General features: G+C 49.3%; 55 protein-coding genes and 4 tRNA genes (2 of these 59 only partly in view). 41 read left to right on the forward strand and 18 right to left on the reverse strand.

Annotation, left to right across the window (positions count from 1 at the left end; genetic code table 11):
• Window positions 1-503 carry the 5' portion of a C40 family peptidase gene (locus JNE38_RS13315; protein ID WP_203356987.1) on the reverse strand. Its footprint begins 409 nt before the window's first position, so the window shows 503 of its 912 coding nt (coding positions 1-503); the start codon lies at window positions 501-503; its stop codon lies beyond the left edge, outside the window.
• Window positions 504-694: 191 nt separating this feature from the next.
• Between JNE38_RS13315 and JNE38_RS13320 the strand changes: the two genes are divergently transcribed.
• The 12 genes from JNE38_RS13320 (at window position 695) to JNE38_RS13375 (ending at window position 8999) form a co-directional block, all read left to right on the forward strand.
• A tRNA-Asp gene (locus tag JNE38_RS13320) sits at window positions 695-771 on the forward strand.
• A gap of 54 nt (window positions 772-825) precedes the next feature.
• A tRNA-Thr gene (locus JNE38_RS13325) sits at window positions 826-901 on the forward strand.
• Between the two features lie 15 nt (window positions 902-916).
• Window positions 917-1003 (forward strand) — tRNA-Leu (locus JNE38_RS13330).
• 32 nt (window positions 1004-1035) lie between these two features.
• Window positions 1036-1122: transfer RNA gene (locus tag JNE38_RS13335), tRNA-Leu, on the forward strand.
• A gap of 181 nt (window positions 1123-1303) precedes the next feature.
• Window positions 1304-1930 (forward strand): DsbA family oxidoreductase, encoded by a 627-nt coding sequence (locus tag JNE38_RS13340; RefSeq protein ID WP_203356988.1) that lies wholly within the window; start codon window positions 1304-1306, stop codon window positions 1928-1930.
• A gap of 165 nt (window positions 1931-2095) precedes the next feature.
• Window positions 2096-2719, forward strand: coding sequence for a VanW family protein (locus JNE38_RS13345; protein WP_238933638.1), 624 nt, complete (start codon window positions 2096-2098; stop codon window positions 2717-2719).
• A gap of 251 nt (window positions 2720-2970) precedes the next feature.
• The gene (locus tag JNE38_RS13350; protein WP_203356989.1) at window positions 2971-3501 is read left to right on the forward strand and encodes a hypothetical protein; all 531 of its coding nucleotides are present in this window, start codon (window positions 2971-2973) and stop codon (window positions 3499-3501) included.
• A gap of 81 nt (window positions 3502-3582) precedes the next feature.
• Window positions 3583-4209 (forward strand): fumarylacetoacetate hydrolase family protein, encoded by a 627-nt coding sequence (locus JNE38_RS13355; RefSeq protein WP_203356990.1) that lies wholly within the window; start codon window positions 3583-3585, stop codon window positions 4207-4209.
• Window positions 4210-4497: 288 nt separating this feature from the next.
• Complete coding sequence (locus JNE38_RS13360; RefSeq protein WP_203356991.1) at window positions 4498-5406, forward strand: C40 family peptidase; 909 nt, start codon at window positions 4498-4500, stop codon at window positions 5404-5406.
• Window positions 5407-5639: 233 nt separating this feature from the next.
• Complete coding sequence (locus JNE38_RS13365) at window positions 5640-7223, forward strand: acetate--CoA ligase (protein WP_203356992.1); 1584 nt, start codon at window positions 5640-5642, stop codon at window positions 7221-7223.
• Window positions 7224-7328: 105 nt separating this feature from the next.
• Window positions 7329-8120, forward strand: a complete 792-nt coding sequence (locus JNE38_RS13370) for a transglycosylase domain-containing protein (protein WP_203356993.1) — start codon at window positions 7329-7331, stop codon at window positions 8118-8120.
• Between the two features lie 132 nt (window positions 8121-8252).
• On the forward strand, window positions 8253-8999 hold the full coding sequence (locus JNE38_RS13375) for a hypothetical protein (RefSeq protein ID WP_203356994.1): 747 nt from the start codon (window positions 8253-8255) through the stop codon (window positions 8997-8999).
• 37 nt (window positions 9000-9036) lie between these two features.
• Here the strand turns inward: JNE38_RS13375 and xerS are convergent, their stop codons facing one another.
• Window positions 9037-10149, reverse strand: a complete 1113-nt coding sequence (xerS, locus tag JNE38_RS13380) for a tyrosine recombinase XerS (RefSeq protein WP_203356995.1) — start codon at window positions 10147-10149, stop codon at window positions 9037-9039.
• A gap of 172 nt (window positions 10150-10321) precedes the next feature.
• On the opposite strand from xerS, the gene JNE38_RS13385 reads away from it, so the two are divergent.
• The 7 genes from JNE38_RS13385 (at window position 10322) to JNE38_RS13415 (ending at window position 18059) form a co-directional block, all read left to right on the forward strand.
• Window positions 10322-10699: a (2Fe-2S) ferredoxin domain-containing protein gene (locus tag JNE38_RS13385; protein WP_203356996.1), complete on the forward strand. Its 378-nt coding sequence runs from the start codon at window positions 10322-10324 to the stop codon at window positions 10697-10699.
• Between the two features lie 332 nt (window positions 10700-11031).
• Entirely contained in the window at window positions 11032-12225 is a 1194-nt protein-coding gene (locus tag JNE38_RS13390) for a glycine C-acetyltransferase (protein WP_203356997.1), read from the forward strand.
• Window positions 12222-13184 carry an L-threonine 3-dehydrogenase gene (locus tag JNE38_RS13395; protein ID WP_203356998.1) on the forward strand — a complete coding sequence of 321 codons (963 nt, stop codon included), beginning with the start codon at window positions 12222-12224 and terminating at the stop codon, window positions 13182-13184. The genes JNE38_RS13390 and JNE38_RS13395 overlap by 4 nt, the downstream gene beginning before the upstream one ends.
• Window positions 13185-13389: 205 nt before the next feature.
• Entirely contained in the window at window positions 13390-14187 is a 798-nt protein-coding gene (locus JNE38_RS13400) for a helix-turn-helix domain-containing protein (protein WP_203357542.1), read from the forward strand.
• Between the two features lie 171 nt (window positions 14188-14358).
• Window positions 14359-15858, forward strand: a complete 1500-nt coding sequence (locus JNE38_RS13405) for a spore germination protein (RefSeq protein WP_238933639.1) — start codon at window positions 14359-14361, stop codon at window positions 15856-15858.
• Between the two features lie 10 nt (window positions 15859-15868).
• Window positions 15869-16948: a GerAB/ArcD/ProY family transporter gene (locus tag JNE38_RS13410; protein WP_203356999.1), complete on the forward strand. Its 1080-nt coding sequence runs from the start codon at window positions 15869-15871 to the stop codon at window positions 16946-16948.
• Window positions 16941-18059 carry a Ger(x)C family spore germination protein gene (locus tag JNE38_RS13415; protein WP_203357000.1) on the forward strand — a complete coding sequence of 373 codons (1119 nt, stop codon included), beginning with the start codon at window positions 16941-16943 and terminating at the stop codon, window positions 18057-18059. Before JNE38_RS13410 ends, JNE38_RS13415 begins: the two co-directional genes overlap by 8 nt.
• A gap of 50 nt (window positions 18060-18109) precedes the next feature.
• Here JNE38_RS13415 and JNE38_RS13420 read toward each other — a convergent pair whose 3' ends face one another.
• Window positions 18110-18649 carry a GNAT family N-acetyltransferase gene (locus tag JNE38_RS13420; RefSeq protein WP_203357001.1) on the reverse strand — a complete coding sequence of 180 codons (540 nt, stop codon included), beginning with the start codon at window positions 18647-18649 and terminating at the stop codon, window positions 18110-18112.
• A gap of 113 nt (window positions 18650-18762) precedes the next feature.
• On the opposite strand from JNE38_RS13420, the gene JNE38_RS13425 reads away from it, so the two are divergent.
• Window positions 18763-19749 (forward strand): zinc-dependent alcohol dehydrogenase family protein, encoded by a 987-nt coding sequence (locus JNE38_RS13425; protein ID WP_203357002.1) that lies wholly within the window; start codon window positions 18763-18765, stop codon window positions 19747-19749.
• 124 nt (window positions 19750-19873) lie between these two features.
• On the opposite strand, the gene JNE38_RS13430 is transcribed toward JNE38_RS13425, so the two are convergent.
• On the reverse strand, window positions 19874-21478 hold the full coding sequence (locus tag JNE38_RS13430) for an S-layer homology domain-containing protein (protein WP_238933640.1): 1605 nt from the start codon (window positions 21476-21478) through the stop codon (window positions 19874-19876).
• Between the two features lie 155 nt (window positions 21479-21633).
• On the opposite strand from JNE38_RS13430, the gene JNE38_RS13435 reads away from it, so the two are divergent.
• Window positions 21634-22611: a YpdA family putative bacillithiol disulfide reductase gene (locus tag JNE38_RS13435; RefSeq protein ID WP_203357003.1), complete on the forward strand. Its 978-nt coding sequence runs from the start codon at window positions 21634-21636 to the stop codon at window positions 22609-22611.
• Between the two features lie 6 nt (window positions 22612-22617).
• On the opposite strand, the gene JNE38_RS13440 is transcribed toward JNE38_RS13435, so the two are convergent.
• Entirely contained in the window at window positions 22618-22956 is a 339-nt protein-coding gene (locus JNE38_RS13440) for a histidine triad nucleotide-binding protein (RefSeq protein WP_203357004.1), read from the reverse strand.
• Window positions 22957-23042: 86 nt separating this feature from the next.
• Window positions 23043-23372, reverse strand: coding sequence for a DUF3147 family protein (locus JNE38_RS13445; RefSeq protein ID WP_238933641.1), 330 nt, complete (start codon window positions 23370-23372; stop codon window positions 23043-23045).
• A 199-nt stretch (window positions 23373-23571) separates the two neighbouring features.
• On the opposite strand from JNE38_RS13445, the gene JNE38_RS13450 reads away from it, so the two are divergent.
• Window positions 23572-24315 carry a MerR family transcriptional regulator gene (locus JNE38_RS13450; RefSeq protein ID WP_203357005.1) on the forward strand — a complete coding sequence of 248 codons (744 nt, stop codon included), beginning with the start codon at window positions 23572-23574 and terminating at the stop codon, window positions 24313-24315.
• A gap of 67 nt (window positions 24316-24382) precedes the next feature.
• Here JNE38_RS13450 and JNE38_RS13455 read toward each other — a convergent pair whose 3' ends face one another.
• On the reverse strand, window positions 24383-25669 hold the full coding sequence (locus JNE38_RS13455) for an acyl-CoA thioester hydrolase/BAAT C-terminal domain-containing protein (protein ID WP_203357006.1): 1287 nt from the start codon (window positions 25667-25669) through the stop codon (window positions 24383-24385).
• Window positions 25670-25820: 151 nt separating this feature from the next.
• Here JNE38_RS13455 and JNE38_RS13460 point away from each other — a divergent pair, with 151 nt between their 5' ends.
• The 10 genes from JNE38_RS13460 (at window position 25821) to JNE38_RS13505 (ending at window position 35546) form a co-directional block, all read left to right on the forward strand.
• Window positions 25821-26258, forward strand: coding sequence for an Rrf2 family transcriptional regulator (locus JNE38_RS13460; RefSeq protein WP_203357007.1), 438 nt, complete (start codon window positions 25821-25823; stop codon window positions 26256-26258).
• A gap of 90 nt (window positions 26259-26348) precedes the next feature.
• The gene (locus JNE38_RS13465) at window positions 26349-27782 is read left to right on the forward strand and encodes a sigma-54-dependent Fis family transcriptional regulator (RefSeq protein ID WP_238933642.1); all 1434 of its coding nucleotides are present in this window, start codon (window positions 26349-26351) and stop codon (window positions 27780-27782) included.
• A gap of 156 nt (window positions 27783-27938) precedes the next feature.
• Window positions 27939-29093, forward strand: a complete 1155-nt coding sequence (locus JNE38_RS13470; protein WP_203357008.1) for a thiolase family protein — start codon at window positions 27939-27941, stop codon at window positions 29091-29093.
• Between the two features lie 14 nt (window positions 29094-29107).
• Complete coding sequence (locus JNE38_RS13475) at window positions 29108-30214, forward strand: CaiB/BaiF CoA transferase family protein (protein ID WP_203357009.1); 1107 nt, start codon at window positions 29108-29110, stop codon at window positions 30212-30214.
• A gap of 14 nt (window positions 30215-30228) precedes the next feature.
• Window positions 30229-31011 (forward strand): enoyl-CoA hydratase/isomerase family protein, encoded by a 783-nt coding sequence (locus JNE38_RS13480; protein WP_203357010.1) that lies wholly within the window; start codon window positions 30229-30231, stop codon window positions 31009-31011.
• A gap of 40 nt (window positions 31012-31051) precedes the next feature.
• Window positions 31052-32224, forward strand: coding sequence for an acyl-CoA dehydrogenase family protein (locus JNE38_RS13485; RefSeq protein ID WP_203357547.1), 1173 nt, complete (start codon window positions 31052-31054; stop codon window positions 32222-32224).
• Between the two features lie 34 nt (window positions 32225-32258).
• Window positions 32259-33074, forward strand: a complete 816-nt coding sequence (locus tag JNE38_RS13490) for an SDR family NAD(P)-dependent oxidoreductase (RefSeq protein ID WP_203357011.1) — start codon at window positions 32259-32261, stop codon at window positions 33072-33074.
• Between the two features lie 15 nt (window positions 33075-33089).
• Window positions 33090-33506 (forward strand): FAS1-like dehydratase domain-containing protein, encoded by a 417-nt coding sequence (locus JNE38_RS13495; protein ID WP_203357012.1) that lies wholly within the window; start codon window positions 33090-33092, stop codon window positions 33504-33506.
• A complete protein-coding gene (locus tag JNE38_RS13500; protein WP_203357013.1) occupies window positions 33503-33886 on the forward strand; it encodes a MaoC/PaaZ C-terminal domain-containing protein in 384 nt (127 codons plus the stop codon). Before JNE38_RS13495 ends, JNE38_RS13500 begins: the two co-directional genes overlap by 4 nt.
• A gap of 88 nt (window positions 33887-33974) precedes the next feature.
• Window positions 33975-35546, forward strand: a complete 1572-nt coding sequence (locus tag JNE38_RS13505; RefSeq protein ID WP_203357014.1) for a long-chain-fatty-acid--CoA ligase — start codon at window positions 33975-33977, stop codon at window positions 35544-35546.
• Between the two features lie 83 nt (window positions 35547-35629).
• Here the strand turns inward: JNE38_RS13505 and JNE38_RS13510 are convergent, their stop codons facing one another.
• Together JNE38_RS13510 and JNE38_RS13515 are read right to left on the reverse strand one after the other, a co-directional pair.
• A complete protein-coding gene (locus tag JNE38_RS13510) occupies window positions 35630-36847 on the reverse strand; it encodes a chromate transporter (RefSeq protein ID WP_203357015.1) in 1218 nt (405 codons plus the stop codon).
• 206 nt (window positions 36848-37053) lie between these two features.
• The gene (locus JNE38_RS13515) at window positions 37054-37611 is read right to left on the reverse strand and encodes a hypothetical protein (RefSeq protein WP_203357016.1); all 558 of its coding nucleotides are present in this window, start codon (window positions 37609-37611) and stop codon (window positions 37054-37056) included.
• Between the two features lie 341 nt (window positions 37612-37952).
• On the opposite strand from JNE38_RS13515, the gene JNE38_RS13520 reads away from it, so the two are divergent.
• The 7 genes from JNE38_RS13520 to JNE38_RS13550 all read left to right on the forward strand — a co-directional run bounded on the left by JNE38_RS13520 (window position 37953) and on the right by JNE38_RS13550 (window position 47381).
• Window positions 37953-39215: an exo-beta-N-acetylmuramidase NamZ family protein gene (locus JNE38_RS13520; protein ID WP_203357017.1), complete on the forward strand. Its 1263-nt coding sequence runs from the start codon at window positions 37953-37955 to the stop codon at window positions 39213-39215.
• A gap of 66 nt (window positions 39216-39281) precedes the next feature.
• Window positions 39282-40928 (forward strand): serine hydrolase domain-containing protein, encoded by a 1647-nt coding sequence (locus JNE38_RS13525; protein ID WP_203357548.1) that lies wholly within the window; start codon window positions 39282-39284, stop codon window positions 40926-40928.
• A 45-nt stretch (window positions 40929-40973) separates the two neighbouring features.
• On the forward strand, window positions 40974-43073 hold the full coding sequence (locus JNE38_RS13530) for a glycoside hydrolase family 3 protein (protein WP_203357018.1): 2100 nt from the start codon (window positions 40974-40976) through the stop codon (window positions 43071-43073).
• A 186-nt stretch (window positions 43074-43259) separates the two neighbouring features.
• Window positions 43260-44051, forward strand: coding sequence for a tyrosine-protein phosphatase (locus JNE38_RS13535; protein WP_203357019.1), 792 nt, complete (start codon window positions 43260-43262; stop codon window positions 44049-44051).
• Window positions 44052-44097: 46 nt separating this feature from the next.
• Window positions 44098-45426: a DJ-1/PfpI family protein gene (locus JNE38_RS13540; RefSeq protein ID WP_203357020.1), complete on the forward strand. Its 1329-nt coding sequence runs from the start codon at window positions 44098-44100 to the stop codon at window positions 45424-45426.
• Window positions 45427-45543: 117 nt separating this feature from the next.
• Complete coding sequence (locus JNE38_RS13545) at window positions 45544-46410, forward strand: hypothetical protein (RefSeq protein WP_203357021.1); 867 nt, start codon at window positions 45544-45546, stop codon at window positions 46408-46410.
• A gap of 143 nt (window positions 46411-46553) precedes the next feature.
• Entirely contained in the window at window positions 46554-47381 is an 828-nt protein-coding gene (locus JNE38_RS13550; RefSeq protein WP_203357022.1) for a PfkB family carbohydrate kinase, read from the forward strand.
• Window positions 47382-47437: 56 nt separating this feature from the next.
• Here the strand turns inward: JNE38_RS13550 and JNE38_RS13555 are convergent, their stop codons facing one another.
• The 8 genes from JNE38_RS13555 to JNE38_RS13585 form a co-directional block, all read right to left on the reverse strand.
• Entirely contained in the window at window positions 47438-48328 is an 891-nt protein-coding gene (locus JNE38_RS13555; RefSeq protein WP_238933644.1) for a carbohydrate ABC transporter permease, read from the reverse strand.
• 5 nt (window positions 48329-48333) lie between these two features.
• Window positions 48334-49209, reverse strand: a complete 876-nt coding sequence (locus JNE38_RS13560; RefSeq protein ID WP_203357023.1) for a carbohydrate ABC transporter permease — start codon at window positions 49207-49209, stop codon at window positions 48334-48336.
• Window positions 49210-49286: 77 nt separating this feature from the next.
• A complete protein-coding gene (locus JNE38_RS13565; protein WP_238933645.1) occupies window positions 49287-50609 on the reverse strand; it encodes an ABC transporter substrate-binding protein in 1323 nt (440 codons plus the stop codon).
• A 101-nt stretch (window positions 50610-50710) separates the two neighbouring features.
• Window positions 50711-51679: an SIS domain-containing protein gene (locus JNE38_RS13570; protein ID WP_203357024.1), complete on the reverse strand. Its 969-nt coding sequence runs from the start codon at window positions 51677-51679 to the stop codon at window positions 50711-50713.
• Window positions 51680-51814: 135 nt separating this feature from the next.
• Complete coding sequence (locus tag JNE38_RS13575) at window positions 51815-52555, reverse strand: GntR family transcriptional regulator (protein WP_203357025.1); 741 nt, start codon at window positions 52553-52555, stop codon at window positions 51815-51817.
• Between the two features lie 313 nt (window positions 52556-52868).
• Window positions 52869-53318, reverse strand: coding sequence for an IS110 family RNA-guided transposase (locus tag JNE38_RS30640; protein WP_238933646.1), 450 nt, complete (start codon window positions 53316-53318; stop codon window positions 52869-52871).
• Window positions 53293-53946, reverse strand: coding sequence for an IS110 family transposase (locus tag JNE38_RS30645; protein WP_238933647.1), 654 nt, complete (start codon window positions 53944-53946; stop codon window positions 53293-53295). Before JNE38_RS30645 ends, JNE38_RS30640 begins: the two co-directional genes overlap by 26 nt.
• A gap of 622 nt (window positions 53947-54568) precedes the next feature.
• Window positions 54569-55402, reverse strand: a complete 834-nt coding sequence (locus JNE38_RS13585) for a MerR family transcriptional regulator (RefSeq protein WP_203357026.1) — start codon at window positions 55400-55402, stop codon at window positions 54569-54571.
• Between the two features lie 117 nt (window positions 55403-55519).
• Here JNE38_RS13585 and JNE38_RS13590 point away from each other — a divergent pair, with 117 nt between their 5' ends.
• Together JNE38_RS13590 and JNE38_RS13595 are read left to right on the forward strand one after the other, a co-directional pair.
• Window positions 55520-56008 carry a prolyl-tRNA synthetase associated domain-containing protein gene (locus tag JNE38_RS13590; protein WP_203357027.1) on the forward strand — a complete coding sequence of 163 codons (489 nt, stop codon included), beginning with the start codon at window positions 55520-55522 and terminating at the stop codon, window positions 56006-56008.
• Between the two features lie 39 nt (window positions 56009-56047).
• On the forward strand, window positions 56048-56986 hold the full coding sequence (locus tag JNE38_RS13595; RefSeq protein ID WP_203357028.1) for a DMT family transporter: 939 nt from the start codon (window positions 56048-56050) through the stop codon (window positions 56984-56986).
• Between the two features lie 329 nt (window positions 56987-57315).
• Here the strand turns inward: JNE38_RS13595 and JNE38_RS13600 are convergent, their stop codons facing one another.
• Window positions 57316-57671: the final stretch of an AAA domain-containing protein gene (locus tag JNE38_RS13600; RefSeq protein WP_203357029.1), read on the reverse strand. Its footprint extends 3418 nt past the window's final position; only the last 356 of its 3774 coding nucleotides appear in the window; its start codon lies off the right edge, out of view; it ends in the stop codon at window positions 57316-57318.

Consider the following 57671-nt stretch of genomic DNA (forward strand, 5'->3'; position numbering starts at 1 on the left):
GAAGTCGCAGCGGTGCTCAAGTATTCAGAAGATACATAGGCGCGTTTCTCATCCTCATACTTGATTTTCGTCCATTCATCACCTGGTTCCACGATTTCCACGGTGTCTCCGTAGTGAAGCTTGCCGAGAATTTTACCTTCCAGGGAAGGGGATCTGCGGACATTCACTACATCACCCGTAATGCGGGCTTTGTGATCGGATAGTTCAGGCTTTTCGCCAGCATCCTCTTGCTTGGGAGGTGCAACCAAATCTGGCGGCGCATCGACTGCCCCAGCAGAAGGGCTGCCAATCCCTGCCAACGAAAGTGTCTGACCAATGGCCAGTCGATCTGTATTCAATTGATTCACTTGCATAAGTTGGCCTACCGTGGTCTGATGCTCACGAGCGATTTTGCTCAACGTATCACCTGCTGACACCACATACACCGGAGAGGCGGCGTGGGCAGCAGTAGGCAGCAGAGTGAAGAGGGCGAGGAAGGTGATCAGCCTCGAAGTATGTTTCATGTCATCGTCTCCACCAATCTACTAAATTCTGCATATCTAGATAAAATTCTAGCGGATTTTGCTTGGTAAATCTATGAAAAAATAAGTGAAACAAAAAGTTTTTAAAAACTATTGCATTTTAAAATCGAATCATGCTATATTACAAGAGTCGCCGCGAGCCAAAGCGCGAAACGGCGGGAACAAAAAAGCATGGAGCTGTGGTGAAGTTGGAGTTCACGCCGGTCTGTCACACCGGAGGTCGCGGGTTCGAGTCCCGTCAGCTCCGCCATTTTCTCCCAAATGTTTCATTGGAGAAAGAGGCTGTCCAAAATAGTAGTATTGTGCCGGTATAGCTCAATTGGTAGAGCACCTGACTTGTAATCAGGGGGTTGTGGGTTCAAGTCCTATTGCCGGCACCATTTTTTTCTTCATATGCGGTCATGGCGGAATTGGCAGACGCGCTAGATTCAGGTTCTAGTGGTGGCAACACCGTGGAGGTTCAAGTCCTCTTGACCGCACCATACAGACGAATACGATTGTCTTTCTTGAGCATGCGGTCGTGGCGGAATTGGCAGACGCGCTAGATTCAGGTTCTAGTGGTGGCAACACCGTGGAGGTTCAAGTCCTCTCGACCGCACCAACTTTCGCATTCTCTTGTGGATTTGCCCGACATCTGTCAGGGCTTTTTTTATTGTGTTCAAATACTAAAGAATCCCATTATCAAGAAAAGTGAAACTTTCACTTACAAAAAATAATTTACTTACATATAGGTTAGTCTTCCTGTAAAATGAACAGCAAAGACAGGAAGGGGATAATCCACGATGATGATAGAAGTATTTCAGGATACGGTTTGTCCTTGGTGCCGTATCGGCAAAAAGCACCTGCTGGATGCGATCAGCCAATGGCAGGGTGAGCCGATACAGATCCAATACCGTACGTACCAGCTTGACCCCCATACACCGAAGAGCGGGCTGCCCTTCTGGGAGACCATGGCTGCCAATAAAGGGGGCAGAGCTGTTTTTGAGCAAATGTCTCAGCATGCGGCTCGTGCGGGAGAAGCTGCCGGACTCGCGTTTCACTTTGATCGGGTAGAGTATTGGCCAAATACACTGGCCTCCCATACGCTCATCAAGTGTGCTCCGGAAGCGGAAACGACCAAAGCGGTGGAGGCCCTTTACAAGGCGTATTTTGAAGACGGAAAAGACATCGGAGATACAGAGGTGCTGGTTGCGATTGCCGAGGAATTGGGCTTGGATGCTGGAGAGGTACGCAAGGCGATCGAGACAGATGCAAAGCAAGAGGAAATCGCAGAGGATCTTGCACGTGCACGTGATTTGCAAATTTCGGGAGTACCTTTCTTCGTCATAGACAACAAGCTCGCATTGTCAGGCGCACATCCACCCGAAAACTTTCTGAAAGCTTTTCAACAGGCACTCGAAACTGAGTAATAAATCGTTCTTTCGTCCCTGAAACCGCCATCTCGCTGGCGGTTTTTTTAAAGAAAAAATACATGTCCAACATTTGCAGGTTGATGTTGGCTTTCCAGGTGCGTTAGAGTAGAAATCGACCACGATGCAGCTAGTGTCGACAGCTATGAATAAGTGAGGGAACCAATGATGAAAAAACTAGCTTCTTTGGCCTTTAGTGTCGTAGCATCTATCATGTTGATTGCTGCGGTAGCGCCTGTTACGCCAGTCTTTGCAAACACTCCCACGGACCAGGCCAATCCGCTTTCGCCTGAGGAAATTCGTGAAAAATACGTGGACAAGATGGACTTGAAGTCAGAGGATGTCTTGGGCTTTTATTATACGACGATGAAGGGGAGCTCGGATGCTCGCGTTCATAACATCAAGAAGGCCGCAAAAAGACTCAATGGGGAGATGTTGGATCCCCACGAAACCTTTTCCTATAATCAAACAGTAGGTAACTCCAACCTCGCTGACGAAGGCTGGCGACAAGCCGGAGTGATCGTGGGTGGACAGCTGGTGGACGGTTACGGCGGAGGGATTTGCCAGGTGTCCAGCACTTTGTTTAATGCAGTCACTGATGCAAAAATGACAGTGACGGAGCGTCATTCCCACAGCAAGAGAGTCGGCTACGTCCCGGTCGGTATGGATGCGACTGTTGCTTACGGCTTTATGGACTTGCAGTTTGTGAATCCATTCGATTTTCAAGTGAAAATCAAAGCGAAAGTATACGATGGTGATAAGGTCGTCATCGCAATTGTTCGGGCGTAAGGAAAATTGAATCGTCGACTTGGAAACAGGAAAGAGCCTCATTTTCTAGAGGAGCTTTCCTGTTTTTATTTGGATACAGATTGGAATACGTGGAGCAAAGGCTCCGCAGTAAGCCAGAAGTACCTGTGTTTTTTGATCCAATTTGAAAAAACGGGACAAAACAGGGCATTTCAAATGGAAATGTACAAGGGATCCATTCATAAATGTAAGGGTGCAGGACCATACTGGTTGAAAAAGGGAGGTGCACCGCCATGTTTGTTCAACTGACAGGAGAACGAGATAACCTGACCGTCATTGTGATGGGGGAGCCTCTAGCAGGTCGACTGGATGGATCCTATTTGCTTCCTGGAAGGCTGGTGAAAGCTCTCAAGCCGGAAGATTTGCCCCCGGATATACCTTTCATGCTGGAAGGATCCCTTCCCTCTGGATACGGATTTTACCGGGAGGATTCAGTCGTGTTTCGAAGGGAAAAAGACCCGGGCTCGATGTGGATCTCCGTGACATCCACATATCAGGCGCAGGAGTGGGATGGATTGTTTCCGCTAGAGGCCACTCTTTTAGCCCGCAAGCAAGTCCTGGATCAGCACAAAGAATTTGTCGCTGTGGAATATGAGCCCGGTGACGAGGCTTCCACGATCCGCTATGAATTTGGCTTGGCGCCAAAAGAACCGATTGACTTGGAGTCCGCTCTCGAAGCGATATGCGATACGGTGTTTGAAGTCGAAGCACGTGGGAATGCCAGATTGTGGCCCCGGGCAGGAGGGCAGTTTGGCGAGCTCTAAACCCTATTGCGCAGCCAATCCACCATGATATAGTAAAAAAGAAGAATGGCAGACAGGCGTTCGCGCAAAAGGAGAGAGACGATGGACCAGATCCGGAACATTTATTGTGTGGGACGAAATTACAAGCTGCACGCAGAGGAATTGGGCAATGATGTGCCGACAAAGCCCATGATTTTTAGCAAGCCGACGCATGCTTTGATTGAAGCGGCAGGAGGGGAAATCGAGCTTCCAGGAAGTCGGGGAGAGCTGCACTATGAAACCGAGCTGGTCATTCATATTGCCCGTCCTTACGAGCCTAGGGCAGCATTGGAGCAAATCGTGGACAAAATTGCGCTTGGGATCGATTTTACCCTGCGTGACGTGCAAAGTGAGCTGAAAAAGAAAGGCCATCCCTGGCTGCTGGCAAAGGGGTTTAAAAATTCAGCGATATTGACCTCGTTTCACGCTTTTCCAGGACTGGAAGCATGCTTGAAAACTGATTTTACGCTGTTGAAAAACGGCGAGCAGGCTCAGCGAGGGAATATTGGCAATGTCATTTTTGATCTGATGACGTTGATACAGTACATCTCAGAGAATTTCGGGCTGGAAAAAGGGGACGTGATCTACACCGGTACGCCAGAAGGAGTAGGTCCTGTTTCCGACGGCGATGTTCTGACCTTTTTGTGGGGACAAGAAAAATGGGGTGAATTTACGGCTCGACTTCGCTAGGAAACGCGCATTCGGACTACCATGAAAAAAGCCAGCTTCTGCCTGATCGTGACAGAAGTTGGCTTTTTTTCGGCTTTTGCCTGTATGAGAAAGCGATTCCGGGACATGCTGGTACATTAGCCCTAAAAGGCTGCAACCGTACAGTTTTCCTCTGGATTTCCAACTAGTCCAATGATACCAAATTCGTTATTGGTAAATTTTACGGTCTTATCCTCCTGTTTCCTCCTAAGGTAATCTGTCGTTGTACCCAAACAACGGGTGCCACAACATAACAAGGAGGAAAAGAAAGTGACGAAACGAGATTGGGTCATGAAGTCAACAGTAGCAGTCATGCTGAGTACGTCCCTGTTAATGGGTGGTCATATTGGACAAGCACAAGCCGCGACCACGACTTATGCGCAACAAACGAAAGAGGTATCCTCTATCGCCAAATCCTTGCTGGGAAAACCGTACAAGTACAAAGCAACTGGTCCGAGCCAATTTGGGTCGGCGGAGCTCGCTACTTATACGTATAAACAGGTTGGCGTGAAAATTGGAAGCACCATCAGCAGTTTATACAAAACCGGAACAAAAGTAACGTCTCTGAGCAAAGTGGAAGCAGGGGACCTTGTATTCTTCTCCTCAAACGGATCCGGAAGCCCTACATTCATGGGAATATACATAGGTAATGACCAATACGTCTATTCTTCTCAAGGTGAAGGCGAGGTCGTACTGAAGAAGCTCTCCGATTATAGCAAGAAGTTCCTGGGTGCTCGACGCGTATTGGAAGAGTCCTCTGACAATTCATCCAATTCTCCCGTAGCACCAGCATCTGATCTTGCGAGCAAAGTGATCAAAATCGGTGAAAAGTATATGGGTACCCCATACAAATACGGATCCAGCAAAGACACCACCAAAACTTTTGACTGCTCTTCGTTCACCCAGCGTGTCTTTAAGGAAGCGGGCATCACTTTGCCGCGAGACTCCCGCCAGCAGTCCACTGTGGGCACAACCGTCTCCAAGAAGAACCTGCAAAAAGGGGATCTGCTCTTCATGAAGGCGTCTGTCAACAGCTCGTCCGATCGCATCACCCACGTAGCCATCTACGCAGGCAATGGTAAAATCCTGCATACGTACGGCAGCCCAGGTGTTACTTACTCCAAGTTTGACGGCACCAACTGGGAAAAACGCGTCGTGAAAATCAAACGTGTCATCTAAAACGATTGAATCTTGCCAATTTGGTGTTAAAAAGGCTCTCTTGCTTCTGCAGGGGGGCCTTTGTCCTATTGTAATGTATGACGCAGGAAACACCTGGTCGTTACAAGAAATAGGGTTGGCAAATGTTTCATAAGCGGGTAAAAATTTTTTGCGAAATCGTCTTTCAAGAGGAAAAATTGCAAAAATGTCGAACTGATAATTCTGTATATCTAAAAAAAGCGGAGGTGTGTCGTGTGGAATTGAACATACCAGAGATTTATAATTTTGCTGCACAGGTAGATGAGTGGGCTGCGAAAAACCCTGAGAAGCGAGCCGTCTGGGAGCTGGATGAGAACGGAGCCGAGCAGATCCTGACGTATGAGGAGCTGCGCCGCTACTCCAATCGGATCGCAAATGGACTTTGCTCCATTGGGATCACCCAGGGAGACAAGGTGTTGGTCCTGGTCCCTCGTGGAACGATCGCATATGGTGTATACCTAGCTCTCTTGAAGGTAGGAGCCGTGATCATGCCAGGCTCGGAGATGCTTCGTTTTAAAGATATCGAATACCGCGTCAATCATGCAAAAGCCAAGGCAGTCATCGCTTTTGATGGCATCCTGGGTGAAGTGGAGCCGACGCGTGGACAATGTGAGTCACTCAAGCACTACGTTACCATTGGTGAAACCAAAGAAGGATGGATCAGCCTCGCGCATTTGCTGGAAGATCAAGAAGAGGAATTCGCATGCGCCAAGACGCGCTCCGATGAGCTTGCCTTCTTGTCGTACACTTCTGGCACGACTGGGGGACCAAAAGGCGTCATGCATGTACATGGATGGCCAATCGCTCACATGGCGGTAGCTGCGGCACAATGGCTGGATGTGAATGAAGGGGAAACGGTGTGGGCGACAGCTGGACCCGGCTGGGCGAAGTGGATTTGGAGCCCCTTTGTCTCTACGCTCGGAATGGGAGCGACCGCATTTGTCTACAAAGGGAGATTCGGAGCCGAAACTTATTTGAATATTTTGCAAAAGTATCCGATTTCGGTTTTGTGCGCGACTCCGACCGAATACAGACTGATGGCGAAAGTATCCGATTTGGAGCAATACAAGCTGCAGGCTCTTCGTTCAGCATGTTCAGCAGGCGAACCGCTCAATCGGGAGGTCATCGATACGTTTCGCCGCGTGTTCAATCTGACGGTGAGAGACGGCTACGGTCAGACGGAAAGCACGCTCCTTGTGGGTACTTTCGTGGGCATGGAGCCTAAGCCCGGATCGATGGGCCGGCCATCCCCTGTCGTGCGCATTGCCATCATCGATGAAGAAGGCACGGAGCTGCCGACAGGAAAAGTCGGGGACATCGCTATCGACCGCAACATGGTAGCCCTCTTCAAAGGGTATCTGGACGATCCGGAGCGCACAGCAAAAGCATACCGAGGCGATTGGTTCGTGACAGGAGATCAAGGGCGCATGGATGAAGACGGTTACATCTGGTTTGAAGGTCGCTCGGATGACATCATTATTTCGGGCGGATACACGATCGGCCCATTCGAGGTAGAGGATGCACTGGTGAAGCATCCTGCAGTGGCCGAGTGTGCAGCAGTGGCGAGTCCCGATCCGGAGCGCGGAAGTATCGTGAAAGCATTTGTCATCCTGAAAAAAGGGAACACGCCTTCTGACGAACTGGTAGCAGAGCTGCAGGAGCACGTGAAAACATTGACGGCACCCTACAAATATCCGCGCAAAATCGAGTTCGTGGAGGATCTGCCGAAAACCACTTCCGGCAAAATCCGAAGAATCGAGCTGCGCCAAGCAGAAAAAGTACAGCATCCGCAATCGTAATGGGACGTCTTACGGAAATGTAAGGTTCCTGTAAGTGGATTCGATGGGAGTCGCATCGATCTTCCCCTACAATGAGTGTCAGAAGCAAGGTAGGGGGAGTGCATCATGAATCACGTTACAGCGTCGGCTGCACATAAAGCCGAACCTCTCATTGAAATCAAGTCTTCCGATATAGAAAAAACTACAAAGCGAACTTGGAAAAGACAATTTCTGGCCGTAGTCGTGCTGCTCTTGGTAGCGATTCTGTCGGTGCCCGCAATGGCTGCCTGGGCCGGGAACCTATGGATTGATCAAAGCAAGCTGGACCATGTCGAGCAGCTGGCGACTGGCGCATACGTCAAGCTCGATGATATGCCGGACTATGTTTGGAAATCCTTTGTTTCCATCGAGGATCACCGATTCTGGAAGCATCACGGAGTTGATTTTTTCGCTTTTGGACGGGCCGTTTGGACAGATATTCAGGCAGGCTCCTACGCGCAAGGGGCGAGCACCATTTCCATGCAGCTTGCGCGTAACCTGTTTTTGACGCAAGACAAGACGGTGCTGCGCAAAGCCAAGGAAATCGCGATCGCTTATCAGCTTGAGCAGCGCTACAGTAAAAAGGAACTGCTGGAAATGTACCTGAATGTCATCTATTTCGGACATGGACGTTACGGAATTGGCGCAGCAGCCCCTTTGTATTTTGGCAAAACCAGCTCAAACCTGACGTTGGGAGAAGCAGCGATCCTCGCTTCCCTTCCGAAAGCACCAGAGACGTACTCGCCGCTGAATCACCTGCAAAAGGCCAAGCAGCGTCAAGCTGTGGTGCTCGCGCGAATGGTCGAGCTGGGCGTCATTACAAAAACGCAAAAGCTGCAGGCACAAATGGAGACAGCCCCCATTGCGCCGGCATCCTGATTCATAAAAAACTTCTCTGTCGCCAGGCAGGGAAGTTTTCTTTGTTCGCGAAAAAAGGTAGTCGGGCGTATTTAGATCCCGCCGACATTCTCCAAAGTGCTCCTCGCGAGCAAGCAGTGGGAAAAAGAAGGGATGGATCCTGCCTCCATCCTCGCCTTCTATCCGATCACTGTGGATATGCGTTATGTTAATACACCTGTGGACGTCATACCTTTTGGGAGTACAGGGATGGATGGCATCCACTATGGTTTTTTGACCGATTTTGGTTCCATCCCCGATCTGGAACACGCACCTGTTGTCTGCGTTAGCCCCATGGATTTTGATCAGCCCACGCAATTGATCGCACGCAATTTCCGTGATTTTTTAGCGGTGAACCGGAAAGACAGCCCTCTGTTTTACAACCACTTCAAAGATGAACGATCCTATGAGCTCAAAAAGCAGGAATGGGCAAGGGAGCACGAATCTTTTGAAAAGGAACACCCGCCTGACCCGGAGGAGGAGCTAGCGCATCAAGCGGCAAGGGATGCACTTTATGAGGAGCTGTCTCTGCCCGACATCACCAATTCCTTCACTTATATAGAAGAAATACGAGCGGAGCGCAAGCAGCACACCGCGATCCCTACAATGGATCAGTTGGGAGTCATTGATCGAAGTCTTCCTTCCGCAGAGCAGAAAAAAGAGTCGGGATGGAGCGGGGACGCTGATCTTCTGAGGGAGTATTTACAGACTGCTTCCTACGGGGAGAAGCTCGCTGTGTTTCGGGATATGACCCTACGTTCAGATGCCTTGTTTGACCCGGGACTGCGCCAACTGCTGATCGCTGAACTTTTGGCAACCGGTTTAGCGGATGAAGCGCAGCGTCTCAGATTCCTAGACTGAAAACTACCCATTGGTATGGGTAGTTGTTGGTGGTTCCTTATGTCGTACGATTGACTGCCTTGCTCAGAGCATCCTCCAAGACATGGGCATACTGCATCGTCGTTTCGATTTTGGAATGTCCCAGCTGGGCTTGAAGCTGATGCGGATCAGGATTCAGACGCAAAAACTGGGTGGCAAAGCTATGGCGCAGCTTATGTACGGACAGATCGGGAATGCCAAAGGCTTTCGCGTATTTTTTGACCAGCTTTTGCACGGAGCGCACTTCAATCCTGTGCCCATGGGGATTTGCGGGGGAAACGGCGAGAAAGACGGCGTCCTCCTGAGTGGATGGCCGGTACTTTTCACGGGTTTGCAAATAGCGTCCCAGGAATTCCTTTCCCCAGTCACTGAAAAAGGGCGCGTCTTCTTTTTTTCCTTTACGGACCATCTTCAACTGGTTCTTTTCCAGGACAATGTCTGATAAATTTAAACTGACGATCTCCGACACCCGAAAGCCGCCTGACAGGATCATGGCAACAATGGCAGTATCACGGTCCCGGTTTTGCAAATGGTATTGCTGTTTTTTCGTCGTGTGACAGTGGGAAAGGTACCCGTTGTAGACGAAATCGACGAACTGGTAAATCTCATCATCAATGAGGATCTTGGCCCGGATGGCGTGAGCACGGGCTAGGGGAGTCAGCTCCGTGGTTTCCACTTCGATCTTGGCCAGTACGTTTCGGGTTAAGTACGATTCGCCGTGCTCGTCTTCTGCGAGAGCAGATAAATAATGAAACAACGACTTCAGGCTGGAGATTTTTCGGCTGATCGTCCGGTCGCTGTATTCCTTTTTGGAGCTTTTGGTCGGATTGGTTAAGACTGCTGATCGTTCGTAAAGATGAGATTCCTGCAGATAGAGGATGTAGCTTTCGACGGTTTCCTTCTTTAATTCGTTTAAATCTGACAAAGGAATTTCTCTAATATCTGCAGCGGCAGTCAGCCCCTCGGTCATCATCCAGCGAAAGAAAAAGGAGAAATCGCGCAAGTAGCCCAGCAGCGTAGACGGCGAATTTTTTTTGGCCTTTTTATGCTCGATGAACTTTTCTACGTACCATGGATAGGCACTGATGGATTGCAAAAGCTGCAAGGCGTCGCGCTGCTTGGTCACGGACATGCTAGCACCACCAATCGAAATGAAATGGTATACGAACATATATTCTAGCAGAAACAAATCCTTCTGGGAATTAGAAATTGCACTATAGACAAAGGTACCGAGTCAAGGTATAGTGAAAGTGTACATATAAATCGTAATCATTACGTTTTGTCAAAAGAGGAGGAAGAATTTCATGGCAACTTGGGATATGACCCAGACCAAACATCATGTGCTGCTGTGCAACGGGGGGAGCTGCAATCGCAATGGCGGCGAAGAGGTGACGCTGGCAATCCGCGAAGCCATTACGGAAGCCGGATTGGACGATCGGGTCCATACGACGAGGACGCGGTGTAACGGCCGCTGTGAAGACGCATGCGTGATGATCGTCTATCCAGAAGGAATCTGGTATCAGAATGTGACACCCGAGGATGCTCCGAGCTTGGTGGAGCAGCATTTTGTCAAAGGAGAGCCTGTTGCTTCGCTGATCTCCCACAGGTATGGCCAAGAAAGCTTCATCCGTGAAGAAAAAGCCATTCCCGGGATATTGAAATCCGAAAAAGCCAAGAAGTAAGCCTGCGCCGCACTTTAGCTGAACAGCTGGAGGGTGGTTTTTTTTATGGGAAAACCGGATGATTTGCCTCCTGCTTTCATGGCTAAGACGGTGAGATAAGGAGAAATTATGATGAATGAGTCTTGACGAGCAGTGTAAGCGTTATCTTTTATGTCTTTGTCATATGGACACATAGAGAAAAAAGTGGTAACCTAGATACAAATAACGTTGATATCAAGCGATTTTATTTCTAATAATATGTCCGCATGGAACGTACACTTGTTTTTGTGGAAATTACTTTCCATAGTGCGCAGGTGTTCAGGACCCACGGCGAAATGATGGAGGGATTTGTTTTGGCTAGCAAAACATTGGAAGCTTTCTTACATGAAAACTTGGCAGATCTGAAAAGCAAAGGACTCTACAATGTCATTGATCCTTTGCAAAGCGCAAACGGTCCAGTCATCACCATCTCTGGTAAAGAACTGATCAATCTTTCCTCCAACAACTATTTGGGCCTGGCAACTGACCAGCGTCTGATCGATGCGGCAGTAGCTGCCGCGCAAAAATACGGTGTAGGCGCGGGTGCCGTACGTACGATCAACGGAACGCTCGAGCTTCACGTGCGGCTGGAAGAGAAGCTCGCCGCGTTCAAGCACACAGAAGCAGCGATTGCTTATCAGTCCGGTTTCAACTGCAACATGGCAGCGATCTCAGCGGTGATGGACAAAGACGATGCGATCTTGTCCGACGAATTGAACCATGCCTCCATCATTGATGGCTGCCGCCTGTCGCGCGCTCAAATCATTCGCGTGAATCACTCGGATATCGATGATCTGCGTGCGAAGGCCAAGGAAGCAAAAGAGTCCGGTAAATACAAGAAACTGATGGTGATTACAGACGGCGTCTTCTCCATGGATGGAGATATTGCCAAGCTGCCGGAAATCGTCGAGGTAGCTGAAGAATTCGACCTTATGACCTATGTGGATGATGCACACGGCTCCGGGGTACTCGGAAAAGGTGCAGGCACGGTCAAGCACTTTGGGTTGTCTGACAAAATCGACTTCCAGATCGGTACGCTTTCGAAAGCAATCGGGGTAGTAGGGGGCTATGTGGCCGGACGCCAGGAGCTGATCGATTGGCTGAAAGTCCGCAGCCGTCCGTTCCTGTTCTCTACAGCGTTGACTCCAGCGGATGTAGCCGCATCGATCGCTGCGATCGACATCCTGCAGAGCAGCACGGAACTGCACGACAAGCTGTGGGATAACGGACATTACCTGAAAAAAGGGCTGAAAGAGCTCGGTTTTAACATTGGCCACAGTGAAACTCCGATTACACCTTGCATTATCGGGGATGAGCAACAAACGCAAGAATTCAGCAAGCGACTGTACCAAGAGGGTGTGTACGCAAAAGCGATCGTGTTCCCGACTGTAGCAAAAGGGACGGGCCGCGTGCGCAACATGCCGACTGCAGCACATACAAAGGAAATGCTGGATCGCGCCCTTGGCATCTATGAAAAAGTCGGGAAGGAAATGGGGATCCTAAAATGAAGAAAATCCTAGTCACCGGAGCTCTCGGACAAATCGGTTCGGAGCTCATAATGAAGCTGCGCGAAGTATACGGGGGAGACCAGGTTATTGCCACAGATATCCGCAAGCGTGATGAAGATCCGGTGGTCAATTCTGGACCATTCGAGATTCTCGATGTAACGGACGCTAATCGCATGTTCGAGCTGGCAAAAACGCATGAAGTCGATACCATCATGCATCTGGCTGCTTTGCTGTCCGCGACGGCAGAGGCAAAGCCATTGCTCGCCTGGAACCTGAACATGGGTGGCTTGGTAAATGCACTCGAGGTCGCACGTGAGCTCAACTGCCAATTTTTCACGCCGAGCTCAATCGGAGCATTCGGCCCTACAACTCCGAAAAATGGAACGCCGCAAGACACGATTCAACGTCCTACCACCATGTACGGGGTAAACAAAGTCTCGGGTGAATTGCTGTGTGATTACTACTACCAAAAGTTTGGCGTGGATACCCGCGGCGTACGCTTCCCTGGCCTCATTTCCTATGTGGCTCCTCCAGGTGGCGGAACGACGGATTACGCGGTTGAGATCTATTACAAAGCGATCCAAGAGGGTGCATACACCTCTTACATCGCGAAAGATACCTACATGGACATGATGTACATGCCGGATGCATTGAATGCCATCATCACGCTTATGGAAGCGGATGGCACAAAGCTGAAGCATCGCAATGCCTTCAATGTGACGGCTATGAGCATCGAGCCAGAGCAAGTAGCCGCTGCGATTCGCAAACACATTCCAGAGTTCAAGCTCTCTTATCAGGTTGATCCGATTCGTCAGGCGATCGCGGAAAGCTGGCCAAACTCCATCGACGCCACCGCTGCCGAAGATGAATGGGGCTTCACTTTCCAATATGATCTGGAAAAAATGACCGAGGATATGCTAACCAAGCTTCGCAGAAAGCTGCTCCAAAAAGTAGGCTGATAAGAAGCCGCCAAAAACTGCCTTTGCTGACCGGGATAAGCAAAGGCAGTTTTATTTTTTTCCATTGTTTGGGTACTTTGGATATTCCATGGGGATGGGAAATATGATAGAATGATACGCGAACGATTGTTCTGGGATAGGGAGATTGTATCTGATGGACAAACCCTTATCGAACATCATTTTTCCCGCAAAGGTAGGTGCCTCTATGGAGAATGATCGGTATGCAGAAATCGATGCCGTGATCGAATATATTCACCGCTATATAGATGAACCACTTCCTCTTGCTCGCCTGGCTTCCTATGTCGCTTATAGTCCTTACCATTTTACCCGAATCTTCAAAGAACGGATGGGGCTTTCTCCTCTGTACTACGTATCCTCCTTGCGATTGCAAAAAGCAAAAGACTTACTTCTTCACACCAACATGAGCATTCGTGATATCGGGTTGGAAATCGGACAGCAGAGCCTGGGTACGTTCTCTACCAGATTTACGGAAAGGGTAGGAGTAACTCCCAGCGTTTTTCGTAATTCCGTGCATGGAGCAGATGCCGATTTCCATTCGCTGCGCAAGCTTCGCGATTGGCAGATGGAGCACGCGCCATCTCTGGGGAGGGGACGCGTAGTAGGTACGGTCCATGCCGATCGCCCCTTTGATGGGCTCATTCTGATCGGACTTTTCGCCAAGCCGATTCCCGAGGGACTCCCGCTTTATGGTACCGTTCTTTCATCATTGGGGCATTTCTGTTTTACGGGTGTAAAGCCCGGCACCTATTACCTCATGGCAACCTCCGTCCACTGGGAGATGCAGGCAAAAGAAATCTTGCTCCCTCACTCGACGCTGCGCACGCGGTCAAAGGAACCTATCGTGGTCTCGTCCAGTTCCGTCGTGCCTCATCAAGAGGTTTGGCTATACCCGCCTCGTGTCGACGATCCTCCCATTCTGATATCACTGCCGCTTTTGATGAATCAATTCTTGGCAAGATACGCCAAACATGAGCATGGATGATATTCAATTAAAAATCCGCAATGTGTGCAGATTTTTTGTTCGGCTGAATCGAAAACACCCTCACTGAATAGGTGAGGGTGTTTGTTGTCTCATGCCCGATGAAGCGATGAATAAAAAGGCTGATTCCATTCATACTAACTCGTATCCATGGAAAATAAAGGGGTGGGACAGATGTCGATGTTTACGAAATGGATGAAGTCCCTAACCAACAGCTCGGTGGAGATAGAGCTGGAGCCTACAGTGATGCAAGAGAGAGATGATAACAGGATTGAACCAACCCTTCAGCATACTCTCGATGAATTGTCCGATTGTGCCGACTTAAATCATAGAAGTTTCCCTGAGATTCAAACGGACGTCGTCTATTTCGGAAATTTAGTCAGCAAGAATGAGCTTCACATGGATATTATCCAACCACTCCTCAGTATCAAAGCAGATGAAATCAACGGTTTATTGGCTTGGTCACAGTTTGTGGAAACGGATAACGTCAAGGACGTAGTGAACGGAATTCTCAGTGGCGGCGTAGCTATTTTTACGATTGACAAGGTTTATGTCGCAGATGCGTATGGACCTACGTCGAGAAATGTTCAGGAATCACAGACAGAGGCAGTGATTACGGGGCCTCACGAAGCCTTCGTAGAGTCGTATGGGACAAACCTGGCTCTCATTCGTCGCAGACTTAGGAGCTCGCATCTCAAGGTCATCCGGCTAGAAGTCGGGGAGATCACGAAAACTCATGTATTCGTGCTGTTCATCAAGGATATCGTCAACATGGCCTATGCGGAAGAAATCATCAGCAGAATTCAAGACGTAGAGATTGATTCGATACAAGACACGAACATGCTTGTCCAAATGATCGACGAAGCCCCGTACTCCATCTTCCCCCAGTTCCTGACCTCGGAGCGCCCGGATGTGATCGCGTCCAAATTGGTAGCAGGCAGGGTCATTGGCATCGTGGAGGGGAGTCCGACCGCATTTTCTGCGCCGACAGCCTTCTTTGAGTTTTTCTCTTCGCCCGACGATTATTATCAGCGATGGCTGCTCGGTACCGCTTTGCGCCTCCTGCGGTTTACTGCATTTATCATCACGATTGGTTTTACCGCCTTGTACGTATCCGTCACTACCTTTCACTATGAGATGATCCCGGAAACGTTGCTGCGCACGCTGGTTGAATCGAGAAGCCGCGTGCCATTCCCGCCGATTTTTGAGGCGCTGTTAATGGAAGTTACGATCGAGCTGTTGCGGGAAGCAGGGGCACGGTTGCCCACGAAGGTAGGCCAAACGATCGGTATCGTCGGTGGAATTGTGATAGGGCAGGCAGCCGTACAAGCAGGTCTTACGAGCAATATTTTGATCATTGCAGTCGCTTCCTCTGCGATTGCTTCCTTTGTGATTCCCAGTTACATCATGAGTGCGACCATTCGTTTGATACGCTTTGGTTTGATCGTGATGGCTGGACTTTTGGGCAACTTCGGCATGCTATTGAGTCTTGGTCTGGTGATTGTTCATATGTGTGCCATCACGAATTTGGGGGCCTCTTATTTAAGTCCCATAGCACCGATGAACGCGGGAGACTGGAGGGATGTATTTATTCGTGCACCGTTCTGGGCGATCAGGAAGAGACCGTCCCAGACGAAGACTCCAAACGAGACCAAACTAAACATGAGAAGATAGGATGGATTGTATGAAAGAGAAGCTGAGCCAATTTCATATAACCATCTTGATTTATATGACTCAAGTGGGGATTGGGCTATTAAGCCTTCCCAGCACTCTAGCTGAGTATTTCGGGACAAACGGCTGGCTGGCTCTGTTTCTTGTTTTTGGAATCTCTTGTCTTAACATTTTTTTGATCCATTTCGTCTACCGATTGGGGGATGGGAAGTCTGTCCTAGAAATTCTCGAGTCCGCCATTCCCAAATTTCTTCTCACTCCTGTCTATCTAGCCTGTGCAGTGGTCTGGTCTTTCATCGGCTGCATGGTCATTCAGGAATACGTGATGCTCCTCCAGATGATTTCATTTCCGACCACCCCTAGCTACATACTCAAGCTGTTAATCGATTTTTTTGTCCTGATGATCATACTAAAAGGGATCTATGTGATTGGAAAGACATCCACAGCCTTCTTTTATTTGACGATCTGGTTGGTGCTTTTAGAGGGATTTGTATTGAAAGAGTTTGAGTTTGCTCGGTTCACCCCTTTTCTGTTCAAGGGTGGCACTGATTTTATGAAAGGCTTACTATCTACGTACTTCTCGTTTTTAGGATATGAACTATCCATCTTTCTTTTTCCCTACGTGGAGAAGAATCGCAAATTCACCAGAGCGGTGCTGACAGGAAACTTTTTCTCGTTCATCCTGTATCTATCGGTAGCCCTCGTCGCGTTCGGGTTTTTTAGCTTTCAGGAATTGCGCAACCAGATGTATCCGATTCTCGACCTATTTTCGTATATTCGGCTGCCCTTTATCGAAAGGATCGAGAACCTCCTATTCGGCTTCTTGCTGTATTTGATGGTCTCCACTGCGGCCATGTACTACTGGGCTGCGTTGGAAGTGTCCCAACGAATCGTGCCACGTCTGAAAAGAAATGTAATAGCCTTTGTGATTGTGGCGGCGATGTTTGCGGTCTCTATGCAAATTGACGTGCTGAGCGATGTGAAAAAGTTTTCTGCGTTATTTTCAACGATACAGATCGGAATTTCGTTTGGACTCCCAACCCTTCTGTTGATCATCTTGCTCATAAAAAGGAGGAGCCGCCTTCATGTTTAGGTTCCTGTTCATGATTGGCTTGTCTGCATGTGTCATCACAGGGTGTACGGACCAAAGGCAAATTGAAAAGCTGGGATTTACCCATTCAGTAGGGTTTGACCTCATAAAAGGGGAAGGAGCGGAAGAAGAACGCTTGCAAGTAACCTTAGTCATTCCTAGCATGGAAAACCAAGTCGATAAGAAAAAGCAAATCCTTACCACCGTATCCAAGAGCAGCAAAGAGGCGCGCTTGAAATTGTCACAGCAAAGCGATAAGCAGATCGTCAGCGGGCAAGTCCGCAACACCTTATTCGGTATCGCACTGGCGAGGGAGGGATTGTGGAAGCACATCGATACATATGTTCGCGACCCTGCCATCGGCCCAAATGTAAAATTAACGATCGTGGACGGAAACGCGCATGAGCTGCTATCAAAGGACTACCCGCAGCACTCGCTGACAGGTCGATATATCGATAAACTCATCGAAAAAGAAATACAGGGTCAAACCGTCCCGGAGGCAACCATCTACTCCTGGAGTCGCGATTACTACGATGACGGGATCGACCCTGTAGCTCCTCTCATAAACTCTTTGCGGGATCATGTCAGGATCGATGGAGTCGCTCTATTTAACGAAGACAAATACGTTGGAAAAATTGAACCTATCCATTCGGTTATTTTTTCCTTCTTGCGTGGTGATTTTCGACAAGGCGAATTGTATATGGAATTGCCGGATGAAAAGAAGAAGGAGAAGGAAATTGTGCTGCTGAGCTCGATCATCAATAAACGGAATATCGACGTGGAGCGATTGGCAGGACCGCAGAAGTTCAGGGTAACCATGCGCATAACGATCAAAGGCTCCGTTTTGGAATATCTCGGAGAGCGGAAACTGAGCAACGATGCGCAAAAAAAGGAACTCGAGCATGCAATTGAAAAGTACATACGGCAAACCTCGGAAAAATTGATAGCGCATATGCAAAAGCTGAAGGCAGATGGAATGGGGATTGGAAAAGCGGTCAGAAATCACGTAAGCTACGAGGAATGGGATAAAATGAATTGGGACGAGGTATTTTCAAAGCTGAAGGTCGAATTTCAGGTGAAAGTGAAAATCCGCGACAATGGTAAGTTCAAATGAACCAACACCCCTTCTTTATGCAGGGGTGTTGGACCAGCTTGAATCACTCATCAATGTTTCCAATGCAGCACTTCATCCGGATTGGCCACATTTCGTCCATAGTATTGCTTGGCACGGAAGTTGTGAATCTCCTGACAGGCCTTGGCCATATTCTCGAGCACGACCTCCTGCGGTAAATGGTCGTGCGGGCTCCAGTAATAGATTTTCATTTCATACGTCTCGCCATTTTCATCTTCCCAGCTGTATTGAATGCGGTCTGCTTTCACAAACCCATTCTTTAGATAAAAATGGACGCGTTTGACGGTATCTTCATCATTCCGATCGATGGGCTCTACCTCCAGAATGATGTCTTTTCCTCTCTTTTTGAGTGTTTGGATGACTTTGGTGCCGATTCCTTGTCCACGCGTATCAGGATTGATCAGGAGGTAATCGATGAAGATGAACGTCGGAAATTCCGCGTAGAGCAAAAGAAATTTGTCCGTTTCGACTTTGTGGTAAATGTCTTTTTCCCTGATGAGCGCCTGAATTTGCCCTTCATTTTTCATCTCATATTCTGGAAAGTATTCATTTAATCGGTCATACCAATCCATGAGCATTCCCCCAGTAGATCACTCGTAATGACTTCTATAGCTTATACAACATCGCCTAAAACCACTCAGGCAGCCAATGCCCGAAGATGCATGAAGGAGAACACGATTTGAAGATGAATACATGCGTTACCTACGAAGAGTTCGGGACACCTCATGATGTACTGAAGGTGTCATCCTTGCTAAAAGAAAGCCCGAAGAAGGGAGAAGTGCTTGTTCGGATGGTTGCTCGTCCCATTAATCCTTCTGACCTGATTCCGATAACGGGAGCGTATTCTCATCGAATTACCCTGCCAGATATTCCAGGCTATGAGGGAGTGGGTATCGTTGAAGAAGTGGGGCAAGCCGTTTCCCAAGAGTGGATTGGGAAGCGCGTTCTACCCCTGCGTGGAGAGGGGACTTGGCAGGAAGTGGTGACGGCACCGGCAGACTGGGTCGTTCCGGTTCCAGACGAAATCGATGATGAAACGGCTGCACAACTCTATATCAATCCCGTAACCGCCTGGATCATTTGTACAGAGGTCCTGCGTCTAGGACAAGGGGATGTCTTGGTGGTCAATGCGTGCGGCTCGGCGATCGGGCGGCTATTTGCACAATTGGCAAAGGTGATCGGATTTCGGCTAATCGCTGTGACGAGAGATGATCAACATACCCAAGAGCTGCTGGAGCTCGGTGCATCCACGGTTATTCGGACAAACGAGTCGCAGCTTGCTCCCACTGTTTTGGAGGTGACAAATGGAAAAGGGGCGCATGCCGCCATAGATTCCATCGGGGGCGCAGCTGGGACAGCATTAGCTTTCTGCGTATGCCCAAAAGGCCATTTCCTTACATTGGGCCTGTTATCCGGCCAGCAGGTAGATTGGGCGAAGATCAGCAGGGAAACGCAAGCAAACGTGAAATTGTTTCATCTGCGGCATTGGAACCAGCAGGTATCGGTTCAAGTCTGGCATGAAACTTTTCATCAGCTGATCTCCATGATTGTGAATGGAAGCTGTATACTGATGACGCCGAGTGCTAGCTTTCGACTCCAGGATGTGCGAAAAGCAGTTCGGGCTGCAGCATCTGCTGAAGGGAAATCGGGCAAAATTCTCCTCGTCCCTTAGCACAGACGTTGCTTGTAGGTATTGTCCAGAACAGTGGGAGCGTGGCTGTATAGCAAAAGGCAGCCGCTGTCCTGGACTTTTTGTCCCGAGACGGCCGCTGCCTTTCGTAAGGAATCGTTCGGTTTTACATTTTTTGTCTAGCTTGCTTGAGTGCGATTGAATTTGCAATGGATGTCCATACGTCAGTGGATTCGGAGCCAATGTACCAGTATGCGAGTCCGCCAATTTGCCAAGTCAGGCTAGTCTGTGCTTTCAGTCCCAAGGAGCGGCTTTCTTCGAGCCAGATCGAGTGGGAGACCCCTTGCTTCGTGAATGTGGAGCGATATTGTCCGAGCGCTTCATCCCACTTGGTGGTTGTCTTGTACTGAGAGATCAATTGGTACGATTCTGGAATGCTGATATCTGTTGATTGGACTTGGCCGCCAGCTGAGTACCAATCCCTGGTATACAACGGTATGCCGGCAATCAGCTTCTGCGCAGGAACGTCATCGAGAACGCCCTTAATCACATTTTCAAACCATGGCAGGGAAGCGACAGATCCCGCCTTTGGACTCCCCACCCAGTGCTCTTCATACGCCATCAATACAACGTAGTCAGCATGCAATGCCAATTTTTCATAGTCGAAAGGTTCGCTCCAATCCGTGCCTGTATCCGGAGGAACATCCACGGAGAGAACAGCGCCTTTGGCGTGCAAAGCGGTGCCGAGTTCTTTGATGAAGGCAGTGAAGTTGTCTCTGTCATCGGGATTGAACCCTTCAAAGTCGACGTTGATTCCGTCTAGCTGGTACTTGTCGACAAACGAGACGAGCTTTTGGACGACAGCCGTTCGTTTCGACTTGTCAGAGAGTACGGCATGAGTCGTAGTGGGATCAAACTGGTTGCCGAAAAGCGCCCAAACCTCTTTTCCGTTTTTCTGCGCCCAATGGACGAGAGAGGCATCCGTATAGTCGCTGATCGATCCGTTCTTTTGCAAGAAGTACCATCTCGGGGACAAGGTGTTGATGCCCGACTTCTGCACTTGGGCAATAAACTCTTGAGTCGTCGACTGGTACTGCCACCCCAGCGAGACCAATGGCTTTGCCGAAACAGTGGTTGCATTCAGTTCATCCAGAATTCGTTTCAAAATAACCGCCGTCTCTTCCCGGGAGAGGGCAGCACCCGGTCGGAAATAACCCTGATATCCGACAAGCCATTGCTTCTTGATTGCGGCGCTGACAGCCGGACGAGCCCAGTTGGAGATGGCGTTGGCATCTTTCACAGATGGCGTAGCTGTAGAGGAAGCCTGCAACCCCATTGCTCGAACCAGGAAGGTAGCTGCCTCTTGACGGGAAATCGTCCGATTCGGAGAGAAGGTTGTGGAGCTAGTGCCATTTGCCATGTCGAGAGAGACAGCCGCTTGTACGTACCCGTATGCCCAGGAGGATTTAGGCACATCTGTAAAGGATGGCACGCTGCTGGCGACAGGCTTGATGCCCAATGTACGGTCTAGCATGGAGACAAATTCAGCCCGTGTGACAGGGTTTTCTGGATGAAAGTATCCTTTCTCATCTCCGGAGACGATGCCAGAGGATTGCAGCGCCCGTATCTGCTCCCGCGCATAACTGTTGGAAATATCGCGCAGGCTATTCGTGGACGCCGTGGATGTCGGTGCACTGACACCTAGTGTGAAACAATACGTGAGAATGATCAGTGTAACGATTGAAATATGTATGTGTCGTTTTTTCATCATACATCCAGTATAAGGAGCGAGTCCCAATGTTTCATTGATCATTTATTGGCAGCAATCTGAGTGTTGACAACGGGGGCGAACTCTTTTGGAGCCTGCGGGATATGATATGATAGTACAGGAACAAAAGTAGAGAGAAGAAGTGAGGCGGGAGAGTTATGGAAGACGTACTGATCGTCGGTGCTGGTCCTTGTGGGCTGGCAGCAGCGATAGCTTGCAAAAGAGCGGGGCTGAACCCAATCAACATAGAGAAAGGTTCGTTGGTCCACTCTATCTACAGATATCCAACGTACATGATTTTTCACAGCACGGCCGAGCTTTTGGAAATTGGCGGGATTCCCTTCTCGACGCCAAACGAAAAGCCGACACGCCAAGAAGCGCTCCAGTACTATCGCTTGGTAGCGAAACGAGAGGGGCTTCGGATCAACAGCTTTGAAACGGTAACAGAGACGCAAAAAACGGACGAAGGCTTTCACGTGACCACAGTGGATCGCTTTGGAGAGACACATACATATGATACGAAGAATCTCATTATTGCGACGGGCTATTTCGACAATCCAAACCGGCTGAATGTTCCAGGCGAGGATCTGCCCAAGGTCTCTTCCTTTTACAAAGAGGCGCACCCCTATGCCGGGCTTCCTGTCGCGATCGTCGGGGGGAATAACTCCGCTGTAGATGCTGCGATGGAGCTGGAGCGGGCAGGAGCAGAAGTAACGGTCATATGCCGGAGAACAGAGCTGTCCGACAAAGTAAAAGCATGGACGCGGCCCGTTTTTGAGAGCTTGATCAATAAAGGGCGAATTCGCATGATGTTTGGCTCGGTTGTCGATTCCATCGAAGAGCGCTTGATCCGGGTGAAAACGGGAGAAGAAGTGGTGGAGCTGGAAAACGATCATGTCTTCGCGCTGATCGGGTACCGCCCGGATCGATCCTTTTTACAATCACTCGGAGTAAAGATCGATCCGGAGACGGGTTCCCCGCAGCATCATCCGGAAACGATGGAGACCAACGTGCCGGGTCTGTACATTGCGGGCGTAATTGCAGCGGGGCATCGCGCCAACGCCATCTTCATCGAAAACGGCAGATTCCATGGTGAAGGAATCGCACGTCACATCACGTCACGCTTGGCACGCTAAGGCAGCTTACATGGTCCACTCCAGCTGCTTTCCGCCAATCAGGTGGTAATGCAGATGGAAGACGGTCTGCTGGCCATGCTTGCCGATATTGGTGATGACCCGAAATCCGGGATCCTTTACCTCCATCGTTTCGGCTACCTTTTGCAGGGAGAGGTGGAGGTGTCCGATTAATTCCTTGTCCTCAGGCTCAATCGCCAGGAGAGAGGTAATGTGCTTTTTCGGTATCATCAATACGTGCACAGGGGCGATGGGGTTGATGTCATGAAAAGCGACGACGTGCTCATCCTCGTACACTTTTTTCGAAGGCAGTTCACCATTGACAATTTTGCAGAAAATGCAGTCCATCTTACTCGACATCCTTTCCAAATAAAATAAAGGTAAAGCTTACTTCGGCATCCGAGTGAGCTTTACCTTTTCTTGTCTATCGAGAATCATCCGGCAACTTGTTTGTACATCCAAAAATACAGGAAGAGAATGAGGATCCCAAAAAGAATGGCATACACAGGCCGTACCCAGGTGGTCAAGACGTAGCAGGAAGCAACGAAAAGAACCAGTCCGAATGCTCCGAGAATGCCGCTTCTTTGCGCCAAGTGGAATTCTTGTGTGTTCATGTATTTGATCTGGAGCATCATGTTCAGCAGGGTAATGATAGGAAGGGTCGTAATAATTCCGGATAGAAAAATGTTTTTCGTTTTGCTGAAATAAGTGGCCAAGACTACGATGGAACCGCCTAACACAAATTTGATCAAATAGTCAATCATGGGAAAGCCTCCTGAGGTGTACGCGAAGTCGATACGAATGGTTGCCCCATTCGACCTGTACATTATAATCCCGGAGGCAGAAAAAGAGTAGCTGTTTGTTTAGTTACACTTTAATTATTTATTGTTACGGCATTTATGTAAGGCCTTGACTCTCCTCTTAGGGGAGCCTTTATCCTGTGGCTTGTGGAGGTGAGAATGCGTGCTGTATACGGTAAAAGAAGTTTCTTCGATGTCCAAGGTCACGATCAAAGCCTTGCATCATTACCACAAGATCGGACTTCTGATGCCGCAGCAAGTGAGCGAGGCGGGATATCGGCTTTACGGAACGGCCGAATTGGAACGGCTTCAGGAAATCTTGTTCTACCGTGAACTTGATTTTCCCCTGGAGCAAATCAAAGTGCTGCTGGACCGGCCGGTAGATCGCTCCAGTATCTTGTCCGAGCAAAGGGCGTTACTGAAGGATAAAGTGCGCAGGATGAGTGTGATCATGGAAACGCTGGAGAAAACGATACGGGCAGTGGAGGCGGGAGAACCAATGGATAAAAAAGAACTGTTTGCAGGGTTTCAAAGTGAAAAGGAGTGGGAGAGTGCACTGTCGGAGCAAAAAGAGTATCTGCGAGAAACGTACCAAGTCGAACTCGAGACGACACCCATCAATGTGCCGGAGATGAATGCGCAGGCGATTGAAGCGGCTTCATTTATGAACGATATGGCGTGCGCGCTGACAGATGGTGTCAAACATACAGAAGAGAGCATCCGTGAGAGGATCCGTGAGCATCTCGCCTTTCTCAATCAGCATGGGCATTCCGTCACCAAACAGGATTTTGTGAATCAGACCCGGTTTTTCCTGCAAGACGATTTCCACCTTCGTATGCTCGAGGACCAGCAGGTTGGGCTGGCGTACTATTTAGCGGTAGCAGCGGAAGCGTATGCTGCGGGGTAGCCTTTTGGGGATAAAAGCAAAAAGCTCTGGTCGGTGTATCCGGTCAGAGCTTTTCGGCATGAATGGCCTACGAAAAAGCCTTTTTCAAAAATTGCAGAACTTCTCTCCAGGAGTGCTCGCTGGCATAGGCGTTGTTTTTGGCCGTTCCGCCATTGAGCTGCACGCGAGTCGCGGGGATATAGGGGAAACGGATCATATGCCCAGTATTTTCGTAGCGCAAATGAACGACATCATGGGAGAAGTTTTTTTCCTGTAAGCGTGCTACGATCCGATCACAATGCTCTGCGGCTGGCCACCAATGGTCGTCATCGGAAGACAAAAGCATGATCGGTCCATTGATTCGTTCTACGGGAATGGTTGCATCCTCCAGCCACTCACAATCCTTCCATGTTTGGGCATGGATGTGATCGATTCGCTGACCCGCCTTCAGCAGGGCTTGTGCTTCCTGCGCTTGGGCTTCGGTCCAATGAACAAAAGGCAGCGGCTCCCCGCGAAAGGACCACGATGACTGAGGCGAGAATAGATCCGACCCCGAATATTCCCTGTCGCAGCCAAGACATACCGTAGAGCTGGGACTGGAGGCAATGACCGCGCGCACTTCAGGATCATACGCACCGATGACAAGCGCCAATTCAGCCCCTTTGGATCGTCCGAATACGACTATCTTTTCAGAGTCTACCTGCGGCTGCTGTTTCAGCCAGCGAATGGCATTTTGTATGTATTCCAACGGGATTTGGCGAATATCATCCGGGAGATCATCGCACTGAAAGTATGCCAATGCCAAAGCGGGATACCCATGAGAGGCAAACAGAGCCGCAAACTGCGAGCAGGAACCGATTCCTCCCTCGCTACCTCCCAAGACCAGAATGGCTGGTCGGGGCTCGGCATGAGAATGGGAAAAGTACAGCCCGACGATACCATGGTCACGAATTTTCGCAATGGACACCTCCGGAGAGACGAAGATGCGTGTGACGGTAGCTTTCGCGACGACCTTGTCGTGTACTTCAGCGGACAATTGAATCGTAGTGGAACGAGGAGCGAATTCAAACATATCCAGAGAATAAGGACTGAAAAAGCGCTGAGTCTGTACATGCATCGACCAGAACAATCCCATGGGATCAATTCCTTCATAAGTCCCGAAAAGAGGGGCTTGGGATACGAGATCGACGCTTCCTTCATCATCTGCTTGGAAAATGGCGTGAGAAGAGGCAGTCAACTCTCCACCTGGCAAACCGTCATTCAGGGTAGCATGGAGGGTGATCAGCTGATGCGGAGCGAATCCGCTCAGTGTGATGTGAACAGGAACGTCTAGCAAGGCCGTTGATGGGGTAACATCAATTTGTGGCAGCATCATGACAGACAACTCTCCCTTATTGATCATATGGGAAACAAGTTTATTATAGTAGAGATTAAAAAAATACAGGGAATAAAGATGTGACAGATCCGAAAACTTGACTTCGCATGGAAGGTGTAACTATAATCATTACAACGAAAGGGTGACCCTTATGAAAATCAGTAGTCGTTTTTCCGTCGCTGTACACATCCTGTCGCTGCTTTCCATTGAATCGTCCTCACACTGCACGTCGGAATGGATCGCAGGAAGCGTCAATACGAATCCGGTCATTATCCGTAGGGTGCTGGGGCAATTGAAAAAGGCAGGGCTGGCGCATGTCCGGTCCGGTACAGGCGGAGCTACACTCGCAAAAGAATTGAAGGACATCACCTTGCTCGATGTCTACCGTGCAGTGGATGTGGTGGAAGAAGGCCGTCTCTTTCATATCCATGAGCAGCCCAATCCGCAATGCCCGGTAGGTGCCAATATTCAGTTCGTGCTGGAGCTGATCTTGACCCGTGCGCAGAATGCCATGGAAGAGATTTTAGGCAAAGTGACCATGGAGGTGCTCGTCACGCACCTGAGGCACCAGATTGCAGCCCATGGCTGAAATAGATCTGCCCCCGCCTGGGGAGGGATACCCGAAGCGGTGTCGTATGATATAGGGGAGTGATTTCTTTGTATCGGGAGGCGGATCTGTGTGTCATTGCCGAACATGATTCAACCGATCAACACCTATCTTCGTCCAACAGACACCTTGGAGGATGCCGCTCGCGTCATGCTGGAAACGCGATTTGACGTCCTGCCCGTGGGTGATGAGCAGGGGCGTCTGGTAGGTGTTTTTTCGCGAAGCTCCTTATACCGCATGATCCTGGAAAAACTGCCTTCCCATACTTCTATCGAGGGATTTGTGAAAACCGATGCTGTGACGACGCCGCTGGAGAGGCTGGATCACATCACGTTCGAGGAGCTGGAGCGAGTGATTCAGAACAGCAGGGTCGGCTCCAGCATCATCATAGATAGAGACAGGCGAATCATTGGCGTACTGACAAAATCGAAGGTCGTAAACGCACTGGTAGAGTCCAAGAATGACTTGAGAGAGCAGCTGGAAGCAATCCTGCAGACAGACGCCTGGGAACCTGCACCTCGACGGGAATATGCGGCTCGCTTTCAGGAAAAGACACAAGGAAAGTCAGATCATCTGGCTACGTATCAGTGGGAACACATTCTCACACGAGATAAAGCGATGAAGCAGTTGATCATTTCTGCTCAAAAGGCTGCACGACGAGATACATCTGTCCTGCTGCGAGGGGAGAGTGGAACGGGCAAAGAGCTGTTTGCTCATGCCATCCATAATGCCAGCAAGCGCTCTGCAGGTCCGTTTGTGACGATCAACTGCGCCTCTGTACCGGAACATCTTCTTGAGGCTGAGTTTTTTGGATATGAAAATGGAGCGTTTACGGGTGCGGATCGGTCGGGGCGAATGGGCAAGCTGGAGCTGGCACACGGTGGCACACTGTTTCTCGACGAAATCGGGGATATGGCTCTGCACCTGCAGGCCAAGCTGTTGCGCGTGATCGAGGGAAAGGAGTTTTACCGGGTGGGAGGGACGAAGCCGATCCATGCAGACATCCGCATCATTTCTGCGACGAACGCCCCGCTGGAGGAGATGATCGCGCAGAAAGCATTTCGGGAAGATTTGTACTACCGTCTGCATGTCATGACGCTGTCCATACCTCCCCTGCGCGCGCGGGCAAATGACATCCTGCTCGTAGCGAATGCCTTTATCAAGCAGCTGAATCCGGTATTGGAGACGTCTGTCACCGGGATCGAGGAATCCGTCCAAAAAGTGCTCTACCAATACGAATGGCCGGGGAACATCCGTCAGCTGCGAAATGTGATCGAGCGAGCTTTGATACTTGCGGAAAATGGGAAAATCTCATTTGCGGACCTGCCGGAAGAGCTGCTAGGGCGCGCCACTGTGCTGCACGGGAAAACGATCGTGCAGGCAGCGGAAAAGACGGAGATTGAGCGTGCCTTGCGGGAGACGCATGGGAACAAAGTGAAAGCAGCACGTCTTTTGGGAATGAGCAGGTCTGTACTTTACGAAAAATTGAAAAAATTCAACCTGTAGATCTGTCCGGGATGCCGGACAGTTTTTTGTTTTGCTTCCACATAAGGACATTGAAAGGTACCTGCTTTTCGTGTTCTTTGGATTGGCAGCGAAATTGCAATACAGAGGAATGGGAAGGCATAGAAATAGTCGTGAAGACAAAGGAGGATGATGAGAATGGCACGTGAGGTAGTGATTGTAGAAGCGGTACGCACACCGATCGGAAAGAGGAACGGTCTCCTGAGCGGTACGCGGCCCGACGAGCTGGCTGCAGAAGTCTTGAGAGAGGTCGTCAACCGAGCGGGCATCGAGGCGTCGTTGGTAGAGGACGTCATACTCGGCTGCGTCTCCCAAGTATCGGAACAAGCATACGATATTGCCCGTGTCGCTTCCCTGATCGCGGGCTTTCCCATCGAGGTACCGGGGACGACGATAGACAGACAATGCGGCTCCAGTCAACAAGCCGTGCATTTTGCCGCGCAGGCCATTTTGAGTGGAGATATGGATGTGGTGATTGCAGGCGGGGTAGAGAGCATGAGCCGCGTTCCGCTGGGCTCCACCAGCCAGGGGGCAAAGCGCAGTGAAAAGCTGACCTCCCAATATGAGCTGATCAACCAGGGACTTTCGGCTGAGCGTATCTCGGAGAAGTGGGGGTTTACTCGCGAACAATTGGATGAATATTCTGCCGAAAGCCACTTGCGAGCGCTTCGGGCTCAAGAAGAGGGGCGTTTTGAACGGGAGATCATGCCGCTCACAGTGACATTGCCAGATGGGACGGAAACTGTGATGACCCAAGACGAAGGCCCGCGCAAAGGCTCGACAGTCGAAAAGCTGGCGACGTTGAAGCCTTCGTTTCGGGAGGATGGAGTCATTCACGCGGGAAATGCCAGCCAGATCAGTGATGGAGCGGCAGCCATCCTATTGATGTCGCGTGAAAAGGCGGACAGCCTGGGACTCAAACCTCGCGCTCGGATCGTAGCCCGTTCGGTCGTCGGTTCAGATCCGACCCTGATGCTGACGGGCCCCATCGCGGCTACGCAAAAAGTATTGGAAAAAGCCGGTCTTACCTTAGACGACATGGACCTGTACGAAGTCAATGAGGCGTTCGCGCCGGTCCCGCTCTGCTGGCTGGCCGACCTGGGAGCAGATCCAGGCAAGCTGAACACAAATGGAGGGGCAATCGCACTCGGTCATCCTTTGGGTGCGAGCGGAGCGCGTGTCATGGTGACTCTGCTGCACGAGCTGGAACGCACTGGAAAGCGCTATGGCTTGCAAGCCATCTGTGAGGGTATGGGAATGGCCAATGCCACCATCATCGAGCGGCTTGACTAGAGGGGGAAACAGGCATGCTGTCAGACATTCTCGTCGTCGATTTTTCCCAGCATCTGCCTGGGCCCTATGCCACGCTGCGCCTGGCAGATCGCGGTGCCCAGATCGTGAAAGTGGAGACGCCGCAGGGAGATCCGGCACGAAAGCCTACCATGGTCGACCAAAAGGACAACTATCTGTTCCGCGCAAACGGTCGCAGCAAGAAAAGCATCGTTCTCAATTTGAAGGAAGAGTCTCAGCGCTATGTCGCTCTCGACCTCATCAGCAAAGCCGATGTCGTCATCGAAAGCTTCCGGCCGGGCGTGACGGGGCGTCTGGGCATCAGCTATGAGGATGCGGTAAAAGTAAATCCGGGCATCGTCTACTGCTCCTTGTCCGGCTATGGACAAGATGGACCGATGCATCAGCTCGGCAGTCATGATCTCAACTACATGGCCCTCGGCGGCGCTTTGGCTCAATTGAAGGATGACTGTGGAACGCCGATCCCGCCGAGCCTCACGATTGCCGATATGGCAGGGGGGCTGGCAGCATCGGAAGCGATTTTGGCAGCATTGGTACAGCGGGGAAAGACCGGAAAAGGGGCTTATCTCGACATCGCGATCTCGGATGTCGTGCTGTCTTTGATGACCACTCATGTACTGCTGGAGTCCGCCACTGGTGAACCGCACGGGCTTGCCAAATTATCCAGAGGCTTGGTCTCGTACGGAATTTATCAGACGAAGGACGAGCGCTTTGTCGCTTTGGCAGCTTTGGAATCGAAGTTCTGGGAGAATTTTTGCGAGGCTGTAGAGAGGCCGCAGTGGCGATCGGCAGGCATGACTCCTCCCAATCCGGACAATCCGGTCTATCAGGATATGAAGGCGTTATTTCAAAGCAAGACCATGGCAGAATGGACGGCATTTTCCCTAAAGGTCGATTGCTGTCTGACTCCGGTCCTCGAAGTAGGAGAGCTGCATCGACACCCGCAGATTCAGGCTCGGGGATTGATTCAGGAACGCTGGGGGCATCGTTACGCAGGCACCTGCTATCAGGAGGAACATTCCGTCCTCGAGAAAGCAGCTCCTGCGCCGCAGCTGGGTGAACACACCGAGGAGTGGCTGACGAGATTGATGAAAAACTCGTGAAGGGTAGGATTCCGATGGCGTATGAACAGCTGCAAGTGCATGTAGAAAACAAGGTCGGCTGGATCAAAATGTGCCGACCTGACATTCGCAATGCGATGATCCCTGAGCTGCGCAGAGAGCTGCATACGGCGCTGGCACAGCTGGATCAGGATGATCAGGTGAATGTCCTGGTTCTCACTGGCGATGGGAAAGCTTTTTGTGCAGGTGGAGATCTCGGAGGCATGAACAGAAAAATAGATGCGGTCACTGGAAGAAAAAAACTGCTGCAATCCCATGAGCTGATCCGAACCCTGTTACGTCTGGAGAAGCCGGTGATCGCTGCGGTGAATGGAGCGGCTGCAGGTGCTGGATTCAGCGTGGCACTGGCTTGCGACATGATCGTTGCAGCGAAGTCCTCCTTTTTTGTGCAGAGCTTCGTCAACGTCGGTCTGGTACCTGACCTCGGTGCTGTTCACTTCTTGACCAGCCTGCTCGGGCCACATCGCGCCAAAGAGCTCATGTTCACGGGTGAAAGAGTGACGGCAGACAAGGCGCTGGAGCTTGGCGTGGTCAACCGGGTGATCGATGACGAGGGCTTTCTGACTGAGGTGGGGGCGATTGCTGAAAAGCTGGCGAAAGGCCCAGCAATCTCGATGGGGCTGACCAAAGCCATGGTGAACCGGAGCATCCTTTCGCAGCTGCACGACACCTTTGAAATGGAAGCGTTTGCGCAAGGGCTGTGCTTTGAAACGGAAGATTTCAGAGAGGGTGTCACTGCTTTCTTTGAAAAGCGTTCACCCCGTTTCTCCGGTCGCTGAATGATTGATACGGATGGATGAGGAGGAGTTTGGCTTGTCTATGACGGCTGCCCATGATTCCCATAAAACCGCACGCCCTTATTTGACAGAGGAGCATCACATGTTCCGCGAGTCCCTGCGCAAGTTTTTGGAAAAGGAAGTCGAGCCCCATTTTGAGAAGTGGGAGGAGGATGAGTTCATTCCCCGATCGTACTGGAACAGGATGGGGGAGAACGGATATTTATGCCCGCAGGTTTCGCCGGAATACGGAGGGCTCGGTCTTGATTTCGGTTTTTCCATCGTGCTTGCGGAAGAGATCGGAAAGGTAGGGGGAGGTCTAGGCGGTCCTGGCCTGCATTCCTCCATCGTCGTTCCCTACCTGGAATCGTTTGGTACGGAAGAACAAAAGCGAAAATATTTACCCAAGTGCATCAGTGGGGAAATCGTGACTGCGATCGCTATGACAGAGCCTGCTGCCGGCTCGGATGTAGCGGGGATTCGAACGACTGCTGTTCGCCAAGGGGACCATTACATCGTCAATGGGGAGAAGACCTTCATCACGAACGGCATTCACGCTGATTTGATTATCGTGGCAGTGAAGACCGATCCCAAAGCGACGCCAGCCCATAAAGGCGTGAGCTTGCTTCTGGTGGAACGAGATACCCCCGGTTTTTCCCGGGGCAAAAAGCTGAAAAAAGTGGGCCTGCGCAGTCAAGATACGGCTGAGCTCATCTTTGAAGACGCCAAGGTTCCCGTCTCCCAGCTCTTGGGCGAGGAAGGCAAAGGCTTTTACTACCTCATGCACAAGCTTCAGCAGGAGAGAATTCTCGCGGCCGCAGGGGCTCTCGTCGCAGCGGAAGATATGCTTGAGCTGACCATTTCCTATGTGAAGCAGCGGAAAGCATTTGGCCGCCCTATCAGCACGTTCCAAAACACGCAGTTCGAGATTGCAGAGATGGCGACGGATGTGCAAATGGCCCGTACCTTCGTGGACGATCTGATCGTTCGTCACATGCAGGGCCAGGATGTGGTGACGCAGGTCTCGATGGCGAAGTGGTGGATCACGGACATGGCGAGACGGATGGCCCCTCGCTGCATGCAGCTGCACGGCGGCTATGGATTCATGGAAGAGTACAAGATCGCAAGGCGCTATCGTGACATTGCGGTATCACCGATTTTTGCAGGCTCCAATGAAATCATGAAAGTCATCATCGCCAAGAATCTGGGTCTGTAGAGCCGAATCAGCCGAATCGAAAAGGAGAATGCGAATGGGTGGAATGCTGGAAAATCAAGTGGCAATCATTACAGGCTCAGGCCGGGGAGTGGGGCGAGAGGTCGCCCTGATGATGGCAGAGCACGATGCGAAAGTGGTGGTCTCCGATCGCGACGAGGGACCGGCTAATGAAGTAGCAGCAGCGATTCGGGAAAGAGGAGGTGAGGCAATCGTCTTTTGCGGAGATGTGACCGCTTCCGATTTTGCAAAAGGAATCATGGATGAGACGATCTCGGAATTCGGCAGGCTGGATATTTTGGTGAACAATGCAGGCTACACGTCTGATGCTCTCATCCACAAAATGACGGATGAACAGTTTCAGTCCATGCTGGACATTCATCTGATCGCCCCGTTCAGGCTGATCCGGGAAGCGACTCCCTACATGCGGGATGCGGCCAAGAAAGAGATCGAGCAAGGAATGGTCCACCACCGGAAAATCGTGAACGTATCGTCAGTGGCGGGGATCAGCGGAAATGTCGGGCAGGCCAACTATTCGTCTGCAAAAGCAGGGCTGGTCGGTCTGACCAAGACGGTCGCCAAGGAATGGGCCGGCTTTCACATCAACTCCAACGCCGTTGCGTTTGGATTCATTGACACGCGGCTCACGCAACCCAAAGAGCTGGGGGAGACGGTGGATGGCGTAGCAGTGGGCATTCCGGAAAAAGTGAGGAACATGTTCATTGAGAAAATACCGCAAAAGCGTGCAGGGGACCCCAAAGAGGCGGCAGCAGGGATTTTCTATCTCGCGTCTCCCCTCTCTAATTACGTAAACGGGCAAGTCCTGCATATCAACGGCGGGACCTATACCTAATGAAGGAGGAAGAGAATGGTAGAGTCAAAGATTGGGATCAAAACGAAAACGACGACCTTTACCATAGAGCTGGGGAAAATCAAGGAATTTGCCCGAGCACTGGGAGATCCGCATCCAGGCTACGAGAATGGCGATTGTTTGCCACCGACGTTTGCGACCGTGATCGACTTTTGGAGCGGAGACACGTCGCTCGCATCTATGCTGGAGCTCAACATGGCGAGAGTTTTGCACGGCGGTCAGGAATACGAGTATAGGGGGAAAATCTTGCCGGGCGATGTCATCACGACTGAAGGGGAAGTCGAGAATGCCTACAGTAAGGCAGGCATGAACTTCTTTGTCGTGAAAAAGACGTATCGGAACCAGAAGGGCGAGATTGTATTGCTGAGTCGTTCGACGATCATTGAGCGGCATGGAAAGGAGGAGCAAACTTGAGAGTTGGATATGAGCTGCCACTTGTAGAAAAAGGGGAAATCACGCATACGCAATTGGTGCGTTACGCTGGGGCGTCCGGCGACTTCAATCCCATTCACACCGTGGTGCCGTTCGCGGAAAAAGTAGGATTGGGAGGTGTCATCGCACACGGAATGATGATCATGGGGTTCATCGGGCAAGCGATTGGCACGTGGTTTCATCCGGACCAGCTGCTGCACTTTTCCGTACGCTTCCAGGCCATGACGAGACCGGGGGAGAGAATCACCGTTCGGGGAGAAGTCGTAGGGGAGACCGGCGACACCTGGAAGTGCCAAGCCACAGCAGTCAATGAAGCGGGGGAGAAGAAGGTCAGCGCGTCGTTTGAAGTTCAAAAAGCATAGGAATCATCATCTTGGAAAAACGCCGGTACGGTTACGCCCATCCGGCGTTTGCACTCATGTGAAAAACCTGACAGGGAGAGGTTCTTTCATGATTTTGACGACCGGATTGATGAGAAATGCCAAGGTCATGCCAGAGAAAGAAGCGATCGTGGACGGGGAACATCGTTTTACGTATGCCGAATTTGCAGCACGCGTAGCCAAGCTAAAAGATGCCCTGGCCCAGGCTGGCATTCAAAAAGGTGACCGCATCGCTGCACTTATGCTGAACGATTTTCGCTATATAGAGCTGCTGTTTGGGGTAACAGCATTGGGGGCGATCCTGGTGCCGCTGAACTACCGATTAGCGCCAGATGAGCTCGCCTATATTCTCACCGATTCCGGAGCCAAAGCCCTCTTTGTCCATCGCGATTTTTTGAAAGCGCTTCCTTTCTTGAGGGAGAATGCGCTTTCCCTGAATCACTATGTGCTTGTTGATGATGATGAGACCCATGAGCAATTGGATTCGTATGAAGCTTGGATTTCAAAGGCAAAAGAACAACCGTTGAGTTATTCTCCGGACGTGCACGAGGATGATGTGGCTGGACTGTTTTATACCGGCGGCACGACTGGTCGGCCCAAAGGGGTCATGCTGACGCATCGAAACTTGGTCAGCAACTTCTACCATACAGGGGTGCTGACTGGAGTGAGCAGTCATTCCCGTTATTTGCACGTGGCGCCGATGTTTCATCTCGCAGACGGTACCAGTATGGTCAGCATCACGATTGTGGGAGGGACTCACTGTGTAGTCCGGTCGTTCACAGCGAAGGCATTCATGCAGGCTATCGATCAGTACAAAGTGACGTCGACCTTATTGGTGCCTACGATGCTGAACATGGTCATGAACGACCCGGATTTCAAAAAATACAACGTCAGCTCACTGGAGCGTGTCACATATGGTGCAGCTCCGATGCCGCTTGCGCTCTTGAAACGCGTGATGCGGGAATTCCCGGGGATTCAGCTCATGCAAGGCTACGGAATGACCGAGGCCTCTCCTTCGCTGACCCAATTGACGGCAGAATACCATGTCCTCACAGGAGAGGAAAAGCAGGAGCGAAGACTGCTTTCAGCGGGCAAGCCTGTATTGGGAGTAGAAGTGCGTGTCGTCGATGAAGAGGGAAGAGATGTCCCCGTTGGCCAGGTGGGGGAAGTGATCGCCCGGGGGGAAAACATCATGAAAGGCTACTGGAATCTTCCTGAAGAGACGTGTGCTGTCTTGAAAAACGGCTGGTACCATACGGGGGATATGGGGGCATTTGATGACGAGCATTTTCTCTATATCGTGGACCGGAAGAAGGACATGATCATCAGCGGCGGCGAAAACATTTATTCTCCCGAGGTGGAGAACGTCTTGTACCAGCACCCGGATGTCGTGGAGGTGGCGGTGGTTGGGGAGCCGGATCCCAAATGGGGAGAGGCAGTCGTCGCCGAGGTAGTGAAGGCAGCAGGAAGTACGCTCACAGAGCAAGAGCTGATCGATTTTACCCGTGGCATGCTTGCGAATTATAAAGTGCCGAAGCGAATTACCTTCGTCGCTGAGCTGCCAAAAAGCGGAGCTGGGAAAATATTGAAGCGCAATATTCGGGATCGCTACTGGAGGGGCATGACAAGGGATGTAAATTGATCGGATCAAAAAGGGAGCGGCAGCCTGGACCTTGTGGATAAGGTTCTGACTGCCGCTCCATTCATGACATGGCCATGGTGCTTCTACGACCAAAAGCTGATCACGGTTCCCCCGACCGCACCGGCAATCACGACGACCCACGGTGGCGCCTTCCAAAAAACGAGCAAGATGAACAAAAGGGAGGCAGGGACAAAATCAATCGAGGTATGGATGGTACTGGTCCAGATAGGAGCATACAAAGCAGCTAACAAGATGCCAACCACAGCGGCATTTACCCCCACGAGCGCACCTTGAATGCTTGGGTTCGTGCGAAGCGCAGCCCAAAACGGCAAGGTACCCAAGACCAGTAAGAAGGCTGGAAGAAAAATACCGATCGTGGCGATGGCGGCTCCGTACCATCCATCCATGACCGCTCCCAAATAAGCGGCAAAGGTAAACAATGGCCCGGGAACGGCTTGGGCTGCACCATAACCTGCCAGAAAATCTTCTTTTGGCAACCACCCAGCTGGAACGACTTCTCTCTCTAGAAGTGGCAGGACGACATGCCCACCGCCAAATACCAAAGAGCCTGCTCTGTAAAAGCTGTCAAACATGGCGAGCCCATGAAAGGATGCCACATTTCGGAGCAGGGGTAGACCGATTAAAAGGGCAAAAAACAAAAGCAGACTGACCACCGCAACAGACCGGCGAACCGGGACGCGAAGTTCAGGCAAATCAGCGGGTTGAGGATGCGGGTAAAGGAAATAACCGATGACACCAGCAGCGAGGATGATCCATACCTGGCTCCATGCCGTCTGCCAGAGTAGCGTGATCGCTGCTGCCGCGATGGCGATGGTTACCCGTTTTCGGTCAGGGGTCAGTTTTTGCCCCATTCCCAACACAGCTTGCGCGACGATCGCTACTGCCACAAGCTTTAAACCATGGATCCAGCCAGCGTCTCCCAGATCCAGTCCCTTCAGTAAAAAAGCAAACAGAACCAAAGCGAGGACCGAAGGAAGGGTGAAGCCCAACCAAGCCACCAATCCTCCCAAGAGCCCTGCCCGCATGATTCCGATCCCGATTCCCACTTGACTGCTTGCAGGACCCGGCAGGAATTGACAGAGCGCCACCAGGTCAGCATAGCTTCGTTCATCCATCCATTTTCTGCGGCGAATATATTCCTCGTGAAAATAGCCGAGATGGGCCATGGGGCCGCCAAACGAAGTGAGCCCTAGCTTCAAGGAGACTTGTAGGACTTCCCATAGCGAGTGGGAAAGTCCAGCTTTCCTCTCTTGGCTTTCTTTGCTTGCTGAAGCAGACACCTGGGTGTACCTCCTTATTTATTTGAACGAGTTCGCGATACTTTCACTAGCTTTATATCATCGATCTATTTTTTCGACCGATTACATAGAACACCCTCGATTATATAATGCTGGATCCGCTTTTGTGAGTAACGCGTTATGAAATTTACAAAGAATTTACTGCTTCTGGGGGTAAGGACGAGCTCCATTCATTTCCATACCAAACATCAGGAAGAAGTGATTCCTTCTACGGGTCGTTCCAGCATGAAATCAACGGTGCTGCCTCTCAGCTCCACGTACCCGTGTGAGAAGCTGAGTTTCCGATTTGCTTTTTTATTCACCAGCTCTCTGATTTGCGAGACTTCTTGAGCAGTTGGGGTCAACGAGGTAACCACTTGATAAAAGGTCTGCAAATGTTTGGGGGCGCTGATTTGAGCCGATACGAAGACTCGCACCGTTTGATCTTCCAATTGTATGGAGCCGGATAATGCTTCGTCCTTGGCAAAAAGAAGACGCTTGTCCTTGTAGTCAAATTCAAAATCAGACGAGAGCAAAGCTTGTTGGAAGGAGTAGGGTGTACTTTGCAAAAGTGCCTCCATCTCATCATTGCCTCCAAACAGCAGCGTCCCAATCAATAGTGCCTTTCCACTGAAGAGACTGGCGAAATGAAATTTTCTTACTTTCCTACGAGCTTTCTTAAAAAGGGCGATCACGGCGTATACAATCAAGGCCACTGCAAGTATAATCAGCGCACATGATGTCGCATTCCAATGAAACCAAAACATGGAGTACCTCTCCCAGCATCTCATTTCTCAATTCACAAAACATACGTTCCCTAATTGTACTACAAGAGGATGAGAGGAGATATAAGGAATTTTCCGAAGCAAACGCAGCGAAAATTGCCTGCTTTTTGCTAGATACAAAGAACTAAGGATTTGGTCTTTAGGTGGCTGATTTGCAAGAAAATTTAGTAAATGGTTCCCGTGAAATATCTAGCTGAAACCTTTATGATCGATGGTAGATACTTCCAGAATAGGCGAGAGCATACGAATTCGACATTTGTGGAAAGGAGGACCATTTTCATCCGCCTCGCAATCTATCGATTACAAGTGGAGGTGATCGTGCAATGACGAAGAATCGCTGGCTTCGCTGCCTGTCGTCCTTGGTACTGCTTTGTACGCTGACTGCGGCAGGAGGCGCCGATCTCGGTTTGGCCAAAGATAAGAAGAACAACCATGCCGTCCAGACAGGCATCGAACGGTTGCTTGAAAATCCTCAAATTTTAAAAGGGAAAAAGGTGGGGCTTATCACCAACCCGACTGGGGTAACCGTAGACCTGACACATGATGTGGACGCACTTCTCGAAAAAAACATCAATCTGGTGGCGGTGTACGGTCCTGAGCACGGCATTCGGGGAACGGAGCAGGCGGGATCGGCCCCTGGGACCTACGAAGATCCGAAAACGGGGCTGCCGTTTTATAACCTGTACGGAAAAACGCCGCAGGAAATCGCCCCGATATTCAGTGATGTGGATGTCATCCTGTTCGATATTCAGGATGTCGGTTCGCGCTTTTACACGTACATTTCCACGATGGCATACGCGATGAAAGCAGCAGCTCTGCAGGACAAGCCATTCATCGTGCTGGATAGGCCCAATCCCATCGGCGGGGTAAAGGTGGAGGGACCGGTGCTCGACCCCGATTACCAGTCGTTCGTGGGCATCTATCCGATCCCTGTGCGCCACGGCATGACGGTGGGTGAGCTGGCGGTTTTGTTCAATGAGCAATTCCTTGAGAAAGAGTTGGGGAAAAAAGCGAATCTCGAAATCGTCCAGATGAAAGGCTGGAAACGGGACATGCAGTATGACGAGACAGGACTCCCATGGGTGCTGCCATCGCCAAACATGCCTACTCCTGAAACCGCCCTGGTGTACCCCGGCAACTGCCTGTTTGAAGGAACCAATCTTTCTGAGGGACGTGGAACCACCCGTCCGTTTGAACTGATCGGCGCCCCCTACATAAAAGGGTGGGAGATTGCGGATCGAATGAATCGTCTGGATTTGCCTGGCGTGTCCTTCCGGGAAGCGTATTTCAATCCCACCTTTTCCAAGCATGCTGGGATAAACGTCGGCGGCCTGCAGCTGTACGTGACCGATCGGGACGGGTATGACCCGATACGCACGGCTCTCACCATCATGGTGGAATTGAAAAAACAGTACCCGAATGATTTTGCCTGGCGCAGCGACAACTGGATCGACAAGCTGATGGGAACGGACAAGATCCGAAAAGCCATCGACAAAGGGGCATCCGTGGACGAGATCATCGCAGATTGGCAAGGTGGGTTGAAGGCATTCCAGCAGCTGCGCAAGTCGTATCTGCTCTACCGCTAGGAGTGATATCCATTGAAAAAACGAACTGCCATTATCGGTCTCTGTGTCAGTGTGGCTTGGGGAACCATGGTTTTTCCAGCTTATGCTGAAAAGCGTGGGGATGGGGAAGCGCCTTCCATCGAAAAGAAGGAGAAAAAGACCAAGCCAGTCAAACGTCCCTTGTCCCATCCATGGGACGAGCCCGGGCATTCCAGCGGTAAGCTCCATCCGGGGAAGCCAGCTGCAGCGGGTATGCAAGCCGCGCCGCTGGAGGAGATCGATTCGCTGATCGAGGCGTCGATTGACCAGGGCGTGATGCCCGGCGCCGTCGTACTCGTTGCACGCCGTGGGGTGATCGTAAAAGAACAGGCGTACGGCTACTCGGCGCAATTTGCCGATGATGAAAAGACGCCGTTGGATCGGCCCATTCGCATGGAAACGGACACCATTTTCGATATGGCCTCGGTAAGCAAGCTGTTTACCTCCACGGCCGTCATGCAGCTGTACGAAAAAGAGCGGTTCGACTTGGACGATCCGGTCGCCGAATACCTTCCTGATTTCGCGGAAAACGGCAAGGAAAAGGTCACCATCCGGCAGCTGCTGACGCATACTTCCGGTTTTGAGCCGTTTATACCGCTCTATCAAATGGGAGCCAGTAGGGAAGAACGGTTGCAGATCGTTTTGCGTCATCCTCTCGTCAACCGCTCGGGGAGCAAATACGTTTACAGCGATTTGAACCTGATCACGCTGGGTGCTTTAGTGGAGAAGCTGACAGGCCAACGCTTGGATGAATACGTCCGCGAGCACATCACGGAGCCGCTTGACATGTCCGATACCATGTACAATCCCGGGGAACGCTTGAAAAAACGGATCGCGGCTACCGAATACCAGCCATGGACAAACAGAGGGTTGGTCTGGGGCGACGTGCACGACGAGAATGCCTGGTCGCTGGACGGAGTGGCGGGGCACGCTGGAGTGTTCAGCTCTGCCCGCGACTTGGCAGTCTTTGCCCAGATGATGCTGAACGGCGGAAAATACGGCGGGAAACGGATTCTGTCCAAGGAATCGATCGAGCTGATGACGGAAAACCAGATCCCTCAGTTCCCGGGAGATGATCATGGTCTCGGCTGGGAGCTGTACCAGGGCTGGTACATGGATGCCTTGAGCGACAGCAAAACGATGGGGCATACCGGATATACCGGTACATCGATCGTCGTCAGTCCGAATAATGAAACCATTTGCATCGTCCTCACCAATCGCGTGCACCCGACGCGCAATACCGTATCCACCAATCCTGTTCGGAGGGGAGTCGCTCGTCAGGCGGCACTGGCGATCCCGGTCGATATTCCTTGGAAGGACGGCGCATGGTTTGCGGGAGTCGGCGATGAACGGCAAAACACCCTAACCGCCGAGGTAGACCTTGCGGAAGGTGGGGAAATCGCATTCGATACCTGGTTCCGAATTGAAAACGAGTCGGATTACGGCTATGTGGAAGCATCCGTGGATGGAGAGAACTGGACGGAGGTCGGCCCCGCCGCAACGGGAGAAAGCGACTGGAAAAAGGTGACGTGGGAGCTTCCATCGGGGATCAAGCAAATCCGTTTTCGCTATGCCACGGACAAGACGGTGAACGGCCGAGGTTGGTTTGTCCATGATCCGGAAGTAAAGGATGAAGCGGGCCATGAGGTGGATGTCGAATGGATGTCGGATGGATGGTCGCAAGAGGGCAACTAAACCCCCGATGAGAGGGGACAATTATCAAATAAAGGAGAGGAAGCCATGAGAGTTGGGAGAAAGAAAGTCAGCGTCGTCCTATTCGTACTTGCTTTGCTGCTCAGCCAGTCCTTTTTTTCGCAGGGCGTCTTGAAAACAGATGCACAAGAACAGACAGAGGTGGTCGATTTGATCATCAGCCTGAACACTCCCGAAGCTGAATTGGGCGTGACAGGCGACACCCTCCAGCTGCAAGCGCTCCATGTATACCGGGACGGTCATTTTGAAAAAGCCTCCAAAGGCTTGACATGGAAAACATCCAACAAGAATGTGGCTTCGGTCGATGAACAGGGCACCGTGCAGTTTGCCAATCATCCCGGCAGAACCTTCATCTCCGTTACCGACGGCACGTTCGAGGACCGAATCGCTTTCGATTACAAAGACAGAGGGGAACAGAAGGTAACGGTATCCAAGCAAAAAGGGGAGCGCTACCAAATCATCGACAAAGCGATCTCTGGCATGACTTTGGAAGAAAAAGTGGGGCAGATGATGATGCCCGATTTCCGCAAATGGAACGGCAAGGACGTCACGAGCATGCTCCCGGAAATCGAGGCTCTCGTCAAGAAATACAAAGTAGGCGGAGTGATTTTGTTCCGGGAAAACGTGGTGAACACAGAGCAGACGATTCGCCTGGTCCATGATTATCAGCTGGCGGCTCAAAAATACGGCCTCATGGTTACGATTGACCAGGAGGGCGGGATCGTCACTCGATTGCAGCAGGGAACAGACATGCCGGGCAACATGGCGCTGGGCGCTACGCGTTCGGAGGAGCTGGCATTCAAGGTAGGAGACGTCATCGGCAGAGAACTGGCTGCCCTTGGGATCAACACCAACTTTGCTCCTGACATGGATGTGAACAATAATCCGGACAACCCGGTTATCGGCGTCAGGTCGTTTGGGGGAGATCCTCAGCTGGTCAGCGACTTGGGAGTCGCCTACATCAAAGGGCTGCAGCAAAACGGGATCGCTGCCACCGCCAAGCACTTTCCCGGCCACGGTGATACAGCGGTCGATTCTCATCTGGGATTGCCGGAAGTCCCCCACGACAAAGACCGTCTCTCAAAAGTAGAGCTCTATCCTTTCCAAAAAGCGATGGAGGCGGGCGTGGACGCGATCATGACCGCACACGTCACCTTCCCGAAAATCGATGACACCAAAGTGATTTCGAAAAAAGACGGCACAGAGATTGCGCTGCCTGCCACGCTGTCACAAAAGGTCATCACAGGCTTGATCCGCGACGAACTCGGCTTCGATGGGGTGGTATCGACTGATGCCATGAATATGCAGGCGATCGCCGATCATTTCGGTCCGGTCGATGCGGCGATTCGAGCCGTGAAGGCAGGCGTCGATATCGTGCTGATGCCGATCGGATTGGAGGAAGTGACTACGGGTGTCCTGCAAGCCGTGAAAAATGGAGAGATCAGTGAAGAGAGGATTGAACAATCCGTCAAACGCATCCTGACGCTGAAGGTGAAGCGGGGGATCTTTAAAGCGGAAAATCCGGAGGGAGTAGACGGGCAAATCGAGCGAGGGAAGTCAGTCATCGGCTCAGCAGAGAACAAGCAGGTGGAAGCCGAAGCAGCTGCCCGTTCCGTTACTATGGTCAAAAACAGCGGCGTGCTGCCGCTGAAACTCGAGGAAGACAAAAAAATTGTGGTGATTGGGACTACCTATGTCGACAACCTGGCAGGTGCCGTGAAAAAACACCATGCCAATACATCGACCATCCAAATTGCCACCGAGGCACTCAGTGACGAGCAAAGGAAGCAGGTAGAAGAGGCTGACGCCGTGATCATTGGTTCCTATACATTCGATGTCAAAGGCAGATCGCCCGAGAATGCACTGATGAGCATTTACAACCAACTGATCCAAAACAACGACAAGCCCGTGATCGGTGTCGGCATCCGCAATCCGTATGACATCATGGCTTATCCGGAAGTGGATGCTTATCTCGCTCAGTATGGTTTTCGAAATGCCAGCTTTTCTGCAACGGCAGACATCCTGTTTGGCAAAAGCAAACCAACCGGAAAGCTGCCAGTCACCATTCCGGACGGCAAGGGAGGAGCCCTCTACGAATATGGCTATGGTTTGTCGTACGAACCATAAGCATCTGATTTGAAATGGGATATGGCGTTTTGAAGCGATGAAGATCCGGACGAGTGGGCCGGATCTTCTTTTTTTATTTATTCAAGATCAGCTGTTCATATAGAGTTCATAAAGCAGTTGTACATTTTTCCTGTTACGAATGGGGGCCACGCTCTCTTAGAAGTTAGGGTAAACGGGGGGATCCGATTGTATCGAGTAAGGAAAGAGGTTGACCTGCCATTTGAGAAACTATCCAATTTTAGGGACATCGGTGGTCTGAAAACGGAAGATGGCCGGAATATGAAAACGGGAATGTTATATCGTTCTGATGATATATCCCGGATAACTGAACATGATCTAGAACGACTGATTGAATACAAAATAAAAGTCATCTGCGATCTCCGTACGCCTAACGAGCACCAATCCAAACACTCTCACATCCTGTCGCACGGACAATTTCGTGTTTTCAATATTCCCCTTCATCTGCAGGAAACGGGAGCAAGTAAACGCCAATGGTTCAACTTCTTCTTTGGGAAATCAGGTGATGAACATTTCAAAAAGTTCAGCAGAGCCTATTATCATCACATGGCAGTTGAAAGCACTTTCCAGATAAAAGAAATCATTACCCTAGTCTCCCGTGAAGAAAATCTCCCTGCATTGATTCACTGTACGGCGGGCAAAGACCGAACGGGATATATTTCTGCGGTGATCCAGCTGCTCGCCGGAGTCCCCTATGAAAGCGTCGTTCAGGATTACCTCTTGACGAATGAGTACTACAAATCACGTTTGGAGTCAGTCATCAAGATGATGAGATGGATGACTTTATTTCAGGTTACTCCCGAGCGGATGAAGCTCATTTTGATGGCGAATCGGGAATATCTGGATGAAGTGTATCGTGGCCTTATGGAAACGTACGGTTCCATTGAATTGTACCTGAACAAGGCTTGCGGGATCGAGCTTTGCACACTGCGAAAGTGTAAAGAACTGCTTCTTGAATAGCGGGAAGAATGATGACCGTGCACAAAACCTGTGGGAGGAAAAAGAATTGAAGAAATGGTTGCTGCGATTCGTACTTTACCTATCGATCTTCCTCATATTTGTTGGGGGAATTGGAGTATGGGGAGCTGTTCATTCACGTGCCGATTGGCTATCTGTACGAGACACACCGGCACCTTCTTTATCGGGTGTAAATACCCCTACCTATCATCCGAACAAGCCGACAGTGGCGGTCGTATTGGGAAATCCAATGACGGAGGTGTTTGATTTTGTAGTCCCTTATGAAATGTTCGCCATGACAGATGCTTATAATGTGTATGCAGTGGCACCTGACAACAAAGTTACAGCATTAACCGGAGGCCTGGATCTAGTCCCGCACTATTCATTCAAAGAAATGGATCGGTTGCTGGGAAAGAGTCCCGACCTTATCGTGATTCCGTACATGCCAATGGACGATCAAGAGAAGTATCGCCCAGTCCGAGAGTGGATCCAAAAGCATGCGAAAACCAAGATCCTGAGCATTTGTTCGGGATCAAGAAATCTTGCCGACGCGGGATTACTAGAAGGGAAAACTTCAACTATTCATTGGCGAATCGTGAACCAGGTGAAAAAGGCATATCCAGCTACCAACTGGATCAGAGATCAACGGTTTGTTCAAGATGGAAACATTACATCATCTGCTGGACTCACATCAGGAATCGATGCTGTTCTCCATGTCATTTCGCAGCAAGTAGGCGAAACTATGGCCATGAAAGTAGCGAAGGAAATGAACTACCCTTCTTATCACTTTGTCAATAATCCGAAGGTAGTTCCTTATGATATCGATCAGACAGAAGCGATTTATTACGTAAATCTAGCGTTTCAATTCATGAAGGAAAAGGTAGGTGTGCTTCTGTATGACGGGATGGAGGAAAGTGCGCTGACCTCGGTATTTGACACCTATGCCCCTCTAGGGACGACGAAGCTGTTTACCATTTCGAACGGCGATGGAATCATCGTGACCAAGCATCACCTGAACCTGATTGCCCGATACCAGGTCAACCATGCTCCAACCATAGAGCGATTGCTTGTTACAGGAACGCAGCCACCCGCGCTGTCGAAGGAGCTGGGGAATGGGGTGGAACCAACGTACATTCATCGTGACAGACCCGACAGATTTGCATTCGATGCAACACTTGAAGATTTAGCTCAGCAAGAAGATGTTCTGACTGCTAAATGGGCGGCCAAACGACTGGAATATCGTGCCGATCATGTAAAGTTCGAAGGCAAGCCGGTTCCCCTGGAAGCGATCCTCACGTTGTCCCTCATTGGCATCGTCGGCTTGCTAACAGCCTTTCTTCTTGATAGGCGGTTCGTCTCCAAAAGGGTACAGAAATAAGGAAATGGGCAATGAAGCATAATTGGCGTGGTTCATATTGCGTTCACAGTGGCGATTTATAGTAGGGATACAGCAAGATCGCAACGACGTGAAATAACGAAAAGGAGTGGAATGGAAATGGTGAAAACGGCGGTAGGAGCGCTGCTTTATATTGCGGTCGTAATTGGGGGATTTACCATCTATGATAATTACGTTGCAGAAGATCAACTAGTGGTTGCAGGAGAGATGCACTCTGAGGACGGAAATCATGGCGTATCGAATGAAGGAAGCCACGGAAATGGGACGGAAGAGCATGGGGAAGGAGATCATGGCACCGGAAATCAAGGGCATGGAGCTGCAAGCAGCGATGTGAACACGTATGTTCAGCCAGAGCAAGATGGCATCAAGATCTTCGTAAAGGATAAACTGGGCAATCCCGTTGGCGATCTTGAAGTGAATCATGAAAAGCTGCTTCATTTCATCGTAGTGGATGAACATCTGCAGAAGTATTACCACGTCCATCCGGAACAGATTGGCAAGGGCGAATTTAAAATCGGCAATATTCTGCCTGACGGCTTTTATAAAGCATTTATTGACATCAAGCCAAAGCAGCTAGCTTATCAGGTGGTTCCGGTTCCATTTGTTGTCGGAAATCCGGGCGAATCTGCTGACCACGGTGGACTTGTGCCAGACAGCAAGCTGATACAAACAGTGGAGGGTGAAACCGTAAAGCTGGACATGAGTTCTTTTCAGGCAAACAAACCTGTTACGCTGACATTTGAACTGGATCGGTCGAATCTGACTCCGTATTTGGGTGCGATGGGGCATGTCGTCATTCTCGATGAAAAAGCGCAAAACTTTCTGCATGTTCACCCTTCCGATCATGATGAACCGGTATTTGAAACACAGTTTTCGAAGCCTGGTCTGTATAAAATATGGGCCGAGTTCAAGCAAAATGGGAAGGTCAGGGCGTTTCCATTTGTCGTCGAAATCACGGAAGACTGAGAACCTAACTTTGGTTAGGTTCTTTCTTTGTTCTTTTTCCTCAGGCGAGCAAACAACTGGATGGAATGCTACTTTTAAGAATAGACTGTATTTTCTGTTTGTTATATAATGTTATAAGATGTACTAATGATTTTGTTGGGGGAATGGCGATGAGACTGATTGCGATTGGCGATAATGTTGTGGATTACTACAAAGACCGCGGCGAAATCTTTCCAGGAGGCAATGCGTTGAATGTGGCGGTGCTGGGCAAGCGCTATCAAGCTGCCGTTTCCTCCTATATCGGCATCATTGGTAATGATCGCGCCGCAGAGCATGTGAAACAAACCTTGCTTTTGGAGAACATCGATATTTCAAGGCTAAGGCAAGCCTTTGGCCCCAATGGAGAGGCGGTCGTTTCTCTCAATGCAGAGGGGGATCGCGTGTTTGTGGGTTCGAACGCTGGCGGGGTGCAGGCGTACATGGGGCTTCGGCTGAACCAGCAGGATAAGGAATACATCGCTTCGCACGATCTGATGCACACAAGCATATACAGCAACCTGGAACATGAGCTTCCCGGGTTGCACAAGAAGATTCCCATCTCGTTTGATTTTTCGACTCGTTGGACGGACTCTTATTTGCAGCGGGTATGCCCCTACATCGAATATGGGTTTTTCTCGGGAAGTGATCTGACGGAAGACGAGTGTCACCAATTGATCCATCGCGTGCATTCCTTGGGAACGAAAGTTGTCGGCGTAACCCGAGGCGCCGAGGGAGCGATTTTCTCTGAAGAAGGAAGGCTGTATCGGCAGCATATAACGGAGACGGTGGTCGTGGACACGCTTGGCGCAGGCGATTCTTTCATCGCGATGTTTTTAATGCAGTATCACCAGAAGCATGATATGGAAGATGCGCTGCGGCAAGCGTCTGTCGCAGCAGCCAAGACGTGCGGCCACTACGGCGCTTTCGGCTACGGCGTCCCCAAAGTCGGTTAATCAAGATTCTCAGGCAATACCAAAAGAAAGAAGCTAGATGCGGAATCTAGCTTCTTTTATCCTTTTATGCCGCCGCTCGTGAGACCTCTGACAAAGTATTTTTGCATGAACAGAAAGAGGAGGATGATGGGAAGGGCGGAGATGGTCAGACCTGCCAGCAGAACGCCCCAATCCGTTTGCAGCATGTCCCGGAAAGCCATTAATCCAGAGGGGATGGTTTTTAGCTTGTTGTCGTCGATGAAGATGATCGAGAACAGAAATTCGTTCCAGGAAAAGTATGCGGTGAGTAGGGTGGAAGTGAGCAGGATGGGTGTGCTGAGCGGCAGAAAGACCCGCGTGAAGACGCCGAAGCTGCTGCATCCGTCGAGGTAAGCCGCCTCCTCGATTTCTTTTGGGATGGTCAAGAAGTGAGCGCGGATCAGCAGGATCGTAAAGGGAAGACGGTACGCCACATAGGGGATGATCAAGGCCCAGTACGTATTGAATAATCCTAGGGCTTGGATGAGTTTGTAGAGCGGGATCAAGCTGACCTGCGGCGACAGCATCAGTCCGCCAAGAATCATAATCAGGATAAGATTCTTGCCCCGAAACTGGAACTGAGTGAGACCGTATGCCCCCAGAGCGCTTAGAAAAACAGTGAGAAAGCAGGTGACAGAGGTGACGATGACACTGTTCAGAAAGTAGTCCGAGATTCCCTGCTCCCAGGCTGTCACGTAATTCTCGAACAGCCACTGTGTCGGAAACTTCCAGCTGTCGCTGAAGATTTCGGAAGAATCCTTGAGAGAATTCATGACCATCCAAAAGAGCGGGTAGGCGATGGCGACAAAGTACAGAAGCAAGACGAGCAACAGGGTGTAGGTGCCAATCGGAGGAGCACTCTTTTTCTTTGCCAGGGGAAGGAGGGGAGCAGCACTTTGCTCTGAAATCGTTTCCATATTTTTCTCCATTGCTGTTACTCCTCTCCTGTTTTGGATAGTTTCATTTGGATGAGCGAAATAACGAGGGTAATGGCCAAAATGACGTTCGCAATGGTGGAGGCGTACCCCATCTGGTCATTGATGAAAGCGGATTGGTAGAGGTAGGTTCCCAGTACCTCGGAAGCATGGCCGGGACCGCCGCCCGTGAGAATGTAGACCTCGTTGAAAACCGTAAACGCGCCAGCCAATGTGATGGTGGAGGTAACAAACGTCATCTCCCTCACCTGTGGGACCGTGACATGGAAAAACATTTGTATTTTGCTGGCGCCGTCAATTTCGGCTGCCTCATACAGCTCTTGTGGGATTTTCTGGATCGCCACGATGAACAGCATCATAATATAGCCGACGCTCTGCCATTGGGATACGGCGATCGCTGCGAAAATGGCCGTCGCGGAATCACCTACCCACGCCCTTGTCCAGCTCTCAAGCCCAATGGCTGACAAAAATCCGTTTAGCAGGCCGACCTGCGGATGATAAATAAAGTCGAACAAGAGAGCGATCACCGTGATGGAAATGATTACAGGCATAAAGAAAACGGTGCGAAAGACCGGGGAGATTTTTCGGAAGACTTTATCTTCGAGAACGGCTGCCAAGACGAGCCCGCCGAATACTTGAAAGATCATGGAGATGACGGCGTAATAGATGTTGTTTGCTAAAGCCTTGTAAAAGATCGGGTCGTGAAACAGCTGTACGTACTGTGCCAGTCCGACGAACGTCTTGTCCGGGGAGAAGGAGCTCCACTCGAACAGACTGTACTCGATGTTTTGAACGATCGGAAAGTAGATGAAGATGAGGATCATGAGAAAGCATGGAAGAACATACAAGTATCCGGTATATTTGCGCTGGAGCATATCGTCCCCCCCTTTGTGTATGAAGAGACAGTGAAGCCGCTCGGACTCCACTGCCATCCTCTTGCTCGTCACAGGCATTACTTGGCCTGTTCCCGCACTAGCTGGGCTGCCTTTCGCACGTCTTGCATGACATCTTCAGGTGTTTTTTCACCATTGAACATCTGTTGGGTACCCGCCAGGTAAGCGTCGACGATCTTGATGTCCAGGTCGGTATCCAGCCACAAGGCTAATCCTTCCGCACTGGTGACACGCTTCACCGCCTCAATCCCTAGCGGGGTAGCGGTATTCTCGTTGACTGCGCCTTGGACCGCGCTGTACTTGCCGACATCTTTCACGAATTTTTCGGCTTGAGCTTTCGAAGTCAAATACTTCAGGAACTTGACTGCTTCATCGGGGTGCTTGGTAGTCGAGGATACCATGAAGCCTTCAGGTGCTCCGGTCAAATAGTTTGGATTCCCTTTGCCGCCCTCGATAGCCGGAAAGTCGAGGAAGCCCCACTGGAACTTGGTCTTTGGCTCAACTAGACGGACTTCCGCTGTTTCGGCATAGAGGATTGCGGCTTTTTGATCGATGAACATCTGTCTGGCAAACTCGTGGTCCAGTCCATTGACATCTTTGTTGAAGTAGGGGACGAGCTCCTGCAATTTTTTCAGTGCTTCCACATAGCCCGGGTCTTCAAATGTTCCGGTCGAGCGGTTGTAATCTTTTTCTCGTGTGCCCTCGTCCACCATGCGCTGATTCAGTGTCCCGATATAGTGGGAGGATGCCCACGGTGCTTTGTTGCCAAAAGTGATGGGGGTGTATCCGTTATCTTTGATCGCTTGCAGGACGGCGATGAACTCCGACCATGTCTTCGGTACTTGCAGATTCAGCTTGGAGAAAATCTCTTTATTGTAGAAAAACGTCTTACCGTCGATCGTAAGCGGTACGCCATACAGCTTGTTATCCAGGCTGAATGGCACGAGCTGTGATGCCATCAGCTGTTCAGACCATGCTTTGTCCTGCTGGGCATAGTTTGTCAAATCCAGAGCCTTTCCGCCGCGAACGAATTTGTAAGCATATTCGCCGCTCCAGGAAAAATAGATGTCGGGGGGGTTATTCGTTCCTAGCAGGACGCTGATTTTTTCTTTGTAGGCGTCGTTGAGCACTGCTTCGGTTTCGATGTGGATGTTTGGATTTTCCTTTTCAAAATCCTTGACCACTTGCTCAAAGTAAGTTTTGTCTGGGTCTCTGGGCCAGCGATGGAACAGGCGAAGTGTGATCTGCTCACCCGTGGGCGAAACCGAATTTCCTCCAGGGTTTGCAGAAGCTTGCTGTTTGGATGAATCAGCAGTGGAACATCCTGTTGCGAGAGAAAGAACGAGCAGTAAACTAGTCGCGAATCTGGACATCCTCATCATGACATTGCCCCCCTTTTATCTTGCAAGAAAACCTATATCATAATATAACATCATATTATGATATAAAATTAGGAATTGTCAAACAATTCTTGTTTGGCTGTTTAGTAGGGGACCTTCCACATGTAACGTCTTGTTGAGAGTGGGTGATTGCGGGCATCAGCAAGTTCGTTGGCAAACTGGCGCAGGACGTAGTTCAAGACAAGGGGAGCGATGTAGCCTTTCAGCTCGTCATCCATTCCGGACAAATCAAATTCTTTGGCATCGAGAACGATAAGCTTTTCGCCGTATTGTCGGCTGAAATGCAAGGCGCGTTCTTCCAATGGGCGCGTTTCATCCAGCCCAAGCAATTGGATGATCGGCACGTACTTGTCGAGAATTTCAAAGGGACCATGGAAATATTCACCTGCGTGGATGGCGTGGGAGTGGATCCATTGCATTTCCATCAGGATGCAGATCGCAAAGGAGTAAGCTACTCCGAAGTTGGCTCCGCTCGCCATGGTGTAGATGATTTTCTCGTCCTTGTAGGTTGCTGCGAATTCTTTCGCCTTGTCTGCAAATTGGATTTTCGCCCGATCGTAGGCGGTTTGCAAGTTTTGCAAAGACTGAATAAAGCGGTGGAATTTTGCATTTTCTTCTTTTACGTAAAGGAGGCCCGTCACCAGCTGATACATGATGGAGTAGTTGGTTTCAAAGGCGGGTGCCTCTGGACCATAGCTGTAAGTGATGATGTGTTCCGACTCTTCGGCCAAGGGTGAGGCCGGCTCATGGGTCAAGGAAACGGTGAGGGCGCCTTTACTGCGTGCAAACTTTGCCGCTTCGGCCGTCTCCGGTGTGTTGCCGGAATGAGAGCAAAGGATGACCAGGGACTTCGAACCGAGCGTGGCTGGGTTGCGGTGAATGAACTCATTGGAACTGTAAAGGTCCGAGGCAATGGTTTTGGCTTCGCGGTCCAGCCAATATTTACTTGGGTACATCAATGCGGAGGAGCCGCCGCATGCGACGAGAAATACATTTTCGATCGGGCGGGAACTGATGGCATCCAAAGCCTGCTGAACTTGTGGGTGTAACATGAAAAGACCTCCTCAAATGGATGTATTGGTTATATAACAATATATAACATCTTATCAAATTGCATTCAACTGATTTTTCTAAAAATTACACTTTTCATCCAAGCAACAAAAAAACACTGGGTTCTTCGTCCAGTGTCAGTTGCTGCGGTTTTGTCCGGTATTGATGGTAAATGTGACGCGATCCGTGGGGATAAGGGAACTGGAGGAATGAAAGGGGGTGCCCTGTTCATCGTAGGCAACCTTGTCGATTTGGTAGAGGGGGCTACCGATGGAGCAGCGCAGCAGTTGTGCTTCCTCCTGCGTGGCCATGATGACGTTCAATGTCTTCAGATTGGAAGCTGGTTGGATATCATAGTATTTTTTCAGGACCTGATAGGTAGAAATCGATTCGGCAATATGCTTTTCCAGATCAGGAAATCGGGTCAATGGATAATAAACGGTTTCCCATACCAGCGGGGTATCATTCACGTAATGGAGCCGCTTCAGCTGAAGGGTGGAAGTCCCGGGTGGAATCTGCAGGGGAGCAGCGATCGCTTCGTCCACTTCGAGGATGGTGGTAGAAATGATCCTTGGCTGGGGCATTTTGCCGGTCTGCGTAAGAAATTCAGAAAAGCCGTTGACTGCTATCAGCTCGCGTTTCAGCTTGCTTGCCGTAACGAAGGTCCCTTTTCCTTGCTGGCGCTGCAAGATTCCGGCCTCGACCAGCTCAGTGATCGCCCTGCGTGTCGTGATTCGGCTCACACCGTACATCTCGCACAGCTCACCTTCAGGAGGGAGCTGCTGACCTACTTTGTATACACCCCGATTCACATCTTCCTTTAGGACTTCCATCAGCTGGATGTATAGCGGCTTGAGGCTAGCGTTATTTAATTTCATCGATTTCGCCTCCGTGAAACAAAATTTTAAATCGTCTTATGATAATATATCATATTTCATTTATTCAAGCATTTTGCTATCAAGCATCCTGTATACCGCGTGCGAGAGGAAGATAATCAAATTGCAAACAGAATTAGTAAAAATGGTATTAGACTGATCTCAATAATCGAATCAGCGGTAGCCTTGGACGAGAAAACCAGCTAATGTTTGTCAAGCTTTTCAGTGTAGACATTGTTTTAAACACTGGTATACTGTTTTTTGAGCATAACGAATAATCCTTCAGGGGAGTGAAGGATTGTGGATAATTATGGTATTAGATTTGGTAGGGTTCGTCTTTATTAAGGATGGAGTAGATGTGATGAAGTAGCTTGTTGGCGCAAGCAATCACAACCACCTTGTAGGACTTGCCCTCTTTTCTTTTTTTATCGTAATATTGCTTTATTCTGCTATTTATTCCGCGCCTTAGTCCACATTGAACTGCTAAATATAGCGCTCTTCGAAGTCTTTTGGATCCTCGTTTCGTTATCCGGTTACTAGTCGCTGTATACTTACCCGAACTATATACACCAGGATCAAGGCCGGCGTAAGCAACAAGCTGTTTAGGACTCGTAAATTGACGGGCATCTCCGATCTCGGCTATGATCGTTGCTGCAAGTTTGTCACCTATTCCTGGAATGGTCTTCAGTAGTTCCACTTCCGGTAAAGTCGCCGATATCTCCTCGATGTGTTTTTCCAGCCTACTTAATTGGTTTTTGAAACTCAAGTAAGAGGGATACCATTCCTGCCAGGGCTATGCTTTGCGAAATACTCCTTTTTTTGTTAGACCATTCAAAAAAGGCTTGTCTCAACTGATCTGCCTTCTCCCTGACCCAACCTTTCGAATGAGATTTCCCGGCTTGTCCCTGAATGATAGTTTCTATCTCTTCAGTCCCATCGCTCAGACAACACTGCAGCACCTTAAGCGCCGTAGTGGAAAAAAGGTTGCTAAATACATGTTCAAACGCTGGAAATACCTGATCCAATAGGGCTCTCGCGTTTAGCTTTGCCTGAACATACATCGAGGTTATATACTCATGTTGTCTCGTCACATGCTGCAACTCGGTATGCAACTCATCCCATGTACGATGTGGCGTAACATCACCACGATAATACATGTCGGCTAAGTGCCATGCATCTGCCGCGTCTGTTTTTACTTTTCGAAGTTGCGTGCTCCTCGCTCGTTTAGATTGAAGAGGATTAATCACAAAATGCTTGTACTCCCTACTCGTAAGATAGGCGACCACCCCTCGATGGTAATGGCCGGTAGCTTCCAAAATAACGACTGGTTCCGTTCCTGAAAGTACTTTCAATTCATCAAGTAATTCTCCTAGTCGTTCAAAACCTCTATCCACGTGCGATATACTCTCCAACTTCCCATACGGTTCGTTTTTCTTACAAAAGCCTGAACGACGCTGGATCCTTTTGATACATCTAATCCTACGACTGGCTCCATAACACTCTCCCTCATTCAAAAAATTGCCGGCACTCCCACGATGGTTCCAAACCCATAGCTTCGCTTGTGATGCGAGATCCCTGTCTCAACCAGCTCAAACATGGTCATTGGGGGTAGTGGGAGAACTGTTTTCACGACGGGGTTGATCCTCAATAAAGTCCACGTTCTCCCGGCTACCGCCATCTTATAGCGCCCAAGAAAAAAGGCCAACAAGAAATCACTGGTTGACCTGATAATACGAAATAAAGTCCTAGACTTCCGCTGTTTTTATTCAGTTCATTTGATGAGGAGTATAAATAAATTTTCTTTCCTGCTCCCAGGGCAATTCCTTCCCTTTCCCTGCTGAGATCATGACAATTATTACAGCTGCAGCCAAAACTCCCGAAACTTCTTCTTGGCCAATTTTACAGAGTTTTGTGATGGTGCCCAACCCTGCAGCTGGAATCTGACCAACCATTTAAAATGCTAGACATTACGCATCAAACCTGCATATTCCCATTTTCTATTTTAATTATTACGATTCAATTTTTATTTATACATTGAACGGATATTTTTAAGGTGTAGTTATTATAGCCACGCATTGCCAACTCATCAAGCATAGTATCTTCATAAAAAAAATCTCCGAGATTATAACCCTTACACCTTACATCTGCAACAAGCTGTTGATAACTTTTATATGCACTTCGGAATCCACCCTTATGATAAATGACTGCGTAAGTCCCTGCAGGCTTAATAGCAATATGAGGGATGTCAATTTTATTAAAAATTCTTGTATAGATTCGAGCATAGCCATAAACTTCGGGACCGGGTATATTATCAGTTTTCACTATACCGCTTACCGGGTAAGGACTAAATATTCCAAAGCTATGACAATAATTTAAGTGTTCAATAAACGCAGTAGTTATCTCGCCGATTTCAGGATTACCAAGATATTCAGAAAAAATATAATACTCTTCAGGTAGAGTAACATATAAAACAGAGTCTTCAGAAGCATTCATGGATTCAAGTACGATTTCAGATTTAGTAGCAAGATACTTCTTAAGGTAAGAGAGTCTTTCAATTTTTATTTGAGCTTCTTTTTGTTTTGTTTCAAGTAGCTCGAGTAGGTTCTGAGGATTTCTATTTTCAAGAAATGTTTTTATATCGTTAAGAGGCATATCCATTTCTTTTAAAACAGAAATTCCAGTAAAAACTTCGAGTTGCTCGTAAGAATAAAATCGATAGCCGCTATCGGCAACTATTTCAGGAGAAAAAAGTCCGATTTTATCATAGTAAAACAGAGTCTGTTTATTAACGTTGCATAACTTAGCAAACTCTCCTGCTGTAAAATAATGAAGTCTGCCGTTTTTTTTCATAGTATCACCTTTATAAATTAATTTTTTTAGAAAAAGATTGACTATATAGTTACTATATAGTTTAGCATTATTTTAAGCATGATAGATTATCTAATGAATTACGAAAGGGTGCTATATATGGAATCATATCAAATTGTATGTGAAGAATTAAAAAAAATGGATATCTCATTTGATATAGTTGAACACCCTCCAGCATTGACAACAGAGGAAGCGGATCGCTACATCGAGGGCAAAGAAGGTGTTCGTACAAAAACATTGTTTTTAACCAACCGAAAAAAAAGTGCATATTATTTAGTCATATTAGATGATACAAAGCGTCTGGACATGAAGAAACTTGGTGAACTCATCAGTGAAAAGGGGATGCAATTCGGGTCGGCAGAAAATTTAATGGAAAAAATGTCACTGCCTCCGGGAGTTGTATCATTGTTCGGGCTGTTAAACAATTCAGAGCATGATATTAAAGTGTGCCTTGATAAAGAGATGCTATCTGAAAATTTTGTAAGTTTTCATCCGAATGATAATTCAAAGACTATTTTTATTTCGACTGATGATATGTATAGATTTATTACTTTATTAGGTTATGAATATTCAATAATTGATTTATAAGGTAGGTAGATAGCATTGACAATAAAAAGGAATATTATATTGGGTAGTTTAAGTGCAATCTTTTGTGAAGTGTTATTTGGCTTTAGTTATCTTTTTACAAAAAGGATTACAGACTCAATATCCCCAATGACATTACTAAGTTGGCGATTTATTTTTGCCTTTCTTTTTTTGAATATATGTATGGTTGCTGGTATCATGAAAGTGGATTTTAAAAACAAATCAATTTCATCGCTATTTTTTGTGGCAATTTTTCCAGTTTTATATTTTATTGGAGAAACCATTGGTATTAATTTAACTTCTGCCTCTGAAAGCGGTGCAATAATCGCCTGTATTCCAATTGTTACACTATCGTTTTCTGCTCTTATATTGAAAAAAATCCCTACAAGATTGCAAGTAACAGGCGTCAGTATTACAGCAATAGGTATTATAGTAATTGTATTAACAAAAGGAATGGAAGCAACATTTAGTCCAATCGGCTATATAATGCTGTTCCTTGCAGTAACTTCATACAGTCTATACTCTATTTTTTCTGAAAAAGCAGTTGAGTTTACTAGTACAGAGAAAACCTATGCAATGATTGCATTGGGAACAGTTGTTTTTACTCTCATAGCGCTTATCGAAAATTTAAATTCTGGAACATTAAAAGATTTTTTTGTTCTTCCATTTACAAACTTTGATTTTCTTATTGCAGTACTTTATTTAAGTATAAGTTGCTCTGTAGTTGCTTTTCTTCTCTATAATTTGGCCATTTCTTATATTGGTACAAATAAATCCGCCTCTTTTGTCGGCATTTCTACTATTGTTACAGTAATAGCAGGTATAGTTATATTAAAAGAAAAATTTACCTTGGTTCAAATGCTTGGTGCAACATTAGTGATTAGTGGGGTTTACTTGGCAAATTTTATTTATGAAAGTAGTAAATCAGAAGGTGAGCATCATAATAAAGAAATAGTTTCGGACGACACATATCCATCATAATATAGCCTGTTTCTTAATCCATTCGATATGTTTCTTAATTGTAATGCCGTCAAGAATTCCAGAGGCTCACCTGATCAATGGGAGCCTCTTTGTTTTTCCACGCTAAACTGCCCGTTAGTTTAGTGCTATCGCCAGTCTAATACTTTATTTTTCAGTCTAATGGTTTTTTTTCTTTTAACAATAATCGAATCTTTATTCTGCCATTGGGGAGAAGCTAATAAAGTTTCAAAGAAAATTAAAACAAAAAATTTGGGAGTAGAAATTGTACCAGACAAAGGGGAAAGACTCCTCAGGTAAACAAAAAAGGCTTGGAAATCCAAGCCTTTAACTCACGGAAAAACGTTCATGCGCTTCTTCATCGCTTCTTGAATCCGTTGCTCGATTCTCGCTACTTCATATTCAGGGCGTCTCCACCAGTTGCGACTCCAGATCCTTTCTATTGTCCAGCCCTTGTTTTCCAAAAAGCGTTGTCGGGTAACATCCCTTTCCCTTGCTGTTTTAGAGCTGTGATACATTGCTCCGTCGCATTCGATACCCATCAAATACGAATTTGGGTTATTTGGATCAACCACCCCTAAGTCGATCCGATACGAAGACTCACCGACTTGTGTAACTAATCGATATCCCTTCTCGGAAAGGGCGTTGTAAACCTCCTCTTCAAAAGTGCTATCGAACTTCAATTCTT

This window comes from Brevibacillus choshinensis (assembly GCF_016811915.1).
Taxonomy (GTDB): Bacteria; Bacillota; Bacilli; order Brevibacillales; family Brevibacillaceae; genus Brevibacillus; species Brevibacillus choshinensis_A.

Bases quoted from the DNA above. Each gene is read 5' to 3' on its own strand.
- JNE38_RS13575 (WP_203357025.1), bottom strand. From the start codon at position 52,555: ATGAAATTAAATAACGCTAGCCTCAAGCCGCTATACATCCAGCTGATG.
- JNE38_RS13560 (WP_203357023.1), bottom strand. From the start codon at position 49,209: ATGCTCCAGCGCAAATATACCGGATACTTGTATGTTCTTCCATGCTTT.
- JNE38_RS13495 (WP_203357012.1), top strand. From the start codon at position 33,090: ATGGTAGAGTCAAAGATTGGGATCAAAACGAAAACGACGACCTTTACC.
- JNE38_RS13355 (WP_203356990.1), top strand. From the start codon at position 3,583: ATGGACCAGATCCGGAACATTTATTGTGTGGGACGAAATTACAAGCTG.
- JNE38_RS13350 (WP_203356989.1), top strand. From the start codon at position 2,971: ATGTTTGTTCAACTGACAGGAGAACGAGATAACCTGACCGTCATTGTG.
- JNE38_RS13470 (WP_203357008.1), top strand. From the start codon at position 27,939: ATGGCACGTGAGGTAGTGATTGTAGAAGCGGTACGCACACCGATCGGA.
- JNE38_RS13520 (WP_203357017.1), top strand. From the start codon at position 37,953: ATGACGAAGAATCGCTGGCTTCGCTGCCTGTCGTCCTTGGTACTGCTT.
- JNE38_RS13565 (WP_238933645.1), bottom strand. From the start codon at position 50,609: ATGATGAGGATGTCCAGATTCGCGACTAGTTTACTGCTCGTTCTTTCT.
- JNE38_RS13475 (WP_203357009.1), top strand. From the start codon at position 29,108: ATGCTGTCAGACATTCTCGTCGTCGATTTTTCCCAGCATCTGCCTGGG.
- JNE38_RS13420 (WP_203357001.1), bottom strand. From the start codon at position 18,649: ATGGATTGGTATGACCGATTAAATGAATACTTTCCAGAATATGAGATG.
- JNE38_RS13505 (WP_203357014.1), top strand. From the start codon at position 33,975: ATGATTTTGACGACCGGATTGATGAGAAATGCCAAGGTCATGCCAGAG.
- JNE38_RS13530 (WP_203357018.1), top strand. From the start codon at position 40,974: ATGAGAGTTGGGAGAAAGAAAGTCAGCGTCGTCCTATTCGTACTTGCT.
- JNE38_RS13490 (WP_203357011.1), top strand. From the start codon at position 32,259: ATGGGTGGAATGCTGGAAAATCAAGTGGCAATCATTACAGGCTCAGGC.
- JNE38_RS13445 (WP_238933641.1), bottom strand. From the start codon at position 23,372: ATGATTGACTATTTGATCAAATTTGTGTTAGGCGGTTCCATCGTAGTC.
- JNE38_RS13585 (WP_203357026.1), bottom strand. From the start codon at position 55,402: ATGAAAAAAAACGGCAGACTTCATTATTTTACAGCAGGAGAGTTTGCT.
- JNE38_RS13400 (WP_203357542.1), top strand. From the start codon at position 13,390: ATGGAGAATGATCGGTATGCAGAAATCGATGCCGTGATCGAATATATT.
- xerS (WP_203356995.1), bottom strand. From the start codon at position 10,149: ATGTCCGTGACCAAGCAGCGCGACGCCTTGCAGCTTTTGCAATCCATC.
- JNE38_RS13570 (WP_203357024.1), bottom strand. From the start codon at position 51,679: ATGTTACACCCACAAGTTCAGCAGGCTTTGGATGCCATCAGTTCCCGC.
- JNE38_RS13425 (WP_203357002.1), top strand. From the start codon at position 18,763: ATGAATACATGCGTTACCTACGAAGAGTTCGGGACACCTCATGATGTA.
- JNE38_RS13555 (WP_238933644.1), bottom strand. From the start codon at position 48,328: ATGGAGAAAAATATGGAAACGATTTCAGAGCAAAGTGCTGCTCCCCTC.
- JNE38_RS13480 (WP_203357010.1), top strand. From the start codon at position 30,229: ATGGCGTATGAACAGCTGCAAGTGCATGTAGAAAACAAGGTCGGCTGG.
- JNE38_RS13395 (WP_203356998.1), top strand. From the start codon at position 12,222: ATGAAGAAAATCCTAGTCACCGGAGCTCTCGGACAAATCGGTTCGGAG.
- JNE38_RS13435 (WP_203357003.1), top strand. From the start codon at position 21,634: ATGGAAGACGTACTGATCGTCGGTGCTGGTCCTTGTGGGCTGGCAGCA.
- JNE38_RS13485 (WP_203357547.1), top strand. From the start codon at position 31,052: ATGACGGCTGCCCATGATTCCCATAAAACCGCACGCCCTTATTTGACA.
- JNE38_RS13460 (WP_203357007.1), top strand. From the start codon at position 25,821: ATGAAAATCAGTAGTCGTTTTTCCGTCGCTGTACACATCCTGTCGCTG.
- JNE38_RS13515 (WP_203357016.1), bottom strand. From the start codon at position 37,611: ATGTTTTGGTTTCATTGGAATGCGACATCATGTGCGCTGATTATACTT.
- JNE38_RS13430 (WP_238933640.1), bottom strand. From the start codon at position 21,478: ATGATGAAAAAACGACACATACATATTTCAATCGTTACACTGATCATT.
- JNE38_RS13590 (WP_203357027.1), top strand. From the start codon at position 55,520: ATGGAATCATATCAAATTGTATGTGAAGAATTAAAAAAAATGGATATC.
- JNE38_RS13370 (WP_203356993.1), top strand. From the start codon at position 7,329: ATGAATCACGTTACAGCGTCGGCTGCACATAAAGCCGAACCTCTCATT.
- JNE38_RS13545 (WP_203357021.1), top strand. From the start codon at position 45,544: ATGGTGAAAACGGCGGTAGGAGCGCTGCTTTATATTGCGGTCGTAATT.
- JNE38_RS13375 (WP_203356994.1), top strand. From the start codon at position 8,253: ATGGATCCTGCCTCCATCCTCGCCTTCTATCCGATCACTGTGGATATG.
- JNE38_RS13340 (WP_203356988.1), top strand. From the start codon at position 1,304: ATGATGATAGAAGTATTTCAGGATACGGTTTGTCCTTGGTGCCGTATC.
- JNE38_RS13405 (WP_238933639.1), top strand. From the start codon at position 14,359: ATGTCGATGTTTACGAAATGGATGAAGTCCCTAACCAACAGCTCGGTG.
- JNE38_RS13415 (WP_203357000.1), top strand. From the start codon at position 16,941: ATGTTTAGGTTCCTGTTCATGATTGGCTTGTCTGCATGTGTCATCACA.
- JNE38_RS13455 (WP_203357006.1), bottom strand. From the start codon at position 25,669: ATGATGCTGCCACAAATTGATGTTACCCCATCAACGGCCTTGCTAGAC.
- JNE38_RS13345 (WP_238933638.1), top strand. From the start codon at position 2,096: ATGATGAAAAAACTAGCTTCTTTGGCCTTTAGTGTCGTAGCATCTATC.
- JNE38_RS13385 (WP_203356996.1), top strand. From the start codon at position 10,322: ATGGCAACTTGGGATATGACCCAGACCAAACATCATGTGCTGCTGTGC.
- JNE38_RS13550 (WP_203357022.1), top strand. From the start codon at position 46,554: ATGGCGATGAGACTGATTGCGATTGGCGATAATGTTGTGGATTACTAC.
- JNE38_RS13525 (WP_203357548.1), top strand. From the start codon at position 39,282: ATGGTTTTTCCAGCTTATGCTGAAAAGCGTGGGGATGGGGAAGCGCCT.
- JNE38_RS13410 (WP_203356999.1), top strand. From the start codon at position 15,869: ATGAAAGAGAAGCTGAGCCAATTTCATATAACCATCTTGATTTATATG.
- JNE38_RS13440 (WP_203357004.1), bottom strand. From the start codon at position 22,956: ATGGACTGCATTTTCTGCAAAATTGTCAATGGTGAACTGCCTTCGAAA.